Origin of the sequence: Micromonospora sp. CPCC 205561 (assembly GCF_036906775.1) — a bacterium.
Classification (GTDB): Bacteria; Actinomycetota; Actinomycetes; order Mycobacteriales; family Micromonosporaceae; genus Micromonospora.
The window spans coordinates 173,014-230,684 of sequence record NZ_JBAKHV010000003.1; the positions used below are offsets into that span (position 1 = coordinate 173,014).

32 protein-coding genes, 1 tRNA gene and 1 pseudogene (2 of these 34 only partly in view) are annotated in these 57,671 nt (G+C 69.4%); 13 read left to right on the forward strand and 21 right to left on the reverse strand.

The features are described 5' to 3' along the window. A protein-coding gene (locus V6V16_RS04215) for a sensor histidine kinase (protein ID WP_334559594.1) crosses the window boundary here: on the forward strand, positions 1–344 show its 3' end. 814 nt of this gene lie to the left of the window's left edge; the window shows 344 of its 1,158 coding nt (coding positions 815–1,158); its start codon lies beyond the left edge, outside the window; it ends in the stop codon at positions 342–344. Further along, the gene (locus tag V6V16_RS04220; RefSeq protein WP_334559595.1) at positions 341–1,009 is read left to right on the forward strand and encodes a response regulator transcription factor; all 669 of its coding nucleotides are present in this window, start codon (positions 341–343) and stop codon (positions 1,007–1,009) included. The genes V6V16_RS04215 and V6V16_RS04220 overlap by 4 nt, the downstream gene beginning before the upstream one ends. 363 nt (positions 1,010–1,372) lie before the next feature. Here V6V16_RS04220 and V6V16_RS04225 read toward each other — a convergent pair whose 3' ends face one another. Next, positions 1,373–2,458, reverse strand: coding sequence for a serine hydrolase domain-containing protein (locus tag V6V16_RS04225; protein WP_442934028.1), 1,086 nt, complete (start codon positions 2,456–2,458; stop codon positions 1,373–1,375). A 925-nt stretch (positions 2,459–3,383) separates the two neighbouring features. Between V6V16_RS04225 and V6V16_RS04230 the strand changes: the two genes are divergently transcribed. Continuing rightward, entirely contained in the window at positions 3,384–3,872 is a 489-nt protein-coding gene (locus V6V16_RS04230; protein WP_334559599.1) for a hypothetical protein, read from the forward strand. 670 nt (positions 3,873–4,542) lie between these two features. Here V6V16_RS04230 and V6V16_RS04235 read toward each other — a convergent pair. From V6V16_RS04235 to V6V16_RS04255, 5 genes are all read right to left on the reverse strand, one after another. Then, entirely contained in the window at positions 4,543–4,836 is a 294-nt protein-coding gene (locus V6V16_RS04235; RefSeq protein ID WP_334559601.1) for a hypothetical protein, read from the reverse strand. A 312-nt stretch (positions 4,837–5,148) separates the two neighbouring features. Further along, on the reverse strand, positions 5,149–5,667 hold the full coding sequence (locus tag V6V16_RS04240) for a hypothetical protein (RefSeq protein WP_334559603.1): 519 nt from the start codon (positions 5,665–5,667) through the stop codon (positions 5,149–5,151). A 71-nt stretch (positions 5,668–5,738) separates the two neighbouring features. After that, positions 5,739–6,344, reverse strand: a complete 606-nt coding sequence (locus tag V6V16_RS04245) for a hypothetical protein (RefSeq protein ID WP_334559605.1) — start codon at positions 6,342–6,344, stop codon at positions 5,739–5,741. Continuing rightward, positions 6,334–7,230: a GNAT family protein gene (locus V6V16_RS04250; RefSeq protein WP_334559606.1), complete on the reverse strand. Its 897-nt coding sequence runs from the start codon at positions 7,228–7,230 to the stop codon at positions 6,334–6,336. Before V6V16_RS04250 ends, V6V16_RS04245 begins: the two co-directional genes overlap by 11 nt. After that, positions 7,227–8,906 carry an AMP-binding protein gene (locus tag V6V16_RS04255; RefSeq protein ID WP_334559607.1) on the reverse strand — a complete coding sequence of 560 codons (1,680 nt, stop codon included), beginning with the start codon at positions 8,904–8,906 and terminating at the stop codon, positions 7,227–7,229. Before V6V16_RS04255 ends, V6V16_RS04250 begins: the two co-directional genes overlap by 4 nt. Positions 8,907–9,056: 150 nt before the next feature. Here V6V16_RS04255 and V6V16_RS04260 point away from each other — a divergent pair, with 150 nt between their 5' ends. The 6 genes and pseudogenes from V6V16_RS04260 (at position 9,057) to V6V16_RS04285 (ending at position 19,577) form a co-directional block, all read left to right on the forward strand. Next, entirely contained in the window at positions 9,057–11,804 is a 2,748-nt protein-coding gene (locus tag V6V16_RS04260) for an AfsR/SARP family transcriptional regulator (RefSeq protein ID WP_334559609.1), read from the forward strand. 651 nt (positions 11,805–12,455) lie between these two features. After that, entirely contained in the window at positions 12,456–13,268 is an 813-nt protein-coding gene (locus V6V16_RS04265) for a hypothetical protein (RefSeq protein ID WP_334559611.1), read from the forward strand. Positions 13,269–13,458: 190 nt separating this feature from the next. Then, positions 13,459–14,079, forward strand: a pseudogene (locus tag V6V16_RS04270) (tyrosine-type recombinase/integrase); the annotation flags it as partial. Positions 14,080–14,609: 530 nt separating this feature from the next. Continuing rightward, on the forward strand, positions 14,610–16,055 hold the full coding sequence (locus V6V16_RS04275; RefSeq protein ID WP_334559612.1) for an AAA family ATPase: 1,446 nt from the start codon (positions 14,610–14,612) through the stop codon (positions 16,053–16,055). Then, complete coding sequence (locus V6V16_RS04280; RefSeq protein ID WP_334559613.1) at positions 16,052–18,982, forward strand: hypothetical protein; 2,931 nt, start codon at positions 16,052–16,054, stop codon at positions 18,980–18,982. Before V6V16_RS04275 ends, V6V16_RS04280 begins: the two co-directional genes overlap by 4 nt. 127 nt (positions 18,983–19,109) lie before the next feature. Continuing rightward, on the forward strand, positions 19,110–19,577 hold the full coding sequence (locus V6V16_RS04285; protein ID WP_334559656.1) for a recombinase family protein: 468 nt from the start codon (positions 19,110–19,112) through the stop codon (positions 19,575–19,577). Here V6V16_RS04285 and V6V16_RS04290 read toward each other — a convergent pair. From V6V16_RS04290 to V6V16_RS04315, 6 genes are all read right to left on the reverse strand, one after another. Further along, on the reverse strand, positions 19,458–21,794 hold the full coding sequence (locus V6V16_RS04290) for a DUF4365 domain-containing protein (protein WP_334559614.1): 2,337 nt from the start codon (positions 21,792–21,794) through the stop codon (positions 19,458–19,460). The two genes, V6V16_RS04285 and V6V16_RS04290, sit on opposite strands and share 120 nt — an antisense overlap. Positions 21,795–22,115: 321 nt before the next feature. Continuing rightward, a complete protein-coding gene (locus V6V16_RS04295; protein ID WP_334559615.1) occupies positions 22,116–22,523 on the reverse strand; it encodes a hypothetical protein in 408 nt (135 codons plus the stop codon). 198 nt (positions 22,524–22,721) lie between these two features. Continuing rightward, positions 22,722–24,035 (reverse strand): TIGR02679 family protein, encoded by a 1,314-nt coding sequence (locus tag V6V16_RS04300; protein ID WP_334559616.1) that lies wholly within the window; start codon positions 24,033–24,035, stop codon positions 22,722–22,724. Next, a complete protein-coding gene (locus tag V6V16_RS04305) occupies positions 24,032–28,237 on the reverse strand; it encodes a TIGR02680 family protein (protein ID WP_334559617.1) in 4,206 nt (1,401 codons plus the stop codon). The genes V6V16_RS04300 and V6V16_RS04305 overlap by 4 nt, the downstream gene beginning before the upstream one ends. Continuing rightward, the gene (locus tag V6V16_RS04310) at positions 28,234–29,469 is read right to left on the reverse strand and encodes a TIGR02678 family protein (RefSeq protein WP_334559619.1); all 1,236 of its coding nucleotides are present in this window, start codon (positions 29,467–29,469) and stop codon (positions 28,234–28,236) included. The genes V6V16_RS04305 and V6V16_RS04310 overlap by 4 nt, the downstream gene beginning before the upstream one ends. A 1-nt stretch (position 29,470) precedes the next feature. Beyond that, positions 29,471–31,054, reverse strand: a complete 1,584-nt coding sequence (locus V6V16_RS04315) for a TIGR02677 family protein (RefSeq protein ID WP_334559621.1) — start codon at positions 31,052–31,054, stop codon at positions 29,471–29,473. A gap of 1,649 nt (positions 31,055–32,703) precedes the next feature. Between V6V16_RS04315 and V6V16_RS04320 the strand changes: the two genes are divergently transcribed. Beyond that, entirely contained in the window at positions 32,704–33,948 is a 1,245-nt protein-coding gene (locus V6V16_RS04320; protein WP_334559622.1) for an IS256 family transposase, read from the forward strand. Here V6V16_RS04320 and V6V16_RS04325 read toward each other — a convergent pair. Continuing rightward, positions 33,882–34,760 (reverse strand): IS5 family transposase, encoded by an 879-nt coding sequence (locus V6V16_RS04325; RefSeq protein ID WP_442934029.1) that lies wholly within the window; start codon positions 34,758–34,760, stop codon positions 33,882–33,884. The genes V6V16_RS04320 and V6V16_RS04325 overlap by 67 nt on opposite strands. A 495-nt stretch (positions 34,761–35,255) precedes the next feature. Here V6V16_RS04325 and V6V16_RS04330 point away from each other — a divergent pair, with 495 nt between their 5' ends. Genes V6V16_RS04330 through V6V16_RS04340 form a run of 3 tightly spaced genes read left to right on the forward strand, consistent with a single transcriptional unit; the run spans position 35,256 to position 49,758 of the window. Continuing rightward, a complete protein-coding gene (locus tag V6V16_RS04330; protein ID WP_334559625.1) occupies positions 35,256–41,258 on the forward strand; it encodes a DEAD/DEAH box helicase in 6,003 nt (2,000 codons plus the stop codon). Further along, positions 41,255–43,642 carry a hypothetical protein gene (locus V6V16_RS04335; protein ID WP_334559627.1) on the forward strand — a complete coding sequence of 796 codons (2,388 nt, stop codon included), beginning with the start codon at positions 41,255–41,257 and terminating at the stop codon, positions 43,640–43,642. Before V6V16_RS04330 ends, V6V16_RS04335 begins: the two co-directional genes overlap by 4 nt. A gap of 56 nt (positions 43,643–43,698) precedes the next feature. Then, positions 43,699–49,758, forward strand: coding sequence for a hypothetical protein (locus V6V16_RS04340; RefSeq protein WP_334559629.1), 6,060 nt, complete (start codon positions 43,699–43,701; stop codon positions 49,756–49,758). 377 nt (positions 49,759–50,135) lie between these two features. On the opposite strand, the gene V6V16_RS04345 is transcribed toward V6V16_RS04340, so the two are convergent. From V6V16_RS04345 to V6V16_RS04380, 8 genes are all read right to left on the reverse strand, one after another. Beyond that, a tRNA-Pro gene (locus tag V6V16_RS04345) sits at positions 50,136–50,209 on the reverse strand. A 198-nt stretch (positions 50,210–50,407) separates the two neighbouring features. Continuing rightward, entirely contained in the window at positions 50,408–51,811 is a 1,404-nt protein-coding gene (gene der, locus V6V16_RS04350; RefSeq protein ID WP_334559630.1) for a ribosome biogenesis GTPase Der, read from the reverse strand. Beyond that, on the reverse strand, positions 51,808–52,488 hold the full coding sequence (cmk, locus tag V6V16_RS04355) for a (d)CMP kinase (RefSeq protein ID WP_334559632.1): 681 nt from the start codon (positions 52,486–52,488) through the stop codon (positions 51,808–51,810). Before cmk ends, der begins: the two co-directional genes overlap by 4 nt. A 166-nt stretch (positions 52,489–52,654) precedes the next feature. Next, positions 52,655–53,425 carry a pseudouridine synthase gene (locus tag V6V16_RS04360; protein WP_334559634.1) on the reverse strand — a complete coding sequence of 257 codons (771 nt, stop codon included), beginning with the start codon at positions 53,423–53,425 and terminating at the stop codon, positions 52,655–52,657. After that, positions 53,412–54,497, reverse strand: a complete 1,086-nt coding sequence (gene scpB / locus V6V16_RS04365) for an SMC-Scp complex subunit ScpB (protein ID WP_334559636.1) — start codon at positions 54,495–54,497, stop codon at positions 53,412–53,414. Before scpB ends, V6V16_RS04360 begins: the two co-directional genes overlap by 14 nt. Continuing rightward, positions 54,494–55,540, reverse strand: a complete 1,047-nt coding sequence (locus V6V16_RS04370) for a segregation and condensation protein A (RefSeq protein ID WP_442934026.1) — start codon at positions 55,538–55,540, stop codon at positions 54,494–54,496. Before V6V16_RS04370 ends, scpB begins: the two co-directional genes overlap by 4 nt. A gap of 53 nt (positions 55,541–55,593) precedes the next feature. Further along, positions 55,594–56,517 carry a ParA family protein gene (locus V6V16_RS04375; RefSeq protein ID WP_334559639.1) on the reverse strand — a complete coding sequence of 308 codons (924 nt, stop codon included), beginning with the start codon at positions 56,515–56,517 and terminating at the stop codon, positions 55,594–55,596. A gap of 251 nt (positions 56,518–56,768) precedes the next feature. Then, positions 56,769–57,671: the 3' portion of a site-specific tyrosine recombinase XerD gene (locus tag V6V16_RS04380; RefSeq protein ID WP_334559658.1), read on the reverse strand. Its footprint extends 90 nt past the window's final position; 903 of the gene's 993 nt are visible here — the last part of the coding sequence; the start codon falls outside the window, past its right edge — the gene reads right to left on this strand; the stop codon is at positions 56,769–56,771.

Consider the following 57,671-nt stretch of genomic DNA (forward strand, 5'->3'; position numbering starts at 1 on the left):
GCGGTGTCGACGTACGGCTCGACGTACATCGGGAGGAACCGGCCGGCGCGGTGCCGGAGTCGGTGGGCCTGGCGGTGTACCGGATCATGCAGGAGGCGGTGACCAACGTGGTGAAGCACGCGGCGCCGGCCACCTGCCGGGCGACGGTGACCGTCACACCTCGCGAGGTCAGGGTCGAGGTGACCGACGACGGCCGGCGTCCGGTCCTGACCGGCGGGGAGGGACACGGGCTGATCGGCATGCGGGAACGGGTGGCGTTGCACGGCGGTGAGTTCCGCGCCGGGCCGCGCCCGGACGGCGGCTTCGCGGTGACGGCCAGTCTGCCCTACCGGGTGGCCGCGTGATCCGGGTGCTCATCGCCGACGACCAGGCGCTGCTGCGCGGCAGTTTCCGGCTGTTGGTCGATCTGGCCCCGGATCTCACCACGGTTGGTGAGGCGGGCACCGGCGTGGAGGCCGTGGCGGCGACCACCGAGTTCCGGCCGGACGTGGTGCTGATGGACGTGCGGATGCCGGAGATGGACGGCATCGAGGCGACCCGACGGATCTGCGGCGACCCGGCGACGGCCGGCACGAGGGTCATCATCCTGACCACGTTCGACCTGGACGAGTACGTCTACGGGGCGCTGCGCGCCGGGGCGAGCGGGTTCCTGCTCAAGGACACCCCGCCGGCGGAGCTGCTGGCCGGCATCCGGGTGGTGGCCGCCGGCGAGGGGCTGCTCGCGCCCACGGTGACCCGCCGGCTGATCGACGAGTTCGCGCGTCGGCCGGAGCCGGCCCGGCCGCTGCCGCGACGGCTGGAGGGGGTGACCGAGCGGGAACGGGAGGTGCTCACGCTCATCGCCCGGGGCCTGTCCAACGCCGAACTGGCCGTGCACCTCAGTCTCAGTCCGGCCACCGTCAAGACGCACGTCGGGCGGTTGCTCACCAAGCTGGGCGTACGTGACCGGGCCCAACTGGTCATCGTCGCCTACGAGACGGGCCTGGTCGGGCCGGGCGGCCCACGCTGAGCGGACCGCCCGTACGAGTCGGCCGCCGACGCCGCGCGGGGAGGCGGCTGGCCCGTCGACCGCGTACCGGGCCGGCATCTGCACCAGTCGGTCGATCCCCGGCGGTGGCGGACCGCATCCTGGCGATGACCGGCGACTGGCGGTCCCCGACCCGTTGGGGCGTGACCCGATCCGACCGGCGCGATCGGGGTGGGCATCCGACCGGCGCGATCGACGCCGCTCGAATGCGGCGCCTGAGCGGCGCGATCCGCCGCGATCGGAACGCGGCACCCGGGCGGCGCGATCCGGCATGCCGGAACGCCACGGCCCGGCCCGTGCGGCAGCCGCGACCGGAGCACGGTGTCCGGTCGCGGCTGCCGGGCGTCAGCGCCGCGGCAGTGGCCTGACCAGGGTCGGTGCGCCCGGCGCCGGGACGACCGCCGGCACCCGGGCGGCGGTGGCGCTCCGCGCCGCGACGGCGCTCTCACCGACCAGTGCCGTGTTCAGGAACCTGCCGACCGCCTCGCCGATCGGGTCCGGCGCGCCGGGCAGCGCGTAGTGCGTCACGTTCTGTGCGAGGCTCACCTGCCGCCGACCGTCCGGGGTGTGCAGCGAGATGGCGCTGTGCCCGAAGACCAGGCCGTCGTGCCCCCAGACGTCGCCGGTGGGCCAGGTCATCCGGTAGAGGCCGAGCCCGTAGCCGCCGGCCTGCGGCTGGGCCGGGTCGAACGGCACGGTGGTCTTCATCGCGGCCAGTTGGGCCGGGCGGAGCAGCCGGCCACCGAGCAGCGCCCGGAAGAAGGTGTTCAGGTCGGCCATGGTCGAGACGAGCGCCCCGGCCGTCCAGGCCCAGGACATGTTGCTGACGCTGAAATCGCGCAGCTCGCCCTCGTACCACGGGACGTAGCCCCTGCTGTGCGGGCCGGCGATCCAGGGACGCAGGCCGGGGAAGTACGTCTGCCGCAGCCCGAGCGGCCGGAGGATCCGCCGGTGCACCTCGTCGGTGGCGGACCGGCGGGTGACCCGCTCGATGATCAGCCCGGCCAGGATGTAGTTGGTGTTCGAGTAGGAGAAGGCCTCGCCCGGTGCCCCGGTCGGCGGCTGACCGAGGCCGGACCGGACGAGTTGGCGCGGCGTGAACGTGGTGGACCGGTGCCGCTCGATGTCCTCCGGGGTGGCGAAGATGACGTGGTCGTAGTCGCTGATCCCGCTGGTGTGGTCGAGCAGCATCCGGACGGTCACCCCGGCGACCGCGAACTCCGGAAGGTACCGGCCGATCGGGGCGTCCAGCGCGATCCGGCGCTCACCGACGAGTTGCAGCAGCGTCGCGGCCACGAAGGTCTTGGTGATGCTGCCGACCCGGTGCTGGAACCCGGGCAGCACCGGTCGACCGGTCGTCACGTCGGCCACCCCGCTGGCGCCCCGCCACCGGTCCCGTCCGTCGCGCGCCTCGGCGAACACACCGGGCATGCCGGCCTCGGTGATCGCGCGCAGGTCGGCGGTGAGCGCCGCGTCCGGCAGCGACCCGGCGGGTGGACGGCCGGCCGCGAGTGCCGGGCCGGCACCGGCCAGCAGGGGCGTCGCGAGTGCCGTACCGGTGGTGGCCAGCAGGAAACTGCGGCGTGACAGGTGCATGTCGCCTCCCGTGTGACGTAACTGCCGCTGATGTTGCCACGGGCCGCCAACCGGAAACGTCGGTCTGCGGACCCATATCGGCCTCCCCACCGGGGATGACCCACTTGGGAGAATCCGTCCGACCAGCGACGGAATGCACCGACGATGATGTCCGATATGGTGCCGGTTCATTTGACCGTCGAAGCTGTCCGTCCTCGTCCTCGTCCTCGCCGTCGTCGTGCTGACCACCGGCACCGGTGCCGCCTGGCGGCCCCGACCCGAGCTGACAGCTCACCGAGACAGGAGTGCCCTCCCGGCTGCGCGGGCTCGCCCCGGTCGACAGCCGGGTCGCCTGGGCCAGCGGCAGCCACAATTCCGTGCCGCGCACGCGTTCGCGCTCAGCGGCGGCGAGCACCTGGTCGCGATGCCCGCCCCGGTCACCCGCCGTTTGGACGTCTACCTCGCCGCCGCTCGGCTGCCGGTGCCGGCCGGGCAGGCCGGCGCCCCTCCGCGCCGGCCGCTGGGCGTGCACGGCCAGCGGGCCCGTCCGTAGTTTCCAGACCAAAAACAACGCTAAGCAGTTGATCTAGGTCCAAACCTGGCCGGCAGCGCTTGCCGCCGTGGCCGGCGCGTGAGCCGGACGGCAGGTACCGGCCACTGCGGCGGTCCTCGTTGCGGAACGCGGCCGGGACTGAAGACAATGGATCGCGAACATCACTATCGAGCGTGCCGCCGACGGCGAGCCGGCCGACGCGACGGGACGAACCGACGAAGGAAGCCCGTGATGATCGGCCCTACGGATCCACCGCTTGGGGACGAGTACCGCCCGCGGCACGAGGAACGGTTTCCCGAGAAGCTGGCATGGTCCCTGTACGCCGTGATCATCGCCAGCACCGTGCTTCTCAGCCGGACCGTTGTGCACGAGTCGCGCTGGTGGGCCGTCTTCATCGTGACCGTCTCGGCGCTCCCGGCCCTTTTCGTCACCAGCATCACGGCGTGGACAACGCTCAACGAAGCACTGCCTGCACCTCTCCGGCGAGTCATCGCGGCCTTGTCGGCCGGGTCCCTCGCGTACGCGGCCCACCGGTTCGGAATATCGACCATCCTGATCTGCGTGGGTGCCTTCTCCGTCGGCTTGCTCGTCGCCGCGTATCCGGTGCACCTGGTCATCGACGGCTGGCGCAGCCGCGGAGGCCGATTCGACCACCTGCGAGAACCGCTCACGGCCGCCCGTGTGCACGTCCTGTACGCAACTGCGGCCGCACCATAATCCGCTGCGTGGTTGGGTGGCTGGGGATGCCGAGGCGCTGAGGGCCGCAGGGGGCGCGGTGACGGCGTCGGACTTGGGCTTAAGTTCGCAGGTCATGCAGCTTTTGATGTATGCCTCTTCGACCCGTTCGAGCCACTTCCCGGATGAGCCCAGCTCGGAGTCCCGTGGCGGCGCCTGGTGGTCCCAGCTACGCGCCAAATCCCTACCACCCCAGTACGAATCAGAGGCCGTTGGCCAGGGAGAACACCCCGGTCGACGGCCATTTTTCGTGCTGTCGGGACGGCCGGATTCGAACCGACGACCCTTTGACCCCCAGTTACATAACGATAATGTTTCGGCATGCTGGACCGTGCCGATAAGTATATAAATCAGGGCCCTCTGACCTCCCCGGCAGTCCGATGTCGGTAAGTGCCTCGACCTTCGCCCTCCGGAGTTCCGGCCTGTGACCAGGGTTGTGACCATGGCAAGTCAAGTGCGCGGCCTGCCGCGTCGCTCGGCTTCTTGACGCCGTCATGCCCGCTCTGCTATGCCCAGCCCTGACACCGCCGTCACGGGTGCCGAGCACCCGCACACCTCGATGACGGGAGGAGGACCGGGCAGGGGGCCTTGTGGGCTGATCACCCGGCCGAGGAGGTCGTACGTGGTGGTGGGGTGACCGCACGCGCAGCGCTCAGTGTTGCGGTTCTCGCCCGACGCGGTGGCCGGGTGCGGCGCCGGCTCCTCTGGCGCGGCGCACCTCGGCCCCGAGGGCCGCCAGCCGGCGCAGCATCCGCACCCGCCGGCTCCAGCGGAACGGCGTGGCGACGGGTACGCCGAGGCTCGCGGCGGCCCGGTCGAGGCTGTCCTCGATGAGTGCGTCGTGCAGCGGCCGGAAGAACAGGGGCCAGGTCAGCCATGCCGGCCACCCGGTCGCCATGATGAGGGTGTGCCGCAGGACGGCGCCGCCGTCGTCAGCGGGCCGCACCACGTACTCGTGGAAGCCGTGGAAGCCGGTCGGTGCACGGAACCGGAAGCGGACGTGGCTCCCTGGCCCGTACGCCTCCACGTGGTAGCGGACCGGGCCGTGTCCACCGGCGGCGCCGAGACCGAGCGGACGGTCGAACCGCGTCGCGGGCCACCGGTCGCTCGGCCACAGGCGGTCATCCGGTCCGGCCAGCTATTCGATCAGCGCGCCGACCGCGACCGGCGGAGCTGGCAGGTGCCGATCGTGTGCGTTCCGGATCACCGACGCACCCTCTCGGAGAGAGCGCTGATCTGCAAGATCAGCCTGAAGGGCTCACTTCTTGATCTGCCAGACGGCGTGCACGAGTCTGCCGGTCACGAGCTGCACGTAGCCGCCGCTCGCCGCCCCCGTCGGCACGTCGAAGAAGAAGCGGCCGTGCGACGCCTGACCGACCGCGGTGAAGTTCACCGACTTCAGTCGGGGCGAGGCGGCCTGGTCGCTGACCTGTGCCGGATGCGTCGCCTGGGCGTTGTCCCGGAAGATGAAGTTCTCCGGCCCTCCGGTGACCGGTTTCCCGGCCTTCACCAGCGTGATGTCCACGCTGACGACCAGGTGCTCCCGGCCGGCGGCCTGCGGGGACAGATCCGCCCCGGTCACGGTCACGCTGGCCAGACCGTCCCCGAAGAGGTCGATCGCGGCCTCCTGGCCGAGCCGCAGGACGGGTACCGGGGTGGCCGTCTCCTCCGGGACCGCGGTGACCTCCGGGGCGGCCTGCGGGGTGGCCGGGTCGGCGCACCCGCCGAGTGGGATGAGTGCTCCGGCGAGCAGCAGTGGCAGCCAGCTTCTTCTCATGCGGATCGTCCCTCGTGGTTGGGGGGCCGGCGGGCGCACCGCGCTGGGTACGCCCGCCCGACTGGGGTGGATCAGCCCACACCGGTCCAGCCCGCGAACGGGGTGCCGTAGTGCAGGTTGTGCTTGTACACCTGGTTGTTGAAGTTGCCGGACACGACCTTCTGCGTGCCGTTGATGACCCCGACGTAGACACCGACGTGGTCGGAGTCGACCAACGGGTCACCGGAGGAGTTGTAGGTCACCGCGGCACCGGGGTAGATACCCGACGTGGTACCCGGGTGCCAGGTGCCGAAGAACTTTCCGTACCGCGCGGTGGTGCCGGCCTCGGAGTCCAGGTTCTCCCAGGCGTAGACGCCGGCGTTCTTCCAGACGTACTTGACGAAGTCGGCGCACCACGCCTGACAACCCTTGCCCCAGTGGTTCGAGTAGAAGTTGCAGTTGGAGCCCATCGGGGTCTCGAGCTTGTGGTTGCTGTTGAGCTCGTCGTAGGCGGCCTGCACGACGCGGTCACCCGTGGCCGAGTTGATGCCGACGTTCAGGACGTTCTGATCGAGGCCACTCGACTCGTCGTTGACCGCCGGGGCGGCCTGCACCGCGCCGGCGGGGGCCAGCGCGGTGAGGATCCCCATGGTGACCATGGCTCCCAGGGTCCGCTGTCGCACACTGTCAATCCGCATGTCCTACCTCCCTTTTCCTTTGCTGTCTGCCGGTTTCGAGAAGGAGTCCGTCACCCGTGACGTCCTCGGGATACAACGCGCAGATGTACTTGTCCCAGAGGCGGCCCGCGTAGTAGTCGTGCTCACGCAGCACCCCCTCCACGTGGAACAGGTGGTTCTGCCCGCTCTGTACCTGTGGCCAGTTGATGCCTGGTATCTCCATGTAGATCTTGTTGAGGGGAAACGTGTGGAAGAGGTGCCGGGCGAACAACGCCACCGCCTGAGCCGCCAGGCCGGTGCCGGTGACAGCCGGCTGGAACACGGCACCGATGTAGGTGTGCCGCAGACTCAGCTCGTCGCCGTAGGCCACGACCTGCCCGACCGGTTCGTCGTTCTCGATCCGGCGTACCACGAACTGCAACAGCACCTGGTTCCACAACTCGGCGTGGAAACGCTCTATCGGTGGCACCGATCCCCGGTAGCGCCAGCGGAAACCCGTCTCCGGCCGCACGGCGAGTGCGTACAGGAAACCGACGTCGTCCGAGGTAACCGGCATCAGGCGGAACACCGGCGTCTCCAGGACCGGCACCAACGGGTCGGGCGGGGTCCTCCGGGCGAACCGCGTGGGAAGCCCCGACATCCCGCCGTCACCTCCACCGATCTGGACGGAGAACCGGGGCGCCTTGTCCACGAGCGCCAGCAACTCGCCCACCGTCTTGGGCAGTCCGGACTCGACGGCGATCCGGACGCCCCGGGTCTGCAGCCAGGTCAGCACGCGCATCTGGGCCAGGCTGTCGAGGGCCAGCTCGTCGCGGAGCGAGATCCGGTCGGTGAGCGACTCCGCCGGCACGTCCAGCAGCGTCGCCAGTTCGGCGCGGGCGGGTACGACGTTGTCGCCTGTCGTCATCGGGCGCTCCTGTCTGCGAGGATTGCGGTGGTCGCGGTGAGGTCACCGGCGAGGTAGCGGCGTCGGGTCTCGGCCCGGCGCAACTTTCCCGACGAGGTCCTCGGCAGGCCGCCGGGGCCCAGCGTCACCACCTCGGCCGGGGTCAGGCCCACGTGCGCGGTGACGGCGACGGCCACTGCCCGGCGGACGTCGGCACTACTGGCGAGCCGGGTCTCGACCGCCACGACGAGACGGTCGCCGTGGCGCGCCGGCACGCCGAACGCGGCGGCGCCGCCGGCCCGTACACCGGCCGCGTGTGCGGCGGCCGCCTCGATGTCCTGCGGGTGGATGTTGCGCCCCGCGGCGAACAGCACATCCTTGGCCCGGCCGCAGACGACCACTTCCCCGGCCGCCAGGTAGCCCAGGTCCCCGGTCCGCAGCCAGGGCGACGGCCGGGGCGCCTCACCCCAGTAACCGCTGATCACGGACGGACCGCACACCTCGATGTGCCCGACGGTCCGCTCGTCGACGGGCGTGCCGGACGTCCGGTCGACCACCCGTACGGAGGTTCCCGGTAGCGCCCGCCCGAGACGGGTCAGGGTGTACGCCCCCGGGGCGGGTACCGCTCGGCCGTCCCGTTCGAGCACCTCGCGGTCGACCTCGTCGATCTCGATGCCCGTGCCGACGGTGGAGAAGCTGACCGCGAGCGTCGACTCGGCGAGACCGTACGCGGCGATCATCGTGTCCGGATCGAGACCGCAGCGCGCGGCGGCGGCGAGGAAGCGTCGGGTCGTCACCGGGTCGATGGGTTCGGCGCCCGAGAAGACGTGACGCAGCGAACCGAGGTCCGCCCCGGTGCCCGCGTCGAGCAGTTGGGTCATCAGCCCGAAGGCGAAGTTGGGCGCACCAGTGCAGGTCGCCCGGTGCCGGCTGATCAGCTCGAGCCAGCTGGCCGGTCGGACCGCGAAGGCCGTCGACGCCTGCAGGACCAGCGGGCACCCGCGTGACATCGGCAGGGCGAGGAAGCCGATGAGACCCATGTCGTGGAAGAGCGGAAGCCAGCTCAGCCATTTGGCGCACGTCGGGTCGAGGGCCCGCTCGCCCATGGCCGCCTCGATAGCGGCCAGGTTGGCGGCAAGGTTGCGGTGGGTGATGGGTACGCCCCGCGGGTGACTCGTCGAGCCGCTGGTGTACTGGAGTACGGCGAGGTCGCCGGGTCCGGGGAGCACCACCTCCGCCGGTGGCGTCGCGTCGGCTGAGGTGACCAGCTCGGCCAGGGTCAGCACCTCGGTGCCGGGCGGGCCGGCCAGCTCCGGCGACACCTCGGTGGCTCCGTCGGACACCGCCGTGGGGTCGACGATCACCAGTCCCGGCCGGGCGTCGGCGAGGATCCGGCGCAACTGGGCGACGTGCGGCTGCCGATCGGTACGGCCGGGCAGCGGCAGCACGGTGAAGGCGGCTCCGCGCAGCCACACCGCCCGCAGGGCCGCGACCAGGGCGGCCGTGGTGTCGCCGAGCAGACTGACCCGGCTACCCGGACCGATGCCCCGGGCAGCGAGGACGCCGGCCATTCGCCGAGCCTGGTCGTGCAGTTCGGCCCAGGTGTGACGGGTGTCGGACCGGACGTCGATCCCGGTCACGGTGAGGGTAGCGCGCGAGTCGGCGTTACCGACGAGCGCATCGACCACGGTCTTCATGGACCCAGCATCACCGGGAGGGTTCATCGAAACCGCACGCGTTTCTTCATCGGCGACGCGGACGGACGTTACCGGCCGGTTCCGCTTGCGGCGGCTACATTGATCAACTTAAACTTCTCTGATCAGGTTGCCATGCGGTTTGGGGGCAGCATGAGGTACCGCATCCTGGGCGCGCTGAGGGTCGCCGATGGTCAGGGCCAGCCCTGTCTACTCGACCGGCGCCAGAGCCGGATCCTCGCCGTCCTGTTGCTCTCGCCCAACCAGATGGTCAGCCGCGACCACCTCGTCGACGCGGTGTGGGACGACTCGCCACCCGCCACCGCCGCCCGGCAGCTCCAGAACTGCGTCTCGCAACTGCGTCAACGCCTCGCGGGCAACCGGGACAAGCACCCCATCGTCCCCGATACGACCGGCTACCGCATCCAGTTGAACGCCGGGCAACTCGACGCGCAGGTATTCGGGACCAGCGTCGCGCTCGCCACCGACCAGGCCGCGGCGGGCCGGGTCACCGCCGCCGCGGCGGGCCTGCGCGACGCCCTGGCACTCTGGCGCGGCCCGGCCCTGGCGGGCATCAAGGGCCGCGCCATCGAAGCCGGCAGCAACCGCCTCGACGAACAGCGACTGGCCGCGCTCGAGACCTGCCTCGAACTCGAACTCGCCCAGGGCCGGCAGAACGAGATCATCGGAGAACTGATGCATCTCGTGGCTGCCAACCCGCTGCGGGAACGCATGGTCGGGCTACTCATGCTGGCACTGCACACCTCCGGCCGGCGAAGCGAGGCGATACAGACCTACGACCGGCTCCGCCACCACCTCGGCGAGGAACTGGGACTCGACCCCGGCACCACCCTGCAGGAACTGCACGCCAGCATCCTGCGCAACTCGGCCCCCGCCAACCCGGCCGCCGCACCCCACCGGACCGCCCCCCGCCAGCTTCCCGTGCCGGCCCGGCATTTCGTCGGCCGCGAACCGATCCTCCGCGAACTCGACACCCTCGCCGAGGAGGCCGACGCCCACGGCGGCGCCATCGCCGTCCTGCACGGCACCGGCGGCATCGGCAAGACGGCGCTCGCCGTACGCTGGGCGCACCGCGCCGCCACCTTCTTCCCGGACGGACAGCTCTTCGTCAACCTGCGCGGTTTCGATCCGCGCCGGCAACCACTACCCCCGGCTACCGTGCTGCGCTCGCTGCTCGGCGCCCTCGGCGTCACCGCCGAGCAGATCCCCGCCGACGTCGAGGAACGGGCCAGCCTCTACCGGAGCCTGCTCGCCGAACGCCGGATGCTCATCGTGCTGGACAACGCCCGGGGCGCCGACCAGATCCGGCCGCTGCTGCCCGGCGGCAGCGGTTGCATGGTCGTCGCCACCAGCCGCAACGAACTCACCAGCCTGGTCGCCGTCGAGGGCGCCCGTCCGTTCACCCTCGACCTGCTGTCCGTCGAGGAATCACGGCAGTTGCTCAACGGCCGGCTCGGCGAGGAACGGCTGGCGACCGATCCGCAGGCGGTCAGCGAACTGATCGCCTGCTGCGCCCGACTGCCCTTGGCGCTGACCATCATCGCGGCCCGGGCCGCCGCGCACCCGACCTTCCCGCTGTCGACCTTCTCCGGTGAGCTGACCGGGACGCAGCGCCGGCTCGACGCCGTCGACGGCGGAGACCCGCTCACCGAGATGCGCTCGGTACTCTCCTGGTCCTACCAACGCCTGTCCGCCCCGGTCGCCCAGATGTTCCGGCTGCTGGGCCTGCACGGCGGCACCGACATCGCCACGACGGCCGCCGCGCACCTGGCGGGCCGGCCCACCGTCCACACCCGGCAACTCCTGACCGACCTCGTCCGGTCCCACATGGTCAACGAACACATCATGGGCCGCTACGCCATGCACGACCTGCTCAGCGCCTACGCGGGCGAACTGGTGACCACGCACGAGAGCGAAGCCGAACGGCAACGGGCGACCCGCCGACTGATCACCTACTACCTGTACGCCGCGGCCTCCGCCGACGTACTCGTCACCCCGCACCGACGACGCACCCCCCTGCCCGAACCGGTGTCTCCCCTGCACGAACTGCCCCGCTTCACGGGACACCTGGAAGCCCTCGGCTGGCTGGAGACCGAACGGAACAACCTCACCGCAGCCGTACGCCTCGCGCACGACTCCGGCGAGCACGCCATTGGCTGGCGACTGGCGAACCTGCTCTGGGGGCTGTTCCACCTGGGAAAATACTGGGACGACTGGATCGCCACCAATCGCGTCGGTCTGGCCTGTGCCCAGTCCTGCGAGGACACCTCGGCCGAGTTCACCATGCACAGTAGTCTCGGCACCGCCTATCGGGAGCTGGGCCGATTCGCCGAGGCCCGGCAGTGCCACCACTCGGCGCTGCGGATCAGCCGACGCACCGCGGACCGCTGGAGCGAGGCCCAGGCGCTGAACGGCCTTGGCGCCGTCTACGGGGACATGCGCCGGAGCCGTCTCGCCCGACAGTTCCTGCGCCGCTCGCTGCAGATCCGTCGGGAGATCGGCGACCGTTGGGGCGAGGCGATCACCGTGTGCAACCTCGGTGAGGAGGACCTCGTCAACGGTGACCTCGACTCGGCCCGCCACCACTTCACCGTCGCCCTGACGATCCGCCGCGACATCGGCGACCGCTGGGGCGAGGCGATGGCGCTGAGCTGCCTGGGCCAGGCATTCGTCGCCGGCAAACAGTACGCCGAGGCGCTCACGCACCTCAGTGACGCGCTCAGCATGCACCGCGAGATGAACGACCTCGCCATGCAGGCGAGCGATCTGCACCACCTCGGCCGTACCGAGCACGAACTCGGTCACGGCGAGCGCGGCGAGCAGCACCTACGGGAGGCGCGGGCCATCTACCAGCGCCTCGGGATACCGCCTCCCACCTGACCCCGCTCGTACGCGGAACCAGGCCACCTGGACATAAAGGTTGCTCGATACTGCGCTGTCCTGGCCAGCAGCGGCGTCCAGGCCGGCAGGTGGGCGGTTTCGACAGTCCATCTGCTGTTCCGGCACGCCGCCACCCGCGGAGTGCGGAGCCGACGACGCCACGCTTCTGCTGGCGCCGCTTTCCGTCCTGCCCTGGCGGCAGGTCGATGACGTAGTACCAGGCCGTCTTCTTACTGGCGAGACGGTAGCTGCTGACGGTCACGAGGGCACCCCCGTGGTCACGACGTGAGACCGACGGTTCAACCGTAGCGATCACTGTGACCACGTCCGTAACCACAAGATCGTCGATGATCTTGTTGGTGCCCTGCTCAATACCCGTCGGGACGGCCGGATTCGAACCGACGACCCCTTGACCCCCAGGACGATTTGGTAAGCGTTCCCGCACGTCACACACGTTATCCCCAAGATCAGGCTGTGCGGCCGACGGCATGCCGGCCACCACCGCGCATGCCGTGTGGTCCCCACCTGGTCCCCGGGCGTTGACGCGCTTGGCTGCCGCGGTGGCCCCACGACTCGGCGCCTCGCCACGCCCCGTCGAACGTGGCGCGCTCGGTCCTAGGGCTGTTGCGCGCCGCCGCTAGCCTGGCGCATGTGGCCAACCCTCAACCAAAGCTCAGCCCCTATGTCAAGAGCGGCGCGGCGACGATCGGAGCGCTAACCGGCGCGGCCTTGCAGGCTGTTACGGGCGATTCAGTGGCGGCCTCGACGGCGGGAGCCGCGTTCGGGGCACTGCTTGACGACATCGGAACCCGTCTGCTTAGCGCTCGTGAATCCGCTCGGATTCAACTGGCATCATCATTCGCGGCATCAGCAATCAAAGATCGATACGAAGCAGGTCACGACTATCGCGCCGACGATTTCTTCGAAGCCGATCCGTACACCCGATCCTCCTTCGAAGAAGTGGCCGAGGGCGTCTTGTTGGCTGCGCAGAAAGAGCACGAGGAACTGAAAGTCCCCTTCATGGGCTACCTGCTGGCGAATATTGCCTTTGAGGAAACAATCGATCGAACAACGGCCAACTGGGCTATACGCACCTCGTCCGATTTAAGCTGGACACAACTCATGCTGCTCGCCCTGATCGAGAGCGACGCCCATGCCCTGCCTCATGTCCGAATCGGTGACTTCTCCCGATCGTGGGATAACTGGTCCGCGCACAAGGAGCTTATGGACCTACATACGGCGAGAGGGCTGATAGGCGCTCCCGGCGGTAAGACGGAGAGACTCGGCCTCAGCTACATCAACAACAACCTGGCTGACATGTCCCTGAGCAGCGGAGGTCGGCTGCTTTTTGGTCTTATGCAGCTTGAAAATATCGATCGACAACCCTTGGATGAGTTGTACGGTCGGCTGGTTGTTATTGACGAGGGGGCGGATACTCCGCCGCCCGTCAACCCTTCCGATTAGCGACTCCTCGGCCACGTCGCCGGCTTACGCCCGGCCTGCTCAACTCGACTGCCATGTAGCCGCATCGCCGGGCAACTCGCTTGTCACTTAAGTGTCACCGGGATTCCGCAGCGTTGCCGATGGCCAGAAGACATCCGGTGACGCCTCAGCCAGCCATGCCGGTACGGTCGCAAATGAGGCGAGGCCCCAAGAATCGCTGACCACGCTCGCTGCCGCGCTGGTGGAACGGTCCGCGAACGCCTTTCCCGGATGGGGAGACGTGGTCATCTTTGCCGCCTGCACAGCGGCCAGAATCGGCGAGGTTTCCGGCGTCCGTGCCGAGGACATCGACCGGAAATCGTGGATGTGGACGGTACGCCGACAGACCACACCCAGCCCCGGCGGCCTGGTCGACAAGGGCACCAAGGGAAAGCGCGCACGCGTGGTCCCGCTGATCGAGGAAGTGCGACCGATCGTCGCCCGCCGGCTGGACTCGGTCGCCGAGCCGCACTCCCGACTGTTCACCGGGCCGCGTGGTGGACGGATCAGCACCGCCGTACTGCGGGACGCGACGCACTGGGACGAGGTGGTGACGAAGCTGGGCTACGAACACCTGCGCCGGCACGACCTGCGGCACACCGGGCTGACCTGGATGGCCGATGCGGGGGTTCCGGTGCACGTATTGCGGAAGATCGCCGGGCACGGATCGCTCAGCACGACACAGCGGTACCTGCACCCCGACCGGCAGTCGATCACCGACGCGGGAACAGCGCTCAGCGCCCACTTGAAGGCTCGCCGGTCCCCAGATGGTCCCCAGCTACGCGCCGTCTAGATCAGCAAATCCCGACTACCCCAGTACGAGTTAGAGGCCGTTGGCCAGGGCGTATGCCCCGGTCGACGGCCTCTTTTCGTGCTGTCGGGACGGCCGGATTCGAACCGACGACCCCTTGACCCCCAGTTTTACAACGATTCTGTCACGTGATGGCGGAACAGCTCGATACATCCACGTACCCGGACAGAACGACAGTACGCATCACGTCTCAATGCCATCTCATGCCGGCCACTCCTCCCCTGGCGGGCCGTCACCGTTACCGGATCCGTTACGGCGGACGGTCAAAGACCCACCCTGCCGCCCTGTCCAGGCTGCACTGCTGAGGGAAAACACTGCTTGCAGCGCGTCCTAGGATAGAGCGGTTCAGGGCTCAGCCCGGCGCTCTTTGCGATCAGCACGCTCTCAGTAGCTGGGGCCGAGTTGGACCTGGGGGTCTGCTGCACCGATAGGTGGCAACGGCTTGGCGCAGCTAAGCCGCCCGCGCGGCAGATACACTCCGTGCTTGGCCGTTCCTGTGCGGAAGGTGGTTGATGACGACCTCGAAGGTCGCTCTGCACGGCGGCGGAGCTTCCAAGGTCAGTGGGATCTACGAAGATCACTGGACCATGTACGTGTTGATCGACCTGCTGATTGGCCTGGCCGAGTCGATCACGCTGGAGCCGCCGGGCACGGCCGGAGTCGGCTTCGAGTTCTTCGTCGACCGGGCAGGCATGCGCGAGTGGCACCAGGTGAAGTACCAAAACTCTCAACTGGGCAAGTGGACTCTGGCCGCGCTACAGGGCGAGGACGTGCTCGAAAACTTCCGCAGCAAGCTCGCAGGCGACGAGCGCTCCACCTGCGTCTTCGTTTCGGCGCACGCCGCGCACCCGCTGGGCAAGCTATGTGACCACGCCACTGAGAGCACCTCGCTCGCATACTTCATCGCGCATTTCCTGTCGAGCAAGGAGCTGACGGACGCGTTCAACGACCTACAGCACAAGCACTGGAACGTCACCGACCAGGAAGCGTGGACCTGGCTTCGCAGCCGCATCAAGGCGCGAACCCTCGACGCCTGGACCCTGGAGGAGCGGCTACGCGAGCGCGCCGGCGCCTTCCTCGACGGCGACCCGAAGGACGCGGTGGCCGCTCTCCTCGGCGTTGTCCGCGGAGCTCTGTACCGGGCGCTTGACCGGGATGAGCTGATTCGGCGCCTGGCTGAGGACGGCACCACGCTGCGCGGGACGGGCGCCTCGGCCAATGAGGTACACGCGGCAACGGAGCGCTTTCGCACCGGGGTTGAGGAGAGTCTTGTCAACGCCTCGTTTCTCGCTCGCGAGGAGGTCCCACGAATAGCCCGGTGCTTGAGATCCTCCCAGTCTGCTCTGGTCACCGGCGGGAAGGGCTGTGGCAAGAGCGCTGTGCTCGCTGGGGTCGTGCGCGAGCTCCTGCTTTCTGACGTCGAGGTCCTCACCATCGACGTGACCCGGCTTGTGCGCGAAACGTCCAGCGCCGAGGTCGGGCGGACCTTGGGGTTGGCGACTCCTCCGGCGGCGGCGCTCGCTGCGGTGGCAGGGAACAAGCCGGCTGTCCTGGCGATCGACTCATTGGACTCCGTCGGCGTCAATCGCGACAAGCCGGTTGAACTGTTCCGGGCGGTGAGCGAGGTGATGCGCGAGGCCACCGCGTATCCCAATATGGCCGTCCTGGTTTCGTGCCGCACCGAGGATCTGGACACCGACACCAGGCTCCGCAGCCTGGTGCGTGAGCCTGATCCCGTCGCCCAGTTCGACGTAGCCCTTCTGTCGCGGGAACAGGCTGCGGGCGCGCTCGTCACCGCTGGCCACGACCTGTCGAAGTTCGATGAGGATCAGATCACCATCCTGCGCAATCCGGGGAACCTTCGGATTCTTACCAAGGTGCCTCCAGCGGAGCTCTTTGACTTCGCCACCGAGCAGGAACTCATCGACGGATACCTTGATTGGGCGGTGCGAACGTGACCGTCAAGTGGACCGCGTTGAAGCTGATTGCGGAGCGGGCCAAAGAGACCGGGGCTCGCGGGGTAGACGTGCGGGAACTCGAGGCGTTGTCGGCAGTCGTGGAGGATCTCATACGGGACGGGGTGCTGACCCAGGACCGGCGGGAGATTCGGTTCTCGCACGAGGCATTGTTCGATCAGGTTATCGCGCGGTCGTGGGCCGAGTCAGATCTGCCGCTGGTGTCGGTACTTCTGGCTACCGACCAGGACCTCTCACACCGCTCGCTTGTGCGGCAGGTGCTCACGTACCAGCGGGGCACGAACCATGCGGCGTACGAGCGTTCCATCAGCGGCATCCTCGGCAGCCCGGACATCCGATATCACCTCAAGGACGTCGCGCTATCAGTACTGGCGTCAGACCAGGCGCCGTCGCAGGCGCTCTGGGAGATTGTCAGCGCCGATCCAGTCGTGGAGGTACTCACGACGCCTGCCTGGTTCGCATATGCGGAATCCGCTGGAGCGGTGTTGCGATGGGCCGTCGGTGGCCAGCCCGACCTGGCGGCGACCATGCTCGACGCTGCCCTCGAGTGGGACAGCGACCGGGTCGCAGAAGTCCTCACTGCCCTCCTCCCCATCCATGCATGGCGAGACAAGCTGCGCCTGCTGATCGACCGGGGACCCACAGGTTCATCGCCGACCTTCTGCCGACTCGTCGCGGCGGCGCTGACCCGTGGCCTGTTCGACGATGACGGCGTGATGGTGGACGGCTTGTTCCTCTACTCCCTGACCGAAGGCGAGGGCAACGCCGAGGGAAGGCTCGCGGTGCTGGACGCATTCATCGCTCGATGGCTTCTGCTCTCCCGCGAACGCGGGTCAACACTCGAAGCCGTCACCGGCCGCCACCATGCGATCGTGGGGTTTCTTCGTGCGATGGCATCACGCGAACCCACCGCGTTCGTGTCGGTCGTTCTTCCCCACGTGACGGCGTACCTGGCGTCGGCCGAAATCTCCTGGCGGCCTCTCGTTGCGAACAAGGTCGAGGACCCAGCGCACGCGCTGCTTGGTGCCCTCACCGACGCCCTGACAACTCTCGACTTCCTGCCGTACGAGGCCGACCTACTCTCGTTGCCAGACTCCGCGATCGCCCGCTTCCTGCTTTACCGAGCCTGGGCCGGCAACGCAGACCGGTACGCGGGCCGGGCCCTCGAGTTCCTCGTGGCCGACCCAACTCGTTACCGCTGCGGATATCTCGACAGCCAATATTGGGTCACGCGTGATCTTATCGCAGCGATCCATCCCCACCTGACGCCCGCGCAGAGGCTCGCCCTCGAGCAATCGATCCTCGGCTTCTACCCCGACTGGGAACGGACGGCACGCGGACGTGCAGCCCAAGGATCAGCGCAGTTCGTTCTGCTCGACGGCCTGAACGCAACCCTCATGGCGCCGGACACCCTCCGGCGTCGCTCCGAACTCCAGCGGAAGTTCGGCGATAGGCCCTCGCCTCCGCAGGGCGTTGAGTTCGGCTTCGTTCCGTCGCCGATCGAGCCGGCCTCCGCTGCGCGGATGACTGACGATCAGTGGCTCGGCGCCATGCGGCGGTACCACTCTGACGATAGGGAAGGGTGGCTAAAAGGTGGCCCTCACGAGCTGTCCACCGTGTTGCAGGAGGAGGCACGAAAAGATCCCGGTCGCTTCCTTAACCTTGTGCGCGAGATGCCAGGCGACGTGCACGAGGCGTATCCGTCCGCGATCCTGACTGGCGCCGGTGACTCCGTGAGCGCTACCGAGGCCGAAGCCTTGTACTCGGCGCTGCGACGACTCCACGAGCTACCCGGTCGCCCAGGCGGTCGCTGGATCGGCAAGCCGCTCGCTCGCTTGGCCGACATGGAAATCCCGGACGACGTGCTGGAGATGGTGCGTTGGTATGCCACCGAGGACCCTGACCCTGAGGAGGACTCGTGGCTGTCCCGGGACAAGCAGGGCGCTCCCTATGACGGAGACCCACTTACGGCCGGCATCAACAGCGTCCGAGGCGCTGCGGCTGAGACAATCAGTGCTCTTCTCTGGCCTCGTCCCAAACGCTTGCCGTTCTTCGCGGACACACTGCGAAGCATATGTAGCGATCGGCTCGGAGCTGTGCGAGCGTGCGCCGCCGTCGCGGTACTCACCGTGGCGAAACACGACGAGAACTTCGCACGGGAGCTCCTCGGCGTGCTCGTGCGAGGCGCTCACCATCGTGTGCTGGCCACGCCGTACGTCGAGCGGTGCATCGCGAGGTTCAAGGCGCAGCCGGGGCCACGCCTGTGGTTCTTGGTGCGCCGGATGTCCCAGTCGCGGGTCCCGAGCGCCCGCGAGGCGGGTGGTCGCCTTGCCGCCCAGATGGCCTTGGAGTCGGGCTCGGCGGCTCTACTGAACGGGACGGTCGGACGCTGGCCAGAGTCACGAAAAGGCGTGGCGCAAGTCGCCGCAGCTCTTCTTGAGTCGGACGACCTTCGCGTACGAGGATGGTGCACGGAGTGGTTGGGCCAGCTCTTCCACGACGAGGACCCGACGGTGCGTCATGCAGCTGCTGAGTGGGTCCATTCCTTCACTGAGGCAGACCCGGCCAGCCGAACCCTCCTGGCGGCGTTCCTGGCGAGCCCTGCCTACCTGGACAACCCGTGGCCCCTTCTCAAGGCCTTGGACGATTCCGACCACATCGGGCCAGCTGTCGTCATCGACGCGATCCGCCTTCTGATGACCGACGAGCCGCGCCCCGGTCCTCGCCGAGTCACACGCCATGCCCACCAGGGACTTGTATCCGACATGGCGATCCGCGCCTACGCCTCCGCCGATACTCCGAGCGTGCGTACGGCAGCCTTGGACTTGATCGACGACCTGTTGTCCCAGCGAGACCCTCACATCCGCCGCCTGCTGACCCGCCACGAGGCGGCTCCAGGCCCCAGTTGAACTGCCGAAGCCAGAATGCTCAGCACATAGAGAGCCTGGGAGCTTGCATGAACCGGTGGACGGCTTCGACGCTGCTGTCCGATTGCACGGGTGCCCTCAGCCTCGCCCGGTGACTCAACACCTGTGGGTGAAGCCGTCGCCCCGCGGATGTTGCGTTCGCCAGCCGGTCGGATGCAGAGGGAAGACGACCGGTGGCCAACCCCGCTACACCGGCCGCCAGGTCTGGAACCGGCAACGCACCGACCACGACGACATCGAGCCCGACGGCGCCATCGCCCGACACGGCGAGGTCCAGCGCTGGAACGCCGCCCCGCACTGGGTCATCTCCCGCCAGATCGCCCACCCACCACTGGTCACCGATGAACAGTTCATCGCGGCACAGGCCATCCATACCGCACCCACCCCCACCGACGGGGCAGCAACATTATCGGGCGTCCACTCGCCGTCTGCCCCGTTCATCCGCGACTCCCGTAACTTAGTCCTGGGCTTCGAGCCTCGCGAGTTGAGCATGCGCGTCGTGATCCGACTCGAAGCGGTCCATCAAGGTCATGGCTGTGGCTTGACACTGCGGGCCGACACCGAACTTCAGGTGTAGTTCGACCCATGCGCGCACGACGCTCGGGTGGAAGACGTTTGGGCGTAGCTGGCAGTACGTGGTCCAGGCCGTGTCCCAGTGGTCCTGGTTGAGCTGGGCGTAGATCAGCCCCCAGCCGTACTCGGCGTCGTCGGCCTGGTCGCGCAGCGCGGTGCGGCAGACCGCCTCCATGCCCGTCCAGTCCCCGAGCGTCGCGCGTCGCTCGATCATGCGGCGGTGCAATTGCCGACGATGTTCGGCGGGGAGCTCGCCGGTGGCGAGCAATTGTGCGGCGCAGGCCTCGGCTCCGTCGAAGTCGCCGCGCGACGCCAAAATGTTGATCTTGTCTTGGAGGCCTTTAAGCGCCCCGTAGATTCTCCAGATCTCATCGCAGACCGCGAGCGCCTCGTCGAAACGACCCGCCTCGTGCAGCAGTTCGATCAGCATCTCCCCCGCAGCCGGCGAGGGCTGCGACCGTAGCATCGCGACTGCGGCATCGAGGTCTCCGGCCGCGGCGGTGTGGCGGGCTGTGAACAGGAGCCGATCGTGGTCGTCGAGGTTCGCCAGCGCACCCAAGCGGTGGAGATCGGCCGGTGCGAGGGCTCCGTGCGCGGCGAGGCGATGCAGGCTGATCCGGGCGGGGAACGCGGTGTCAGCGGCCTCGAGCGCGGCCCTCCACGCAATGACCGTCTGCTCCCGGGGCTGACGGGGATCGGCGGCGAGGGCGCGTAGCAGCGGTTCGGTCGTGGTGTCACGCATCGCGTCGGCGAACCGAGCGGCCCGCGCACGGTCGCCGAGGGCGATGCTGGCCTGGGCGCCGACGATGGCGACCGTGGGATCGGCAGCCTCCCGATCAGTGGCCCGCCCGCCGAAGTCCACGGGGGTGGCCAGCTCGATGACCTCGGTGAAGGCCTGGGCGAGCATGCGTTCCTGCACGACAAGCCGGTGGGCGTCCTCGCTGGGCCCGGCCCACCGGCGCATCTCGTCGCGAACGGCTACGGCCAGCTCGACCGCGCGGCGCTGGTCGTGGTGCGGCACCACCGAACTGCCTCGGACCATGCGTTCGATTAGCACGCGCGCCTGCCCGAGTCTGCCGCCGACGATGCGCGGGAACCTTAAGCAAGATCGGTCGTACAGCGTAAGCGCTTGGTCGAGATCTCCCCGTGCGAACGCGCGTTCGGCGAGAAACAGCAGGCAGGTGGGTTCGGCGTCGAGTTGTTCATCCGAAGCGTTGCGGAGCAGTGTTTCGAGGGCATTTTCACGGCCTGCTTCGTCGGCGTCGAAGGCACAGACTGCAACGTCGGCGAGCATGCTCGCCCCGGCGTGTTCGCGGGCGAGCCGTAGCAGGTCGTTCGCGTGCTGGCGGTCGTCGGCCACCATCGCCATCACGGCCGCGACGCCGACGAGCCGGACCCGTTCGGCCATGGCCGCCTCGGGCACGGTCCGGGCGGAGGCCAACGCGAACGCTCTCATTGCCAGGTCACGGTGGCCGTTCTCGTTGGCATACGCGCCGATCGTCGCCAGCCGCAACGTGCTCGCGTGCGACCAGCCCCGGCTCGCGTCCAGCAGCGCCTCCACCGTGTCCCGGGACTGTTCGCGACCCTCGCTCAAGAACTTCGCCAAGCGAAGTGCCCCGTCCGGATCGACTGGACGCAGCGCCGACAGCATCTCCACCGCAGACGGCGGCAGCAACGGCAGCGCCTGCTCGACGGGGTCCGCAATTGCCGGGGCGGTGGCGAGCGCGAGCTCGCGAAGCCGCAGCTGTGCTCGGCCGTCGAGGATCTGCGCTTCTGGTATCTCGATCCACCAGGACTTGTCGGTGTAGTGGACGGCGTCGTGCGTGATCTGGGCCCAGTAGCCGGCCCGGGTGTCGGCGTCGACGATCACCAGGATCACGGGCATCAGGTTCGCAAGCCAGTACCGCAGGTGTCGTGGTTCTCCCATGAACCGCCAGCCGCCGGCGGTCCGGCGTTTGAAGTAGGACGGCCCACACTTGATTTGCACGGCAAGATACCGTCCCGACGGCTCGGCTGTGAGCCCGTCGACCTCGGCAAGGGCATCAATCCCGTGGTCGGACACAGTTTGTTCCCGGAAGGCCCAGCCCATGATGCTGAAAGCGCCTTCGACGGCGGAGACGCCGATGCGCTCGCTCTGTGCGGTTGTCCGGGTCATACAGGCCAGTTCCTCTCCGGGTTCGGCCACGTCGCAACCGCGTTTCGTCTTGGTCGTGGGTTCCACGGTCAGCCGAGGGTGCGGCTGTCCACGCAGCGACACCGTAGCCGGCGGGTACGACATTGAGATGTTCTTGGCCGCGATGGGGCCAGAAGCCTGGTAGTCCGGTGTGCCTCGTCGGCCGGTCATGGATTCCGATATCGATAAAAGACCGACAGAGGTCACTCCTGCGCTCGGTGCCGACCGCCTACAACTCGCCGCCGATCACCGGACGATCCTTGACCCGCTCACCCCCACACGTCATTCGACCGCCAGCAGCCAAATCGTGCGGGAGCCGGGGCTCCGGCGAGGATGCCGATGCGCTGCGGGGCCGTCTCCTTGAGCCGGTTAGGGGTGCTGTACCCGGCGTCGGACAGCAGATCGGCGAGGTCGTCTTCGAGTGCTTTTGCGGTCGTCGCGGATACAGGCCAGTGCGCGGCTGACCGGGGCCGTGGTTCCGGCTGGCTCCACGGCAGCATGCCTTGCTGAAAAACATCTCAGGTAAACCGAGGTGGCGGCGTAGCAGAAGTTCGGGGCGGTGATGATCGTGCCGTCGGGCAGTTCGGCCAAGGGCTGGACGAGCAGGCGGCGTTTGCGGCTGCGGGCGTGCCACGGGTGCCAGTCGGCGTCGCGAAGGTTGGTCACGGTGCTCGTGATCATCGTAAGGGCAGCGGCGCGGGTATGCCCATCAGGCGACTCGCCGAGATCGGTGTAGTCGAGGAGGTGGTCGAGCGCCTCGTCGTGCGTGACGGTCATGAGGTGGTCGTCGTCCGTGTGGATCGGCCATCATGTCAGCGCGGCCAGGACGACAGGAGTCGCCGGCGGATGCGCCGAAGCTGGCGAGCAGCGCCGTGTCCAAGGGTTCCGGGACCAGGCTTCCCGTTTTGGCGGTGTTGGGCGCGGGGTCGGCCTCGCTTGCTGTCGTCGCGGCCTGCATCTGGTCGGCGGTGCGGTTCAGCTCTGCACAGGCGAGTTGGCGCGCCCGGCGAGGTCGGCAAGCAGTGTGGGCAGAAGTGCTTCCTCGTGGATGGCAATGCCTTCGTGCTCCATTGCCGCAGAGAGTCCAGGCTCCCACGGTGTGGCTGCGCCGGCCCCGGACAGAGCGAGGCGGGCGTTGGCGTTCAGATTGTTTACTGCGTCTATGTAGTCGTGTGCTCCCATCCGCCACGGCGTTGCGCCGCGGTCAAACAACCGAGCGGCGATGCGAACTCCGGGCCAGTCGAAGTCCCCGTGGTAGCTCACGGTCGCGCCGTCTGTGATCAGGCGAGACAGCAGTACGAGGCCGGCCGAGGCCGGGTTACCTGCGAAGCACAGCAGAGGCTCCGGGGCACTGGCGCGGATGGCGGCCTGCAGCACTTGAGGGTTCTCGCATGCGTACACCCGCTGGCCTGGTTTGGCGAGAGGAAGGTCGGCCATGGCGCGCAGCTCGTGCAGGGTGACATGGGTGACCAGACCGAGGTTGGCGCGGTCGGTCATCATGGTCGACCATCGGTGTGTACCTGGCGGGCGCAGCGCCCAAACCATGACGGTGCCCGATACCTGATCTTTTGTTACGCCGACCGTCTCCCACAGAGCGCGGCGCTCGCTCGGTGAAGTGGGTGCGGATTCGCGGGCGGCCTCGGCGATTGCGCGTAACACCAGGGCGGCTGTGAGGGTGCCGTCGTCGAGCCCATGCGCGCTTCCGGTGGTTGTGCTGGCGAGTTCGCCAAGCTCCCACCGGGATTCGACCAACTTCTCGCCTCTCGAGAGCACGGTGCCGTCGGCGATTTCGACCAGGACGGCGACGGCTGCATTGACTGCTGCGTGCGCGGCCGGTGCGCCGGCTCGGGTGAGCAGCCCGGAGCGCCGCACACTGTCGGCGAACGCGGGTGCCCATGACGCGTTGGCGAGGCCTGCCGCAGCGAGGCCGGTGTCGAGCGCGGACCATACTTGCGACCAGGCCGCCGCCTTCTGGTCGCGGGCAGCGGCACGGTCGACTACCGGTCCGGTGAGGGCGCCGAGGACAGCGACGAGCCCGGCGGCGGCGGCGCTGCGGCGTAGCGCCTCGTCGAGTGCTGCCAGCTGTAGTCGTGCCGAGCCTACGGCAAATTGCCGGCGGAGCAGACCGCCGAGCCGGGTTGCTGCCTCTTCATTGAGGTCAACGCTGATTGTTCCGGTGAGCTGGAGACGGTTGCGTTCCAGTCGCTGCCGGGCGCGTTCCCAGACCGGGGTCAGTGACTGGTGTCCGAGGTAGGCGCGCAGGCGGTCGGGCATCGGGGCTTCGGTCATGCCACTGACCGTAGGTGCCGGGCGTGTCCGTCCCAGTGCACGTGGGTGGTGATTGCCGCGCTTCCTTCACGGCGGCGGACCTCGTACACGTCGAGCGACGGCACCTGCGGGTAGCAGCCCCAGAGGGCGTGGCCGGTCATGGCGAAGTCAATGTCGAGGCGTACCAGTAGGCCCATCAGTACGCCGATGGTGCGGTTGTCGACTTTGGCGAACGCGTCGTCCAAGACGATGAGCCGTAGTGCTCGTGAGGTGTCGGGCAGGCCGGAGAGGTAGGCGTCGACGGCCGCGAACAGGGTCACGTAGGACACGAAGCGGGTCTCGCCCTGTGAGAGCTTCGACCGTTTGCTGATGCGCCGCTCTTGTCCTGCCGCGGGGCCGCGAATGATGACTTCGACATCATGCCAGGACCGGTAGTCGAGGGCGGATTTGAGGTGAGCGGTGTACCCGGCGTTCGCGTCGACGTTCATCTGTCCGTCAACGCGGGCTTTGAGCAGGTCGATGAGTTCGGCGTTGTCAGCCTCGGAGCGAACGTCGTTGGCAACGGCGACGAGTTCGCTGATCCGGGCCAGGGCTGATGTGGCGTCGGATTTGAGCGTCCACTGCACCCGGACGCCGATGCCGTGCGAGGTGTGGATGGCTCGCAGGCTGGCGTTCATTGCCTTGATCAGGTTATGAGCTTGGCCCAGTCGTCGCTGAAGTTCGTCGGCGACGCCGTCGAGGATGAACTTGGTGAACACTTGACGTTCCCGGTCAGACAGAGCCGTCCGGCCTTCGTCGACTTTGCGCTGCAATGTGGTGTGTGCGGCGGCGATGGTGTGGGTGCCAGCGGCGTCGACGAGGTCGACCAGCCGTACTCCGTCGGTCACGGTGGGTTGCACGTCGAATGTGCCAGTGAGGTCCTGTTCGAGGCGTTGTTGTGCGCGTACGACGGCGGTTTCGTCAACGGTTGGGCCACTGCTGTCGACGGCGTCGGCAAGTTGTCGGGCCGCGGTCTCCACCGTCGCCGGGTCGATGGAGACAGGGTCCGCGGCCGGCAGGTGCGGGAGGGACTGACCTGTGTTCAGGGCGGCTTCGGTGATGCCGGGCAGGGTGGCGACACGGTGCAGCCGCGCTACTTCGTCCGCTAATGCCCTCCGCGCAGCGCTGGCCTCATCCTTCTTGTGCTTGGCAGTCACCGCTGCGGCGGCGACTTGACGTCCCAGTTCACCTTCAACCTTTCGGGTGTCTGAGAGTGTGCGCTTGGTCCGGCGGGCTTCCTCTTCGGCGGTCTTTAGTCGGGTGAAGACCACTTCGGGGTCAGCGCCGATGGTTTCGCGTAGAGCACTCACCTCTGCTGCCTCCTGGTGCCATAGCGCCCAATCCTCGTCAGCGGTCGACTCGGCCTTCATCCGATTGACTGTGGCCTTCTGCACTTCGCTGATCCCGCGGATGTGTCGGTCGATGCATTCGCCGAGGTGGGTGAAGCCGTCGGCGAGCCGGGTGCAGGATCCCGCAGCGGATTCGGCGGCTTGCCGCGCTGTAGCAAGTTCGTCGACGCCGGTCGGCAGGCCGGACGCGCGGCACATTTCAGCGTGTTGTCGACGGCGGGCGTCGAGATCGCGGCGCATCCCCTCGGCCTCTGCGCGCAGACGCGTGGCCTTGCCGGTGGTGTTGCGGGCGTGCTGAGCCTGGGCGGCAGCGTCCGCTCGTGCCTGAGTCAGCTGTCGCGTGCGGGGTGAGGTGCCGAGGTGGGAGTCGAGCTGTTGTTCCCGAGCGCCCAGCACGTCCCCTTCGGCCTTGTGTTGGCTGTCGATGTCAGCCAGTGCGCCGAGTTCGGTGGCGATCTCGTCGAGGCGGGCAGCGCGTGCGGCGGCGCGGGCCTGGGCACCGATGTGCGAGGCGGCGGGTACGCGATGGCGTCCCGTCAGCGGGCCGCTGCCCCAGCTGCCGTCGCGGGCGACCCAGACAGGGGCGTCGTGGTCGTCCAGGGCGATCCGAGCGAGGACGCTAGCGGAGAGTCCGGGCTCGATCGGGCAGGTTGGGTCCGGTGCGAGCACGATGCTCAGCGGTCGGTTGACGGTCGGACCGGTGGCGGTGAGCAGGATCTGGCCATCGGCGGCGGTGACGGCCCCGTCGGGAGTGAGGTCGGCGGTGAGGAGTCCGGCGGCGTGCAGCGCTCCTTCGATTCCGGCCTTGTCGTCGTCACTGAGCTTCGGGTCCGTGAAGTCGACGGCACGCCACAGCGGCACACCCCCGGAGGGAGTCGAAGTTTGCCACGGCGCCCGTGCCGGTTCGGGGTCCCGTTCCCGGCGGAGGTCGGCTGCCTCGGCGTTCAGCGCTTCACGGCGGTCGCTGACGTCCTTCTTCCGCCGCTTGAGGTCGGCGCGGTCTTCAGATATCCGCTGCCGGGCCGGCCGGGCAGCCTCGTCGGCTGCCCGGTCGAAGCCGTCGATCGGCAGACCGTCGTCACCGGCGAGGGCGTCGATGTCAGCCATGACCCGAGCGAGTGCGTTTGTGTGCCACTCGACTGGTCCGAGGAGTTCTTCGGTGGCGGGATCGGCGACCCAATTCCGCCAGTTCACCGCGAGCCTGGCTGCGGCGTCGTCGCGCCGGGCAGCTGCTTGACCGGCTTCCTCGGCGGCGGTGTCCGCTTCGTCTCTGGCGTCGCCGGCACGCTCCTCCGCGTGCTCGACCTTGTGCATCTGGTCCCGCAGCGCCACCGCGGTTGCGTGTCGGTTGAGCGCCTGACCGGCGCGGTCCTTGGCGGCGCGCGCGACGTGGCGAGCGGTTTCGGCTGCCCGTCTCGGCTCGTCGGGGGCGAAGGTGAGAGTTTTGGGCGTGGCACGTTCGACCGGGATCGGCGCGCTCTCGCAGTCGGTGCGGACGCTTTCGGTGGTGGTGGGTTCGTCGTCGATGGTGGCGCTGGCTGCGGTGGGCAGGAGGTCGGCGGTCAGACCCGCCTTCGTGAGCAGGTCACGCGTTTCGGTGAGGGTCTGCGCAGCGGCGTCGGCGGCGGCGATCACTTCACCGGCGCGTTCGTCGGAGGTGGCGACCAGAGCAGCTTCGGCGTCCCGTGATGTCCGAGCGTTAGCCAATGCCCGGTCGGCGGTCTGGCGAAGTGCCGCAATCCGCCGCTCGGTTTCGATGAGCTGCTGGGCGTCTGTGTACTCACGGGATGCCTTGATGCCGCGGATCGTCGCGTCGAGTTCTCCGGCACGGTCCGCCAGCTGGTTCAGCGTGTCGGCAGTCTGCTTATGCTGCGCCTGCAGATGCTCGTGTTGGCTGTGGGCGTCGTCTGATTCCCGCGCGCTCCGACGCGCACTCGCGGCTGTGGTTTTCGCTTGGTCGCTGGCGGCCAGCAGCACCCCAGCGGCGTATCGGCGGTAGGTCGCCAGGAAGGTGCCCACATCGTTGGCCGCCTTCTCCAGCCGCTGCTGGGCATCGCGTGTGTCTGACAGCGCATCGAGTTGCTGTCCGGCGGCGGCCAACGCGGCCTCGGACAGCGGCGGCAGCGCGTCTGAGACGATCGCCGGGAGCAGGCCCGCTTCGATGCGGTTGCCGACGTCGGGGTTGCGCAGTACGTGCAGCAATTGCAGCAATCCGGCGTAGCGTTCGCGACCGGAGTCACCGGTAAGGGCGAACACCTGGGTGCGTACTCGCTCGCGGTGTGTCTCTGCGGTGTCGGTGACCCGGTCAGAGCCGATCTTTTCGGCAAGCCGGTCACGCGATAGCGGTTCGCGGCTGTCGTCCAGCAGGTGGAGATCGACTCCCACCCGCAGGGGTGTGGTGAAGTACCAAGGTTTCGCCTCGGCGGTGGCTTTCGAGAACCGGATGAAGGCGCCGAGCGTGAGGTACTCGGTTTCCGAGTCATCGGACTCGCCGATGAGTTCCAGCCACAGGTATCCGACGCGATTACCGCCGGCCTTTTCGCCTGCGCCAGCAGCCATGAGGTCTTCAAGGCGAACCTTCTTCGCCCCGGAAGCATCGATGTTGCGTCGGTCGGCGTCCAGCAGGTAAGGGAGAAGCATCTCCAGGGCACGGCTCTTACCGGCGCCATTCGTGCCGCGCCAGATGACCCGCCCGCCGGAGCAGGTGAACTCGGAGTCGTAGTAGTACCACACGTTGACGATGCCGCCACGGTTGATGCGCCATCGCGACGGGTGGTGCTTGGGGGGAGTTTGGTCGAGGTCCTCGGCGGCCATGGTCGGGGCGGCGGGGGTCACAAAGTCTCCAAGTCAAACAGGGACGGTGCGACGGGGGCGTCGGGTTCCAGACGCTCGTGGGCGCGGGTCTGGGAGGGCGCGAGCTGCACGTCGGGACGGTGACGAGCGGCGGCCGGGTGCAGGACCAGGCCGTCTTCGGTGGGGTCGGCGAGGCTGAGCGAGGTGAGGACGGATATGGCGTCCCTGCACAGCACGCTGGGGTCGGAAACGTGCTCTGGGCCCCACATCTTCTCGTAGCGGACCGCGAGATCTCCGACAATCTCAGTCACCTGCGGCCACGGGCACAGCAACCCGGGTACCTGGCGGCCGTGCAGTTCTGCGGTCTTGCCTGCGGTCGGCTTGTGGACCCGCAGCAGCTCGTCAACGAGTAACAGCGCGGCCTGCTTCACCTTGCCGGGACCGGGGAATTCGACATCGGACAGGTGCCGGTCGGGGTCGTAGGCGAGTGCTCCCTCGGCGCGGACCTCGAGCACCAGGCCAACCAGGTCGTCGAGCGTGCGGGTCAGGTCAGTGCGTTCCCGAGACAACACGTCGCGCTCGGCGTCGGTGAGATCTTCACGGCGCACCAGGGGGTTCTCAACCAATTTGCGGCGCAGGCTGCGTCGAGGTTGCTCCGTCACATCGGGGCTCGATGTGACCAGCGCCTCTGGGCCGTCGAGTGCGGCAAGAGGCCGAGCCAGCAAGTGCGGAAGCATCTGCCGATGAACCGTCAACAGGACTTCTTCCTGACGCTCTCCCCAACCGCTGACGCTGCCGTCGGTCTCCTCGATCACGCCCCAAGCGATCAACTGGCGTAGCGCGGCGACGAGGTGCCGTTGTTCGGTGCGTGAGTCGTCGAGGTCGATGCCCACCGTGGCGGCGTCGGCGCGCAGCTGTTCGACCAAGGCAGAGGCGAGCACCTGCTCGCCGGTGTCGGGGGCGAGTACCGCGGCACATATCAATGCCAGGTATGTGTAGGTGCGAGCCGTGAACTCTCCGCCGCTGTTGCGGCGGGCCGGCCGGACGGGTGCCGCGGCCGGTAGCGGAGCCTTGACGAGGCGGGCGAAAGTCGGCTCAACGACCAGGATGTAGCCAAGCGCTGTCGCAAAGCTGCTTTTGAGCGCTCCGGCGTGGTGGCGAATCAGCGCGAGGGCGTCCGGGTCGGTTGCCGCGGTCAGCAGCGGTGTGCGCAGCAGTGCCCGTGCGGCGTCTCTGCGCTGGGTGACCTCATGGGCAACGATCGATACCGCCACTTTAGCCGTCCGTTCCGGTTGCCGCACCGGGAGCGCTTCCCGATGCGACGCTGTCGATGGCGGTGACCTCGAGGATCAGGCCGTCGATCGTCAAATCGCCGTCGAGGGCGTGTATCACGCTGGACCGGGCGGGTGCGGGTCGGGCGTGCAGGATGAATCCGAGGTCGGTGTCGGCCCATTCGAGCGCATCGCTGTCGTCCTGGCCCATGGCGAGCAGCTCGCCAAGCCGGTCGAGGGCCATGTCGCGGGCGGCGGGCGCAATCCGAATCCGGTCGAGGACGCCGGCTGCGATGAGTTCCGCCGCTGCGGCCTCGTCGCGCTCACGCTCGGCGCGTGCCTCGGCGAGCTGGATTTCGCGCTCCATCGCCACGTCGGGAACCCGGGCGGTCCTCCCTCGGGCTGCGCGATCGCCTCGCTCGCGCAGTGACACCGGCACGTCGACCGGGTCGGCGTCCCACCATGAAGTCGAGGCGCTGGCACGTGGGCTGTCCTCATCCGGGCCGAGCAGCAAATGCCGGGCAGGGTAGACACCGAACGCCGCGGCGAACAGCCGGTGGGCTTTCTCTGTCTCAGCGTTGGTGTCGGCATCGGCGAACCAGCGAGCCAGTCGCAGTAGGTCTCCGCGGCGGGACACACCGGTGCCTGCGGCCGCCAGCATTCGTTTGGCATTGGCCAGCAGTTGGCCGAGGGCCTGTTCGGCTGCGACGCGCAGCTGCTGCGGGCCGGACCGGCCGTCGTGCCCGCCGTACCAGGCGGCGAACTCTTCCCAGTCGGCCCGGGTCCGGCCGGGTAGCCGCTCGGCCGGCGAGCCGTCCGGGCTAGTTATCGTCGGTAGCGTCGCGAGGACTTCGAGCAGGGTGTCGAGGTGGTCGATCAGGGCGGCCGCGCGAGCTGCGACCGCCGGTGAGTGCCGGGCCACGTCCGCAGTAATCAGATCGACGTACGACAGGAGCAGCTCCTTGAACGCCGCATATTCCTCGCCGACCAGGTCATAACGGGAGAGGACCTGATGCAAGTAGGCGTAGAAGTCGCGGACGCTGTCTGTGAACAACTGCTGACTGGTGAACACCATGGTTACGTCGGCGGCGAGCGCTTCGGCATCCACAGATCCGGTCGCGGCAGAAAGCCGATTCTGGATGCGGCCGAGCGTCTCCACCATGCCGCCGAGCAGCTCACGAGCGACGTCCCGCACTCCGGTGGTGGCCCGCATCAGGTCCGCGACCTGGCGGTGTACCCGGCCACCCAGCTTGGACACCTGATATCGAGAACGAGACCGTAGAAAATCGGCTACCGTGGCTACCCGGCTGTCGCGTACCGACCGAACAAGGTTGCCCCAGCCCTCCAGCTGCCGGCACCTGGTCTCCACGTCGTCGAGAGCGAGACCGACTCCCCGTTCAGCGAGTTGCGCGGCAACCTCGGCGGCCGACAGGTCGGTGAGCAGGGTGTCGGCGAATAATCCCATAATCGCGATGTACTGCCCACGCACAGCCGGGTCGTCCGCGGTCGCATACCGGTAGAGATCGAGGCGATCGAGATCTGAGCGGTCCCCCACACCGCGATCGTCCGCGCCCAACTCGTCGCCCATCGCACTCCCTGATGTCACCGCGTCGCTGCCCGCGAACACTACAACGCCGTCGCGTCGCCGCCCGCGAACACTACGACGAGCCTCTGACACTCCCGATCGGTCAGTGAAGGCGCTCAATTCATGTCGGGCTGGTCGGTGTTGCGCCCTCGTCGGAGGCGTCGTAGCCGCAACCCGCGGCCTCCGCCATCTCACCGACGGGTCAGCGCGCCCTCCCCTACGCCGACGCGCGTCGCTGCCCGCGCAGCCGGGCGAGCTGCATGGCCCTACCAGACCGCCGGTCAACGGCCTGTCGTTCTGCAGCGGCCCTACGGGCTTCCCGCTTTCCGCGCCAGCCCGGGGTATCAGGCAGAACAGCCGCAGAGCGATAGCGGCAGCGGCCGGCACGCAGGCGGCGCGCGACTTTATTCAACGCGGCCGTAGTCGAGCTGAGGAGGGCCTGCAGCACTAAAGGATCGAGCGAGGCCACTCAACATGACGATAGCTGCTGGCACCTGCAGCGCTTGACGCGGAATCAAGAGACCACAATGCCGCTTCATCCCGGGATGCAGATAAAGCGGCAGGTCAGAGCGTTCCATAGTCAGCCGGACCGGCGGCCGCGGCCCGCCCCGTTACCGCCAATGAAGATCATCCGTTACCGGATGTTGCCGCCGTCACCGGAGAAGATCTTCATCTTCCCAGGTCAACCGGTCGGGACGGCCGGATTCGAACCGACGACCCCTTGACCCCCAGTTTACAACGATTCTGTCACGCGATGCCAGAACCGACTGATAATCTGCAGATACGGACAGAACCACATCACTCTGTGCCGCCCTCTGCTGGCCAATGCCAATCACTCCTCTCCCGCGAGCCTCGACTCGTTACCGAACTCGTTACGCCAGCTGGTCAAGAGCTGGCCTGACATCGCGTCCGCAGCCCTATCGCTGACGCACTTCCTGTCAGCATCCTAGGGAGAACTGCTCCGCTTACGGGAACGACAAGGGCAGCCTGTCTGCCGCGCGACCACCACCGCAGAGCAACCTCTAAGGACGGCTACCTCAGCCCCGACGAGTACCACACCGCCTGGTACGAAATCCCTCGGATAGAGCAGACCCGGCTCACACCACCCCGACGCCAACCGACGCCTGGTAACCACCGCTCCCGACAAGTGAGGGGAACTCAACCCGTGCCCAGAACGGGTCGACCCCGAGCATGCGAGCCTCCGGTAGCCAGCTGACGGTATGCAGCCGGAGTGGCGACGCCCGGAGTCGCGTCTGCCGGGATGTCGGGCCACCACGCCAACTCGACTGGACGGCGAAAGAACAGCTGTTGGAGCGATGAAGCATCTCGCTGAACGGCACCCTCGACCGAGACCGCGCAGGGCCCTGCGCGTGTTCGAGTAGGTATCGCCGCACCGGTTCGGTGACGACTTGGGCGAAGGTCGCGTCCTGCAGCCACCCGCCGCCGGCCTGCAGGGCTCGCACTACAGCCCGCAGCACCGGTAGGACTACCAGCAAGAACAGCCCCACGGCGGCCGCGAGCGACAACCATGGCAGGTTGCGGCCACGGGAGTGGTGTACGACTTGCCCGTGATGGGCGTGTTGTGTAGATGAGAGACGGCCACCGCGTCGATCCTTCAAGACGACCAAGTCAGAGAAGGAAGAGAGGACGCGATGGCCGCATCAGAGAGTGTGAACCCTGTTGACCTGCTGCGCGAGCAGATCGCGGGCGCGTCGCCGGACATGTTGCAGGCGATGATCAAGACCTTCGCGCAGGCGGTGATGTCCGCGGAAGCGGACGTGATCTGCGGTGCCGGTTACGGGCAGCGCAGCGACGAGCGGGTGAACTCCCGCAACGGTTACCGGCAGCGCGAGTGGGACACCCGTGCTGGCACGATCGACTTGGCCATCCCCAAGCTGCGGCAGGGTTCGTACTTCCCGGACTGGTTGTTGACACACCGGCGGCGGGCGGAGCAGGCCCTGGTCTCAGTCGTGGCGACGTCGTATCTGCTGGGGGTCTCGACGCGGCGGGTGGAGAAGCTCGTCGAGCAGCTCGGGGTCCGGCAGCTGTCGAAGTCGCAGGTCTCGGAGATGGCCGCCCACCTGGACGTGCAGGTCGAGGCGTTCCGCAACCGGCCCCTCGACGCCGCCCATTACACGTTCGTGTGGATGGACGCCCTGACGATGAAGGTCCGTGAGCACGGCCGCACGGTGAACGTCCACGCCCTGATCGCCGTCGGGGTCAACGCCGACGGCGGACGCGAGGTGTTGGGCCTCGACGTCGCCTCCGACGAAGACGGTGCCGGCTGGCTGGCGTTCCTGCGCAGCCTGACCGCCCGAGGCCTGTCCGGCGTCCGCCTGGTCATCTCCGATGCCCACGCCGGTCTCGTCCAGGCCATCGGGGCGGCCCTGCCAGGAGCGTCGTGGCAGCGGTGCCGCACCCACTATCTGCGCAACCTGCTGACGAAGGTCCCGAAGTCGGCACAGCCATGGATCGCCACTCTCGTACGCACGATCTTCGACCAGCCCGACGCCGACGCCGTCCGAGCCCAGTTCGACCGGGTCATGACCACGATCGAGGCCAAGTTCCCGGCCGCGTCCGAGCACCTCGACGCCGCCCGAGACGACCTGCTCGCCTTCGCCACCTTCCCCCGCGAGATCTGGCGCCAGATCTGGTCGAACAACCCGCAGGAACGCCTGAACAAGGAGATCCGCCACCGCACCGACGTCGTCGGGATCTTCCCCAACCGGCCAGCGATCATCCGCCTCGTCGGCGCGGTCCTCGCCGAACAAACCGACGAATGGACCGAAGGCCGCCGCTACATGGACCTAAGGCGTGTTTCATATCGAGGTCAGAGCCACTCGGTGATGATGGTGATGGTCAGGACGGCTTGGAACCGGACGGCCAACTTGTCGTAGCGGGTGGCGACGCCGCGGTGGCGTTTGAGCCTGTTGATGCCGTTCTCGACGGCGTGGCGTAGCCGGTAGAGCTGCGGGTCGAACGCCGGTGGACGCCCGCCGCGGGAGCCTTTGGCTTTGCGGTGGGCGTCCTGGTCGGTCTTGCTCGGGATGCAAGCCCGGATCCCCCGAGAGCGCAGGTATCTGCGGTTGGCGCGGCTGGTGTAGGCCTTGTCGGCCAGCACCAGCACCGGCCTGGTCCTGGCCCGGCCGACACCGAGGCGGTTCACGCGGATGCGGCGCAGGACCGGGATGAACTGCGGGCTGTCCCCGCGATGCCCGGCGGTGACGATCAAGGACAAGACTTTCTGGCCCTGCTCACAGGCCAGATGCGTCTTGGTCGTCAGCCCTCCGCGGGAGCGGCCCAGCCCGTGGTCGGCCGGCTCGTCATGAACCCCACCGGGTGGTTCCTTCTGCAGATGGCCGTCGGTGCGGGCACCTGCGGCGTGCTGGTGAGCGCGACTGGTCATCGAGTCCACGCTGACCGTCCAGTCGATCCGTCCCCGGGCGTCGCCCTGGGCCTGCAACGCTGACAAGATTCGGTCCCAGGTTCCATCGCGCTGCCAACGACGGAACAGTCCGTAGATCGTCGGCCAAGGCGCGTACTCCGCTGGCACGTCGCGCCACGGGGCACCGATCCGGATCCGCCACCGGATCCCGTCGATGAGCTGCCGTTTCTCCCACTTCGGCGGCCGGCCGGTAGACGACGCAGCAGGCAGCAACGGGGCCAGGACAGCCCACTGCGCGTCAGTCAGGTCATGCCGCCTCGTCACCGCTAAGGTGGCCACGAGGTCTCCGGTGCATGGTGCTTCTTGGTCGTTGTACCAAGTACCGGAGACCTCTTCAGTTATCGATCACCGCCACGCCGTGACTTCAACCGGCCAACCCGAGTTACGAAACACGCCTTAGAACTACTCGCCAAAGCCCGCCTCATCACGATCGACACCAGCCAACACGACACCAACCAGACCGACACGGCACCGATCGCCGCATAGCATCAGACCGGATCCCGCGATGGCCGTCTCCTACACCACCAGCGCGGACGTGACCCCATGGCAGCGGCCAGCGCGGGCTGCGGCGATCACGCGCCTCGTCCCACATGCAAGCCAGCACGACGCGGACCCTGATGGGCCCAGTTGGCATGTTGGTCCACACCGAACACCCCATGTCAATCGCCTAAAGCGCGGCGGCTTCCAACCGACATGACGAAGAACTGTCGATGCCTGGCGGTACAAGTAGCGGCACCCTCACGAGCGACAATAAAGGCGGTGAGGAACTGGGGTTCCGTACCGACTGAACGGGGTGGTTTTACGAGCAAGGCAGGTACGCGCGAGCTGCAGCTTCAGCAGCTACTGAAGCAGATCGGCCCGTGCAACAGCGGCATCCTGGTGTCCGCTGCCCAGCAGCGGTGGCCCGGCGCGCCGGCTTCCCGCGTTCAGACCGTCGTGTCCAAGGCCATCTCCGCCGGTCTGATCCACGACCACGGTGGTGTGCTCTCGGCTGCCAATGACTCCACGCCCGCCGACCAGCCGACGACGGCGAGACGACGGCCCGGTCCGCTACGCGCCGTGATCGTTGACGTGGAGGCCGTCGTCCGGGCCAGTGCAGACCATCCACACGGTGACCGCCGGATCTTCCAGATTGGCGCGGTACGCCTATCCGCTGACCCGAAATGGTGCGCTGACCAACCGGCGTTCGCCTCCTGGGTCAGGCTCTCGAACCCACAGTGGGAGCAGCAGCTACGGTCGGCTCACGTCCGTGAGCAATACGCGCAGAACGCGGTCGACCCGGAACAAGCGCTGGATGGGCTGCGCCGGTACATCGACGACGCTGACGTCCTGGTCGCCTACAACGGCGCCTGTGCCGACTTCACGATGCTGGACGAAGCGGCGACCCTGGCTGGGCAGCCGCTGTTGCACGGCCCGCGGCGGGTAGACGCGCTTTACCTGGCGTACACGGTTTGGCCGCACGCCGGTTCCCATCGTCTCGCCGAGCTTGCCGACGAAGTCGGCGTCGACCGGTCCGGGCTCAGTTGGCATGACGCTTCCGACGATGCCGAGCTGACCGCACGGCTGCTGCGGCAGGCGGCTGTGGCGGTGCAGGGCTGGGACGCCGACGTCCGTGAACTGCTGTGCGCGGTCGGTGCCGGCAGCGTGGCCTGGGAGCTGCTCACGTCGCTACTGCCCGGTCCGATACCGCGCCCGTCCGTCGATGACGTGACGGTGGCGCAGGTCATCGCTGATGCCCTGGCCGACCTCGATGCGACGGGGGGATATCAGCCGGTGCGGCGTGGCCGGCTCCGGCCGGTACTGCGGCTACCGGACACCGTCCGCGGGCCAGGCGGGGACGTCGACCCGCACGCGCTGGCGCAGGCGGCGACGACCGGAACGGTGGAGCGGCGGGCAGCGCAGCAGCAGATGGCGGCGTTGCTGACCGGGCAGATCCGCGCCAGCCGGGATGCGTTGTGTGAAGCACCGACCGGCACCGGAAAAAGCTTCGCGGTGCTGGCGGTCGCTTTGCAGTGGCTGGACGGCGACCCACGGCGCCGCGCTGTAATCGCGACGTACACCAAGGCGTTGCAGACGCAATTGGGTGCCGACATCGACCGGCTCGCTGGCGTAATCGACGGTTTGGAACAGGCAGCGGACCTGGTCAAGGGTGCCGCGAATCGGTTGTCGTTGCGTGCCCTGGTCGCTTCGCTCACCGACGCTGCCGCCGCTGCGCAGACCCGGCCGGGCCGGGGCCGGGCCGGGCGACCCCGGTTCGCCGCAGAGACCGGGTTCCGTGAGCTGCTGGTCTACCTGACCCGGCGGCTGATCACCGCGGCCACCGCACCGCAGGGGTGGCTGGCGCGTAGCGCGGACCCGGTGGACGCGCCGTTGTTCCTGGCCGAGTACTTTAGCTCAGCCTACGGGCCGGTGCTCGGGTCGTGGCTGCGCAGTGTCAGCCAGGACGGCGACGACTACGCCCGCGGATCGGGTTCGCCGCTGGCGGCGATGACGGACTCGGTGGCTGAGGCGCTGGCCGGGCATCGTCTGGTGATTGCGAACCATGCGCTGCTGATGAGCCGGCCGGACGTGTTCGATGACGGCACGCTGCTGATCGTCGACGAGGCGCATGCGCTCGAGCAGGCAGTTACCGGCGCTGGCAGCGCGGTCGTGGAGTACCGGCTTCTGGAAAATCTCGTTGCGGAGCTGCGCCGCTGGGCCGACGAACAGACGGACGTGCCGCCGCAGCTGCACGCGGCGGTCGCCGAGCTGGAGGGGCACCTCGACACGGAGATTCTGCCGCGGGCGGGACAGGCGGTGTTCGACGCCGCGGGTGGGGAGCCCGGCAGCCGTGCCGCAACGCTGGCCAGCCCGTTCGGTGGGCTGGGCGGTGACCGGCCGGCCCGGCAGCTGCTGTCGCGGCTGAACACCATCGCGCTCGTCGCGGAACAGGTGCACCGGCAGGTGGTCATGCATCTGCAGACACCGCAGATGCAGTCGGTGTCGTGGTGGGAGAAGGAACGGGCCGGGTCGCTAGCCGCCCGGGTCGCGCAGCTCACCGACGCGGCCGGGCGCATCGTGGCCGATGCCCGCAGCATCCTCGACCCGGATAGTGACCGGGATCTGGGAGCCGAAGGTGGTCCCGGCGCCGCAGTCAGGCTGGACAGTGACGCCGACGATGGTGAGGTCGCCGGTGCTGTCGGCGCTGACGAGGAGGACCTCGGCGCCGGCGAGGAGGACCTCGGCGGTGACGGGCTGTTCCCGCTGCCGGGCCCCGACCTGGGTAACCGGGTGGTGTACGCAGTTGAGCATGACCTAGCCGGAGTCAGCGTCTCCGCGCGCCGGTACGGGTTTTCGCTCGCGTCCGCTCCGATTGACCTGTCCCGTGACCTGCAGTGGCTGGAGGTTCGGCAGCGGTTCGCCCGGATCTTCTACGTGTCGGCGACGCTGCAGGTGGCAGGCCGCTGGGACTACATCCGCAAACGGCTTGGTCTCGGTCCGTCCGTTGACGCGCACACGTTGCCGGGACCGTTCGATTTGGCCGAGCAGGCCCGGCTGGTCTGCTTTACCGATTTCCCGAGCTGGGCCGAACAAACCGACGGTGCGATCCGCACCGTGGCGCATCAGCTGGCCGGCTACGCGCGCGAGGTCATTCGTCCCGATCCGCAGGCGGCGCAGCAGCAGGCCTTCACCGGTGGTGCGCTGGTGCTGACCACGGCGACGAAGGCAGCGGCCGCGATAACCGTGCGTCTGGAGGAACAGGCGGTCGGGGTGCCGGTGACGTCGGCGCCGTTGCTGGGCAACGCGCGGGCCGCGCGGGCGTTCACCGACACCGGCGGGTTCTGCGTCGCGACCCGCGGCATGTGGCAGGGCGTCGACTTCCCGGCCGACCGGCTGTCGCTGGTGTGGATCAACAAGCTGCCGTTCGCGCCATTCGCCGACCCGGTCATCGCCGCTCGGCGGGCCTCTGTCGCCCGCCGAGCCGAGCTGGCCGGCCTTGCGGACCCGGACCGGGTCGCGACCGAGTTGTACTACCTGCCGCTGGCGGCGATGGATTTGCGGCAGGCGGTGGGCCGGCTGATCCGGTCGCGTAAGCACCGCGGTGTGGTCGTGATCAGTGACCGGAGACTCGCCGGGCGTACCGCGCTGCGCCGTGCCTACCGGCGGGTGTTCCTGGAGTCCCTCGAGCCGGGCTTGCTGGTCGCTGACCCGGACACAGGCGAAGCTGCGAGCGGCAATCTGACGACAATGGCCGACGGGTGGGCCAGGATCTGGCGATTCCTCGGCAACAACGGCTTGGTCACCGCCGATCGGGTCGACGAACTGTGCAAGCCGGACGCGCTCACGGAGCGCACGCTGCTGCCGGCTACCCGCAAGATCCGGCAGGCGCAGCTGACCCCTGAGCAGGAGGCCGTCGCACGCGCCGATGGCACGCTGGGACGGCTGTTGGCCGACCGGTGCGCTTCGATCGGTGGTTACCTTCGGTTCTCCGAAACGCCGCTGGCATTGAAGCCACAGCAGGAGCAGGTGATCGAGGCGGTCGCCGACGGTAAGGATGTGCTGGCGCTGCTGCCGACCGGGTTCGGTAAGTCGTACACGTTCCAGCTGCCGGCGCTGGCGTTGCCGGGTGTCACCGTGGTCGTGTCGCCGCTGATCGCGTTGATGGCCGACCAAGCCCTCGAACTGAACGCCACCATCGGTGGGGCGGTCCGGGCCCTGGTCGGGCCGATGGCCGAGTCGAACAGCCGGCGTGGAAAGACCGAGGTCGCCGAACAGCTCACCGGCACCGGCGATCACGGCATCAAGCTCGTCTACGTGTCCCCGGAACGGCTCGGGAACCGCCGCTTCCAGGAGCTGCTGCGCGCCGCCGCCGCGACTGGGATTCTGCGGCGGGTCGCCGTTGACGAGGCGCACACGTTCGTGCAGTGGGGCGACGACTTCCGGCCCAGCTTCCGCCGCGCCGCCCGGCTGCTCGCCGAGTTGCGGTCCCGGCACGGGGTGCGGGTCACCGCGGTGACCGCGACCGCGAACCGGGCGGTCCGGGAAGGGCTACGGACGGGCCTGTTCGGCCTACCCGCCACCCCGGCACCCGGGGAGGTGCTGGTGACAGTCGCAGCGGACCCGCTACGGCCGGAGCTGGCGATCTACCGGCGGGCGATGAAAACGGCTGGCCCGAACGCGGTAGCCGGGCTAACCGAGGCGATCGCCGCAGCGTGTAACGAGCACGCCATCTTCTACTGCCTGACGGTCAAGGAGGTCGACGCGGTTTACGCACACCTGCGCGAGTTCGTCGGTGACGGCGCGCAGCGGGTCCGCCGCTTCCACGGCCGGTTGTCCGAGGCGGAGAAGGCGGCGGTGCTCACCGAGTTCCGCGACGCCCCGACCAAGCATGAGGACGGATACGCCCCGCTGCTGATCGTGGCGACCAGTGCATTCGGGCTGGGCGTCAACCGCGGCGACATCCGCTGCGTGTTCGTGGTGTCCCCGCCGACCGACCTGGCAGCGTTGTACCAACAGCTCGGTCGGGCCGGCCGGGACCAGGCTGGCCGGCCGCCGGGCGAGGTGACCACACCCTCGGCCGGGCTGGCGCTGGGCTCCAGCCGCGGGTTCCGGACCGTCGCGTGGATGGCCGCGCAAGGGCTGCCGGCGGCAACCTTGCGCACCGTCGGGCAGGCGGTGCTGACCGCGGCCCGTACCGGCGGCGTCCTGGACCCCGACCGGGTCGCCGACGGCTGCATAGCCTCCGACCTGGCCGCCAGCAGGCTGACCCGTGACGACGCCCGCCGGCCGGGTACGGTGTCGCAGTACCGGGCAGCGGTCGTGCGAGCCCTCGCGGTCCTCGCCGAAACCGGGGCAGTCGACGACAACGGGGACTTTCCCGCGACGGTGACGATCACCCCGCTCGACGATCCGGCCCGCTGCGACGACCACACCCTCACCGCCGCTGCCGTCGCAGTGGCTGCACTAGCGGGCGCGGCGCCGGGCCGGCACCGGATGTCCGACGTCCACGCTGCCCTGACCGAGCAGGTTCGGGGGTACCGGCTCGTCGCCGACGACCCGGCCCAGACATGGGCCGTCCTGGCTACGCTGCACGACCTCGGCGTCGTCGACGTGTCCCAGGCCGGGAACAACCGGACCCTGATCGCGGTCGGGGCGCGGGGCAGCGGCACGCTGCCGGCCGACTACCTGCACCGGATGACCGGTCACCGTGCCCGCCTCACCGACGACCTGCGGGAGCTGCGGGCCTGGTACGACGCCGGTGTGTGCGCCAACACGGGATTCGCTGGCTACTTCTCCCTGACCGGTGCGGTGGTGCTCCCCGATGGTGTCTGCTCCACCGCGGCCTGCCGCTGCTCCACCTGCTGGTCGACCAGCGACGATCCGGCGCCGATACCGGCATTGCTCGACGCGTTGAACACGCCCCGGCCGCGGCCTGCCGCGCGCCGGGACGCGGCACCGTACCGGGAAGCGGTCCAGCGGTACGTGCGGTCGCTGCTGTGGGACAACTACCGCGGCTTGACCGTCGGCATGATCCACCGAGTTCTCCACGGCGACGAGACGTATCTCGCCGCCGATGGTCGGCGCCGGCCGCTGTGGCCGCGGCTGCTGTACCACCGGCTGCGTGGCGTCGACCCCGGGATACAGGCCAGCCACGTGCAGGAAGCCGTCACCGACCTGGTCGGCTGCGGCGAGATCGCCGGTGACGGCCGGGTGTGGCGGCTGCGCCGGTACACCGAACGTGACGCCGCCCGCGCCCAGGCGGCCGGGAGGGGGGCCCGATGACCACGGTCGGCACCACAGTGTGGCGCCCGTTCCATGACGAGCCGCTGTTCGTGCCAGAACTGCTGCATGGTCCCGGCGCCGTCCCGGGCCGGCTATGGGACCAGATCATCGGCTTCCTCACCCGGGTCGCCGAGGTCCGGCGGGCGCCGCTGCACACCTGCACCGCGTTCAACGCACTGCATTTCGGCTTCGATCTCGACACCCACGGCTACCGCGCCGAGGTCCTCGCCCCGGACTTGTTTGTCCAAGTCTGCGCGGAACAGCAGCAGCGGCCCGTGCTGCCAGTCGGCACGTTCCTTCACATCGACCGCGGGGGACGCCGGTCGCTGCTGGCCGAGGTCGTCGCCCGCTACGGCGCTGACCCCGCCGTCGACGACGACGGATGGGCACCCGCGTCGCTGTCCGGTGGCCCACCTGGGCAGGAAGAACCCGGCGGCGCCCGTACGGGCGTCGAACGGATCATCCTGGACGTCGAGGCGTTCGGGGCCCCACTCACCACCGCCGAGTACATCGAACTGGACCGGCTGCGCCGCCGCGGATCGGTGCTCGACGCCCGCGGCCACCTGACCGGACCGGTGCACTATCCGGCCGGGACCGGCGGCCGCGACGACGTGGCCCTGTACGCCGCCCACCTGCTCGGCCCAGGTCGGCCGTTGCTGCTCGGCGGACCGCTCGGAGGTCTGCTCACCGACCCTGGCGATGAGCAGGTCCTCACCGCCGCCGTACACCAGGCGCTCGACACCATCGACCGTCTGCTCGACGCTGCCGGTGCGCTGCGCCGCTGGCACGGGTACACCATCAACCAGGACCGGTTCGAACGGCGCCGCCGTGATGGCTGGCCGGGCTTGGGCGCCGCAGTCGTCGACGACGTCATCGCGACCCTTCGCCGCGCTGGCCCGCAGCCGCGCTACACCGGCGTGTGGCCGCTGCTGGCTTCCCGCACCAATGTCGACAGCGCCGATGCAGACCCGCTCGAGCTCGCTGGCGCCGCCGACGTGGTCGTGCACACGAACCTGGTCGCGGCGGACCTGGCTGCGGCGGCAACCGACGGTCTCCTGCCCGGCGGTGTGCACCTGCGCGTCGACGATGTCTGGCAGGCCGGTGGCCTGTGGCGCTCGGCACGGGAACCGGTGCCGTCGGCGGTGCTGGCCACCGATCCGCGTACCCCGCTCGGCCTCGGCCATCAGCCCGGTGTCCCGGACGGTCCCGAACCGGCCCAGCCCGGATCTGGGCCCTCCTCCGGCGGTCGACAGCCCGCACCGTCGGACCCGCCGGCCGCACACGGTGTTCCCGCCGGCGAGGAGGACGTCGCTGCCGAGCGAGACACGCCGGGTGAGGCGGACGCCTCGGCCGAGGAGCAGGGCGAGGACCTGTCCGGTCTCGTCGTCGTCCGCGACAGCCTGGTGGTGTACACCATTGCGCTACGCGAGAGTCACTGGGACGCAGGCGAACTGCCTCTAACTGGGCAGGGGGCGGACGTCCTCGCCGACGGGCCACTGATCATGCAACTGCACCACGACGGTGAACCCCTCCAAGACACCGAACAGATCCAGCAGATCAGCCGTGACGGCACCGTCCTGACCGGTATCAGCTGGCCGTGGAGTTTCTACCCCGGCATCAAGGTCACCGTGGCGATCGCCCGTAACGCCACCCGGATCAGCGCCACCACCACCCTGCTCGACCATCCCCTGCCGTACGGCGACCAATACCGGTGGGACGCCAACGCCGCCATACTCGCCGCCGCGATCGGTGCCGAGCAGCCACCAGCCGAACCGGCCGCCCCGCCGGAGCACCAGACGCCGCTCCCGGCCGGAACGCCGGAACGGTACCGCGGGGTTCCCCAGCTGCGAGGGCTGATCATCGCCGCGCTGCGGCGCCACGGCACGCTCGGCGCGTTCGGGGCCCGCCGGCTCACCGGGCCGCAGCTGCTCGCCGCGCTATTCGGGCCCGACCTGGTCGCTCCGCCGCTGATGTGGGAGGTCATCTACACCTGCGACCGGCTCGTCGACGCCGGCAAGCTGACCAAGGAACCCGGCACCGGCAGCCCTGACCAGCCCGCAAGCGGCGGACCCGACGTGTTCGTATGGTGGCCCGACGACAACGCCCGGCGCGGCGCTCACCAGCACACCGCCCGAGCCGACGTCCTCGCCGGCCGGATCCGCGAGCACTGGGTGCCCCCGTTCCTGCGGCTGTTGCCGACGGGTCACCAGGCCAGCGACGCCGCCCGCAACGCCTACACCGAGTGGGTCCTGAAGGTCTACGGCCCGGACGCTGACACCACCCTGCCGGCCGGTTACACGTTCGTCCGCGGCCAGCTCCGCGGCTCCGGCGAGTCCGCCGGTCTGCTACACCTCGCGGCAAACCCGCATCACCACCCTGCCTGACCCCTTGCACCACCGCTCACCCGAGCAAAGAACCATGGAAAGTGAGACTCTCCGCGATGGCTTCACCGTCACGACGCCGCCGGCGCCGGCACCCGCGTACCTGTGCCCACCATTGCACCCACGTCAGCCCGGAACTGGCTGGGGCCCGCGATGAAGCGATCGCAGCACTAATCGGCGAGCTCGACGAGCTCGGCGACCCGATCGGGGCCGCGCTCGAATGCCTCAGCGGCGAGCAGTTCGCCAGCCTGGTCTGGCAAGTGCCTCCACCCGGCCGGACCGATTTCCTGACCGACCTGGGAGTTCCGCCCGCGCGGCGGCCCACCGCCACAGCGGCCCGCATGGGACTGGGCAAGCTTCGGCAATGGCCGAAACTCAAGCGCGACAAGGCAGCCCGCTTCCTCACCCACCGCGTCGCCGACCGTCTCGACGCCGAGTGGCACAAGGCCGGCGGAGACGAGCAGCAGCGCGAGAACGCGCTGCGGGACACTCTGACCGGCGACCCTAGCCAGATCAACTCCCTGCGGCTGGCTCTGATCTGCCACGGCCCGACGTCCTGGGGCATGACGGCTGCGCTGCGGATCGGCTTGGATTCCGCAGTAGGCCACCCGGACTGGCCGCGGCCGGCCGTGGACAACATCGCCGCGGCGTGCCGCCGTCTGGAGAACGTGTGGGCGCAGGTCGCTGCCGCTCACGCCCAGCCGGCCACCGACGACGAGCCACACGACGTCGAAGAGCTGCACGATGACGAGAAAACCGGTGAAGACGCCGTCGACGACCAAAGCGACGGTGACGCCGAACCCGGCGTAACAGCGCCGCCCCTGCCGGACAGGGAACCGACCACCGAAGGGCCCGCCACCGTGTCCAGTGAAACCGGCAACCCCGTCTGCGTACCCGGCACCGGCACAGTCGGCAACGGACACGACCCGGCCGCCGCAGCAGCGGATTTGCTGAACCTTCAGGCGCAGGCCCAACAGGCCGCGACGGCACTCACGGAAGTCCTTCACCGCGGCGGGATCCCGCACCGGCGGTACCTGGACCCGGTTGCCGCGTTCATCGACGCCGCCGACCATCTGCGTGACCTGCTCGGCGGACCGGACCAGGCCATACCCACTGAGGCGACCGTCGAGTACCTGCTCACTGCACTGTCAGCCATCGGCGAACTCCACGATCAGCGGGCAAGAATCGCCAGCATCGCCCGGCTTACCGGCCCGGACAGCGAACGTGACCGGATCGCCTCGGCCGTCACGCTGGCCTCCGAACTGCAGCAGACGCCGGTATGGGGGCCGCAGCAGCATGATCACGCCACCGGATTGCTGGCCCTGCTGGACCTGATCGGCGCGGCCGCCGCCAAGGATATGCAGGCGCTGCCCGCCGCCCTCGCCAGCATCGAGCAGCACCTGCCGGACAACATCGCCTCCCTCCGGCTGCCTGCTGTCGGCGGCCAGCTGCAGATAACTGACAGCACCGCCTCTGCCGCGGACCCCGCAGCCAAGGACGAGCGCACCTCCAAACCGACAGCGGCTACCGAAGACCCCGCGCCCGTACAGGAACCGGCCACCACCGCCGCGCCGGCTCCGGTGGCCATCCCCGACACGCCGCAGCAGCCGACGCTGCCGGCCGCCGCGGCCACACCAATGCCGTCCACCACTGACATCCCCACCACCGAGGGCACACCCGTCATCGGGTACAAGCCCGCCGCGGCGGGCACATCCTCCGTCGAGGACGAACCTGCCGAGCAGGACACGTCCGCCGACAATGCTGCAGGACGCGACCTCGTCCGGCAGCTGCTCGGCGCCGGCCGGCTGAGCTTGGCGTACCACGCCGCCGCAGCCTGCGGCGACCGCCGACGCGCCGACGCGCTGCGCATCCTGGCCCTCGCCGACGCCGTCCGCAGCGAAACCTCCCCGACCGCCGGCGCACTGCGCACCGCACTGGAAGCCGAACAGGGCAGCCCGGCGTCCGCCGACACCGCCGTACAGATCCTGCTGCTGGCCGGGACCGTCCGCGCCTGCCTGGTCACCGCCGACGCCGGAGCCGGTCGAAGCGCCCAGACGATCGCCGAGTCCCTGCGCCAGCTTCCGGCCCTGGCCGCGATCACCGACACGATCGGGACCGCGACGGCGAAACGCCGCCTGTACAGCCCTGACGTGCTCGCCGCTCTCGCACCTATCGCCGGCGCCGACAACGACATCGCCATGACCGTCGAGGCCGCCCATTCCGACATCAACCGGCCCCGCAGCCTGGACTTCGTCCGGGCCAGCCAGATCGTCGACATGTGGTGGGCGCCGAACGGCGTCATCGGGCGGATCCTCGCGATTGCCGCCGCCGACCACCGTTCAGAGATCGAGACGGTCGCCGAGCAGCTGCGCCTGTTCGCCAAGCGGCAGTACCTCGACGACCTGCTCAACCGAGAAGACGCCCAGCTGCGCTCCGGTAGCAGCCGCCCACTGCAGGGCCAGCAGCGGCGCAAGCTCAAGGAGATGGCAGACCGTTCGGTGACGGTCGTCCGCGCCTGGGTCGATGCGGTCCGCGCGAACCAGGCCGCCGCTCACGGTCCCGTGCCCGCCGACCTGGCCAAGCTGCGCCTCGACGTCCTGGCACAATGGCCAGCAGCCGAACACGAACTGCAGAACCTGATTGCGGCAGCCGCAGAAACGCCGTGGATGCTACAGGCCGAGGCCGCACAGGCGTGCCTGACGAGCATGCGAAGCAGCGTCGGAATGCTCGACGGTCACAAGCCGACCGGTCCCGACCGGGACCCTGACCTGGTCCTTCACCAGGACCTGCTGCGCTGCGCGGCACTGCCGTTCACCGCCGACGGCGTGCCCGCCCGCACGGTCACCATCGACGACATCCACACCGCGCTCGGCACGAGCTGGGAGAACGGATTCACGCAGCGGCTGGCCGGTGAGGACTACGTCACGGCCGCTCTAATCATCGACGCGGTCACCGACCCGGCCCAGACCCGGGACATGCATGATCGCCTCGCGACTGCGGCCACGCAGACCTTCGACGAACTGACGACCCTGCACCGCGACGTGTCCAGCGACGTGGCCCGCGCCAGCCGACTCGGCCAGCTCGACGAGAACGCGAGCACCGCCATCAACAGCGTCCTGGCCGCCGCCAACCTCAGCCGAATCAGCGGCCCGCCGCAGAACCACAACCTCAGCGAATTCCGCAGCCGGCTGCTCGACGTCCAATCACGACTACCGCAACACCTGCACGAGGCACAGGAGGCCCTGCGGAAACGAGCCGACAACGAAGTCCCGGCCAGCCCCGACCGGCAGAGCCGGCTTACCTCGATCTACGCCCGCATCGACGCCGGCGACCTGGCCACCGCCGAGGAGTACCTGCTCGCCGCAGTTCACGGGGAGGCACCGCCGACAGCCGAGCCGTCCAACGACCTGCACCGGTTCCTGCAACTCACCACCCAGGCGGCCAGCGGTATCACCGCCAGCATGGTCCTCGCGGTCCGCCACGGCAAACCGCACCCGTCCCTGGGGGTGAACAGCCTGTCCGCCGCGCAGCGCGCCACCGCCGACACGCTGCAGATGTGGCTGGACATGCGCGACATCCGGCACAACAACGTGCAAAAGAGCACCCTGATGGCAGCACTACGGCTGGCCGGTATCGAGTTCGCCAGCATGCAGCCGCTGCGAGAACTGACGGCCAGCTCCCGCCGCGCCTGGTGGGACCTGACCGGGGTACGCCGCATCGGAGAGACACCCGGCGTGCCGCAGTTCAGCCCGTCCGCCGGGGAACGTCAGCGCATCATGCTCTGCTGGGGAGAGCCAGACGTGCGAGCCATGTTCGGCTGGATCACCCAGGACCCCGGCACCGACCACCCGGTCATCGTGCTGCTATTCGCCGCGATGACCGCCGACCAGCGCACCGAGTTGGCACTGATGTGCGCGCAGCGGGGAGAAAAGCCGGTCATCGTCATCGACGACATCGCCATGCTGCACCTGGCGTTGCACGGCAGCGGCCAGTTCATGGCCACCGCACGGACCCTGCTGCCGTTCGCGGCGACCAACCCGTACGCCCCGGACGGGCTGGCGGCACTGCCGTCGGAGATGTTCTTCGGCCGCCGTTCCGAACGCAGCGACATCATCGACCCGAACGGCGCGAACCTGCTCTACGGCGGCCGGCAGCTCGGCAAGACGGCGCTGTTGCAGGACGCCGCTCGCGCGTTCGCCCGAGTTCCGGAGCACCAGCCGATCTACGTGACTCTGCACAACGTCATCGGCACCAAGGTCAACCCGCTGACGCTGTGGGACAAACTGTCCGAGAAGCTGACCGAACTCAAGATCGTCCCGCCGCGTAAAACTCGCGACCCGATCAAGAACGTCACCACCGCGATCGCCGCCTGGCTGGGTGAGAACCCGACCCGGCGGATGCTGCTGCTCATCGACGAATGCGACGGATTCTTCGACGCTGACGCCGAACTCGGTTTCGAGCACGTCACGCACCTGCGTAACCTGCGCGACGAGACCGGCCGCCGGTGCAAGCCGGTGTTCGCCGGCCTCCACCAGGTGCAGCGGTTCGCTCACCTGCCGAACCAGCCGCTGGCCGGCGCCCACCTCGGCGAGCAGATCGCGATCGGCCCGCTCAGCCCGGAACCGGCGTACCAGCTGCTGTTCACTCCCATGGAAGCCCTCGGGATCCGGTTCGAGTCCGACGAGCTGATCCACCGGATCCTCGCCTACTGCAACTACCAACCGAAGCTGCTGCAACTGGTCGGCAAGGCCCTCGTCTCGTCAGCGCTGGCACGCCGCCGCACCGGCCCCTACTACTCCCTTGACGAGCAGTTGCTCGACCACGTCCTCGGCTCCGAGTCCCTGCAGCAGCGGGTCCGGCAGACCGTCCGCCTCACCCTCGATCTGGACTCGCGGTACAAACTCATCGCCTTGGTCGTCGCGTACGCCGCGCTCGAGCACGGCGCCGACTACACCATGACGACCTCGCAGCTGCGTGAGGAGTGCCAGGGCTGGTGGCCGGCCGGGTTCGCCGGACAGGGTCCCGGCGAGTTCCGGTCCCTGCTGGACGAGATGCGCGACCTCGGCGTCCTGGCCGTCACCGCCGGCACCCGGTGGCGGCTGCGTTCAACGAACGTGCTGCGGCTGCTCGGCTCGACCAACGAGATCTGGGAAGAGCTCTGCAGCTCGCAGTGGCGGACCACGGTAACGAAGCTGTCCACCGAAGAGGCACGCGGTCACCTGGATGACGGGCTCATCTCCCCGTGCACCGAGCAGCAGCTGTCTCGAATCGTCAGCCGGACCTCCGGCAGCGCCGTACGGGTGATCGCCGGCACCCACGCCACCGGTGTCAACCGGGTGCGTGACCTGCTGGAGCACTCCCGGAGAGGATTCGGTGCGCGGTTCGACCTGTCGGTGACGACCAGCCCTCAGACGTACGGGAAGGCGCTGCGCAGCGGTGAGGCCGGAGGCCGGCACCACGTCGTCCTGAGTCAACTGCTCACCGCGAAATCCGACACCCTCGTCGACACCGTCGTCAAAGCGATGCAGATCCAGCCCACCGCTGGCGCGACCCGCACAGTGGCAGTTCTCGTCGACGTCAACGCCCCCGGTGTCCTCGACGTGTTGACCGGCCCCAGCTTCGCCGTAAGCAACGACGACATGATCACCCTACGCAGGGCCACCGACATCGGCCTGCGAGGGTGGCTGTCGGACAACGAACTCATGAAGGCGTTCACCGACGCGACCAGCCAGGCTGAACTCATGGCCGCAACCGGCGGCTGGCCGTTGCTGCTGGACCTGGCCGCCGACAAAGCCCGTGAGCACACCAGCACCCGCAAGGTGTGCGCCCAGGTCACCGCATACCTGTCAACTGTCGAAGGGGCCGCCGATTTCGTCGAAGCGACGGGACTGCGAACCGACTCCGACGCGGGCGATGCGTTCCAGGGCCTGATCGACTATGCCGGCCCCGTCACGTCCGAGGAACTGGTCGAACTGTCCGCGGTGACGGGATCCGACCCGGAACGCACCGCCCGGATCCTGCAGCTCCTCGACGTGATCGATCAGAGCGACGTCGATGGGCGGTGGACGCCAGAACCGGTGGTGGCCCGAAGCTGGCGACACCTACACGCGCTCGCGTAGCCACCCTGCCGTCAGGGACGCACCTCGGGTGGCCGTGGATTGCACATCCCGGCCACCCATCGCGGCTTGTCCAACAGGCCCTCGAGTCGATCTGAACCGACCCGGGGTGTTTGAGAGACCGGGGAACCTCGCTTGTCCCCACCCGCGGGCCCGTCGAACCGCTCGACGTAGCGACGCAGCATCTACAGCGCTTGACGCGGAATCAAGAGAACACAATGCCGCTTCATCCGGGATGCGGATGAAGCGGCAGGTCAGAGCGTTCCACAGCCAGGAGCCCGGCGGCCGACGGTCCGTGCCGTTACCGCCAACAAAGATCATCCGTTACCGGATGTTACCGCCGTTACCGGAGAAGATCTTCATCTCCCCAGGTCAACCGGTCGGGACGGCCGGATTCGAACCGACGACCCCTTGACCCCCAGTCAAGTGCGCTACCAAGCTGCGCCACGTCCCGATGCTCCCGCGCGGATCTCCCCGCGACAGCCGGTACAGCTTAGCGCAGGATCTTCCGGTCGTCCGCACTGCCCCCTCCGCGCCCCGCACGCGTCCTCCGCCCCACCACCCCTAAAGCGTCCTAGGAGGATAGGGGAGTTGGTGGGGCGGAAAAGCCGGGTGGGAGCGAGGCTCCCACCCGGCTTTCAGGTCGAGCGGATCAGCCGTGGGCCTTGCCCCGGCCGCCCGGTCCGAGCTTCTTGCGGGGGCGTACGGAGATCTCGATCGGGCTGCCCTCGAAGCCGAACTCCTCGCGCAGCTTGCGCTCGACGAAGCGCTGGTAACCCGCGTCGAGCGGAGCGGTGGTGAAGAGCACGAAGCGCGGCGGGGCCACGCCCGCCTGGGTGGCGAAGAGGATCTTCGGTGCCCGGCCGCCGCGTACCGGGTGCGGGGTGGCCTGCACCAGCGCGGTCAACCACGAGTTGAGCTGCGCGGTCGGCACCCGGGTCTCCCAGCTGGCCAGGGCCTTGCGCAGCGCTGGCGCGAGCTTGTCGACCGCGCGGCCGGTCTGCGCCGACAGGTTGAGCCGGATCGCCCAGGGGATCCGGCGCAGCTCGCGGTCGATCTCCTTGTCGAGGTAGTACCGGCGGTCGGCGTCGACCAGGTCCCACTTGTTGAAGGCGATCACCAGCGCCCGGCCGGTCTCGGTGACCATGGACAGGATCCGCTGGTCCTGCTCGCTGATCGGCTCGCTGGAGTCGAGCAGCACCACGGCGACCTCCGCCGCCTCGATCGCCGAGGCCGTCCGCAGGCTGGCGAAGTACTCGGTGCCGCTGGCCTTGCCGACCCGCTTGCGCAGACCCGCGGTGTCGACCAGCTGCCAGGTCTCCCCGCCGATCTCCACCAGGCTGTCGACCGGGTCCACGGTGGTGCCGGCGACCGCGTCGACCACGGCCCGCTCCTCCCCCGAGAAGCGGTTGAGCAGGCTGGACTTGCCGACGTTCGGCCGGCCGACGAGGGCCACCCGGCGCGGGCCCCGCGGGCGGTTCTCGACGATCTTCGGGGCCTCCGGCAGCGCGTCCATGATGGCGTCGAGCAGGTCGCCGGAGCCCCGGCCGTGCAGCGCCGACACCGGGTACGGCTCACCGAGGCCCAGCGACCACAGCGAGGTGGCCTCCATCTCGATGGAGGTGTTGTCGGCCTTGTTCGCGACCAGGAGCACCGGCTTGGCGCTGCGGCGCAGCATCCGTACCGCCGCCTCGTCCACGTCGGTCGAGCCGACCATCGCGTCGACCACGAACAGCACCACGTCGGCGGTGGCGACCGCCGTCTCGGCCTGCGCCGCGATCGCGGCCGCCCGGTCCTTGGCGTCGGGCTCCCAGCCGCCGGTGTCCACCACGGTGAACTGCCGGCCCGCCCACTGCGCGTCGTACGGGACCCGGTCGCGGGTCACCCCCGGGACGTCCTCGACGACCGCCTGGCGGCGGCCGATGATCCGGTTGACCAGCGTCGACTTGCCCACGTTCGGGCGCCCGACCACGGCCACGACCGGCTGCGGGCCGGTCGGCTCCTCGGTCTCGACGTCCGGCTCCCGCAGTTCCACCCAACCGTCGGCGTCGCTCATGCCACTCCCCGCCCGGTCAGCAGGTCGCGCAGCCGAGCGACGACCTCGTCGATGCCCAGCTCGGTGGTGTCGAGAACCACGGCGTCGGGGGCCTGGGTCAGCGGGTCCGTCTTGCGGGTCGAGTCGAGCCGGTCCCGCCGGGCCAGGTCGGCTGCCGTGGCCGTCACGTCGGTGGCGTCCTCGGCGCTACGCCGGGCGGCCCGGGCCGCCTCGGAGGCCGTCAGGTAGACCTTCAGGTCGGCGTCCGGTGCCACCACGGAACCGATGTCGCGCCCCTCGACCACGATCCGGCCGGCGCTGGCGATCATCTCGCGCTGCCGGGTCACCAGCAGCGCGCGCACCGCCGGCACGGCCGCCACGGCGGAGACCGCCCCGGTCACCTCCGGGCCGCGGATCTCGGCGTCGACGTTCACGCCGTCGGCCGTCACGCCGTACCCCTCGGGGTCGGTGCCGACGCGCAGGTCCACCTCGCCGGCGACCTTGGCCACCGACTCGGCGTCGGTCAGGTCGACCCCCGAGCGCAGCACCACCCAGGTGATGGCCCGGTACATCGCGCCGGTGTCGAGATAGCGGGCACCGAGGCCGACGGCGAGCCGTCGGGAGACGGTGGACTTGCCCGAACCGGACGGCCCGTCCACAGCGACCACACAGCGCCCGGCCCGTACGTTTTCCTCCACCGTTGTCCTCCTCAGCCCGTATCCCACGGAACGTCCAACGCGTCCCGCGAGCGGTTGTCACACTCTCTCCATGATGCCCGGCGCCGCGCCCGTGGCGCCGCCGGCGGCACGTCGCCCGCCGGGCCGCCACGGAGCCTACCGGCAGCCGTACCCCGAACCCCGGGGGTCAGTCACTCACGGCCTTGAACAGGGCGGCGACCTCCGCGTTGGTCAGCCGCCGCGTCCGCCCCGCGCGCAGGTCGCCCAGCCGGATCGGCCCGATCGCGGTACGCACCAGCCGGCTCACCGGGTGGCCGACCTCGTCGAGCAGCCGGCGCACGATGTGCTTGCGCCCCTCGTGCAGGCTCAGCTCCACCTGGGCGCTGCGTCCCAGCGTGTCCACCACCCGGAAGGAGTCGACCTTCACCGGGCCGTCCTCCAGCTCGACGCCCGCCATCAGCCGCTTGCCGAGGTTACGCGGGATCGGGCCGGACACCTCGCACAGGTAGGTCTTCTGCACCCCGTAGGAGGGGTGCATCAGCCGGTGCGCGAGGGTGCCGTCGTTGGTGAGCAGCAGCAGGCCCTCGCTGTCGGCGTCGAGCCGCCCGACGTGGTAGACCCGCTGCTCCACCCGGTTGCCGAGAAAGTCGGCGAGCGCGGTACGCCCCTTCTCGTCGGCCATGGTGGAGACCACCCCGCGGGGCTTGTTCAGGGCAAGGTAGACCAGTCGGGTGTCGGCGACGAGGCGCTCGCCGTCGACGTGGATCACGGCGGTGGCCGGGTCGACCTTGTCGCCGAGCTTGGCGACCCGCCCGTCGACGGTGACCCGGCGGCGGAAGATCAGGTCTTCGCAGGCCCGCCGGGAACCCACGCCGGCGGCGGCCAGCACCTTCTGCAGGCGCTCGGCCCCCTCGAAGGCGGGCGCGTCAGGGCGGGGCATGCGGTCATCGCGTGGCATCGGCAAGCTCTTCTACGTCGTCGGGAAGGAACGGGGCCAGCGGCGGGAGGTCGTCGACGCTGTTCAGCCCGAGCTTCTCCAGGAACATCGTGGTGGTCCGGTAGAGGAACGCCCCGCTGTCCGGTTCGGTGCCGCACTCCTCGACCAACCCGCGGGAGACCAGCGTACGGATCACCCCGTCGCAGTTGACACCCCGGATGGCGGAGATCCGCGACCGGGTGACGGGCTGCTTGTAGGCGACCACGGCCAGTGTCTCCAGCGCGGCCTGGGTCAGCCGCACCGACTGCCCGTCCAACACGAACCGTTCCACGTAGGTGGCGTATTCCGGCCGGGTGTAGAGACGCCAGCCGCCCGCGGCCCGACGCAGCTCGAAGCCGTGCCCGGCGGCGGTGTAGCCCGCGGCGATCTCGTCCAGCACCGGCCCGACCCGCTCCGCGGACTGCTCCAGCACCTGGGCGAGGACCAGCTCGCTGACCGGCTCGTCGACCACCAGCAGGATCGCCTCCAGCGCCCCGCGCAGCTCCGCGTCGTCGAGCCGCGGCGGTGGTTCGGGCGCCGACCGCCGCCGCCCCGCCGGCCCCTTCGCCGGTACGCCCGCGGCCCCGCTCCCCCGGGCCCCGCCCGCCGGCGGCCCGAGCGCCCCGGGGGACCTGGTCGCCTCACCGGGCCCGCCGGTCTCCGGGGGCCCGGCCGTCCCGCCCGGCCCGCCGGCACCGGCCGTCGCGCTGGCGGTGGGCGCCGCGTCGACGGCGGACGCCTCGCTCCCGGCGAGGGCCTCGCTCCCGGCGGGGGGCGCGCTCACGGCAGGGGCAGCGCTCTCGGCCGGCGCCGCGCTCGCGGCAGGTGCCCCGCTCGCGTCAGGGGCCGCCGGGTCGACGCCCGACTCGGCCCGCGCCGCAGGCGTGGCGGCGGCGTCCTCGGCGACCCCGGTGACTCCGGGCCCCTCCGGCGGCGTGGAGCCACCGGGATCCTCGCCTCCGGGGGGCGTGGCGGGGGCCGTGGGGCGCTGCCAGGGCGGCACCCAGGCCGCGGCCTGATCGGCCAGGGAGTCCCGACGTTCGTCGTTGCTCATCCCGCTCGCTCCTCCGGCGTCGCCGCCCCGCTCTCGTCCGCCACCGCGCCCGGTGCCGAAGTGCTCACGCCCGCCGCCGCGCCCGGTGCCGGCCCGCTCTCGTCCGGGGCCGCGCCCGGCTCGGGCGGGCTGCCGGCGTACTCGTCGATGTGCAGGTCGGGGCCGCCGTCGGCGGGGCCGGTCCAGCGTACGGTCAGCTCCTCCAGCGCCTGCTCCTGGACGAAGGCGACGAGGCCTTCCCGGTAGAGCTCCAGCAGGGCCAGGAACCGCGCCACCACCTCCAGGGTGGCCTCGCAGTCGGCGCAGAGCAGCGAGAAGGTGGCCGTGCCGGCCCGGCGCAGCCGCTCGGTCAGCACGGCCGCGTGCTCGCGGACGCTGACCCGGACCATGTGCACGTGGGCGATCGACACCTCGGGCACCGGCCTCGGCGTCATCGCCCTGACCGCCAGCTTCAGCAGCCGCTGCGGGCCGATGCCGAGCACCAGGTCGGGCAGCGCCTCGGCGTACCGGGGCTCCAGGGTGACCGCCCGGGGGTAGCGCCGGCCGCCGACCTCCTCCAGCGCGGCGATGTGCGCCGCCGCCTCCTTGTACGCCTTGTACTGCAGAAGCCGGGCGAAGAGCAGGTCCCTCGCCTCCAGCAGGGCCAGGTCCTCCTCGTTCTCGACCTCGGCGGCGGGCAGCAGGCGGGCCGCCTTCAGGTCGAGCAGGGTCGCGGCGATGAGCAGGAACTCGCTGGCCTCGTCCAGGTCCCACTCGTCGCCCATGGCGCGGATGTAGGCGATGAACTCGTCGGTGACCCGGTGCAGCGCCACCTCGGTGACGTCGAGCTTGTGCTTGCCGATGAGCTGGAGCAGCAGGTCGAACGGGCCGGTGAAGTTCGCCAGCCGGACGGTGAAACCGCCGCTCTCCTCGGGCCCGCCCGCCGGCTCCGCCGAGGCCCCGGGCCCGCCCGCCGGTGCCGGCGACACCTCGGGGGCACCCGTCGCGACCCGTGCGGGCGGCTGCTCCGGCGTCGTCGGCGGATCGAGGGGTGGCGCGGTCACCGGGAGACCGTAGTCCACGCCCCGGGCGGCACGGCGTGAAGGTGCACCCCGGCCTACCGCTCCGACTGGGCGGCGATCACCTCGCGGGCCAGCTGGCGGTAGTTGCGGGCGCCCGACGAGGCCGGGTCGAGCGTGGTGATCGGGGCACCGGCGACGGTGGACTCCGGGAACTTCACGGTCTTGGTGATCACCGTCTGGTAGACCTTGTCGCCGAACGCCTCCACCACCCGCTGGAGCACCTGCCGGCAGTGGGTGGTGCGGCTGTCGTACATGGTGGCGAGGATGCCCTCGAGCTCCAGGTCGAAGTTGAGCCGCTCACGCACCTTGTCGATGGTGTCCAGCAGCAGAGCGACACCGCGCAGGCTGAAGAACTCGCACTCCAGCGGGATGAGCACGCCGTGCGCCACGGTCAGCGCGTTGATCGCCAGCAGGCCCAGCGAGGGCTGACAGTCGATCAGGATGTAGTCGTACTCCTTGCGGACCGACCGGAGCACCCGGGCCAGCGCCATCTCGCGGGCGACCTCGTTGACCAGCTGGATCTCGGCCGCGGAGAGGTCGATGTTGGCGGGGAGCAGGTGCAGCCCCGCCACGTCGGTCTTGATCAGGACGTCCTCGGCGGTGACGTCGTCCTGCATCAGGAGGTTGTAGACCGACAGGTCGAGGTTGTGCGGGTTGACCCCCAGCCCGACCGAGAGGGCGCCCTGCGGGTCGAAGTCGACCAGCAGCACCTTGCGGCCGTACTCGGCCAGCGCCGCGCCCAGGTTGATGGTCGTGGTGGTCTTGCCCACGCCACCCTTCTGGTTGGCCATCGCGATGATCCGGGCCGGGCCGTGCCGGTCGGTCGGCATCGGCTCGGGGATCGGCTTGCGCATCGTGTATGCCGCCGGATCCGCCGGACCGAGATCCGCCCCGAGCGTGGCCTGCTGCTCGCGGAGCTCCGACGTCCAGGTCTCGGCACGGTCACCGTTGCCAGCCATGTGCTCGTTGCCCCCTCCCGACGACCACCCGGCGTCGGAGCCGTCCGACGTCCTTCGCGGCGCCGCTGCGCACCCCGGTCTGCATCACCATCGCCCCAGGAGGTCCGCGCCGATGCCGACTGTACGCCACCGCCCCGCGGCCCGGTCGCACCCGCTCGGCGTGTCGCCGCCCGCCGACCAGGCCAGCCACCGGCGGCGTCCCCCCACACGCCACCCGCGGGCGCCTTCTTGGCGCGCCTACCGGCCGGCGGTCACCCCCGCGCCCGGGGGTGGGCGGTGGCGTACACCTCACGCAGCCGCTCGACGGTGACCAGCGTGTAGACCTGGGTGGTGGTCACCGAGGCGTGGCCGAGGAGTTCCTGCACCACCCGCACGTCCGCGCCGCCGTCGAGCAGGTGGGTGGCGTAGGAGTGGCGCAGCGTGTGCGGGGAGACCGCCTCCGCCCCCTGCACCGGCAGGCCGGCCCGCGCGGCGGCGCGGCGCAGGACGATCCAGGCGCCCTGCCGGGACAGCGCGCCGCCGCGGGCGTTGAGGAAGACCGCCGGGGTGCCCCGGCCGGCGACGGCCAGCGCGGGACGGCCCCGGACCAGCCAGGCGCGCACCGCCTCGACCGCGTACCCGCCGATCGGCACCAGCCGCGTGCGGCCGCCCTTGCCGCGCAGGAGCACGCTGCCGTCGTCGACGTCGAGGTCGTCCACGGCGGCGCCGACCGCCTCGGAGATCCGCGCCCCGGTGCCGTACAGGAACTCCAGCAGCGCCCGGTCGCGCAGCGCCAGTGGCGCGCCCTCCCCGGTGGCGGTCACGGCGCCGGCGGTCTCCAGCAGCCGCACCACGGCCTCGACCGGCAGCGCGCGGGGCAGCCGGCGCGGCGGGGTGGGCGGGCGGACGTCCCGGCTCGGGTCGGCGCCGGCCAGCCCCTCGCGCAGCGCGAACCGGTGCAGCCCGCGGACGGCGCTGGCCGCCCGCGCGGCGGAGGAGACCGCGAGGGGCGGGTGCTCCTCGTCGCCGGCGCGCAGCCGGGCCAGGTGCGCCTCGACCTGTCCCGGCCCGACGGCGGCCAGCTCCGCCACCCCCGCCGCGGCCAGCGTGGCCAGGTAGCGCTCCAGGTCGCGCCGGTACGACGAGAGGGTGTTGGCCGAGAGGCCCCGCTCGAC

Bases quoted from the DNA above. Each gene is read 5' to 3' on its own strand.
- V6V16_RS04225 (WP_442934028.1), bottom strand. From the start codon at position 2,458: ATGCCCGGTGTGTTCGCCGAGGCGCGCGACGGACGGGACCGGTGGCGG.
- V6V16_RS04240 (WP_334559603.1), bottom strand. From the start codon at position 5,667: ATGAGAAGAAGCTGGCTGCCACTGCTGCTCGCCGGAGCACTCATCCCA.
- V6V16_RS04245 (WP_334559605.1), bottom strand. From the start codon at position 6,344: ATGCGGATTGACAGTGTGCGACAGCGGACCCTGGGAGCCATGGTCACC.
- V6V16_RS04250 (WP_334559606.1), bottom strand. From the start codon at position 7,230: ATGACGACAGGCGACAACGTCGTACCCGCCCGCGCCGAACTGGCGACG.
- V6V16_RS04255 (WP_334559607.1), bottom strand. From the start codon at position 8,906: ATGAAGACCGTGGTCGATGCGCTCGTCGGTAACGCCGACTCGCGCGCT.
- V6V16_RS04260 (WP_334559609.1), top strand. From the start codon at position 9,057: ATGAGGTACCGCATCCTGGGCGCGCTGAGGGTCGCCGATGGTCAGGGC.
- V6V16_RS04275 (WP_334559612.1), top strand. From the start codon at position 14,610: ATGACGACCTCGAAGGTCGCTCTGCACGGCGGCGGAGCTTCCAAGGTC.
- V6V16_RS04295 (WP_334559615.1), bottom strand. From the start codon at position 22,523: ATGACCGTCACGCACGACGAGGCGCTCGACCACCTCCTCGACTACACC.
- V6V16_RS04300 (WP_334559616.1), bottom strand. From the start codon at position 24,035: ATGACCGAAGCCCCGATGCCCGACCGCCTGCGCGCCTACCTCGGACAC.
- V6V16_RS04315 (WP_334559621.1), bottom strand. From the start codon at position 31,054: ATGGGCGACGAGTTGGGCGCGGACGATCGCGGTGTGGGGGACCGCTCA.
- V6V16_RS04320 (WP_334559622.1), top strand. From the start codon at position 32,704: ATGGCCGCATCAGAGAGTGTGAACCCTGTTGACCTGCTGCGCGAGCAG.
- V6V16_RS04335 (WP_334559627.1), top strand. From the start codon at position 41,255: ATGACCACGGTCGGCACCACAGTGTGGCGCCCGTTCCATGACGAGCCG.
- V6V16_RS04340 (WP_334559629.1), top strand. From the start codon at position 43,699: ATGGCTTCACCGTCACGACGCCGCCGGCGCCGGCACCCGCGTACCTGT.
- der (WP_334559630.1), bottom strand. From the start codon at position 51,811: ATGAGCGACGCCGACGGTTGGGTGGAACTGCGGGAGCCGGACGTCGAG.
- V6V16_RS04360 (WP_334559634.1), bottom strand. From the start codon at position 53,425: ATGCCACGCGATGACCGCATGCCCCGCCCTGACGCGCCCGCCTTCGAG.
- scpB (WP_334559636.1), bottom strand. From the start codon at position 54,497: ATGAGCAACGACGAACGTCGGGACTCCCTGGCCGATCAGGCCGCGGCC.
- V6V16_RS04375 (WP_334559639.1), bottom strand. From the start codon at position 56,517: ATGGCTGGCAACGGTGACCGTGCCGAGACCTGGACGTCGGAGCTCCGC.